The sequence below is a fragment of the Candidatus Agathobaculum pullicola genome, assembly GCF_052117205.1.
GTDB classification, from domain to species: domain Bacteria; phylum Bacillota; class Clostridia; order Oscillospirales; family Butyricicoccaceae; genus Agathobaculum; species Agathobaculum pullicola.
The window spans coordinates 1-57,671 of the sequence record NZ_JBQKJP010000004.1; the positions used below are offsets into that span (position 1 = coordinate 1).

A 57,671-nucleotide genomic window follows, 5' to 3' on the forward strand; every position below is an offset into this window, starting at 1 on the left:
TGCCCCCTTTGGAAACCCCCACAAGAAAAGGCGGTACGCTACCCCTCCACGGGGCGCATACCGCCTTTTCTTGTTATCCAGCCCTCCGGCTGTATCGGTTGAGCAAAAGTCCGCGTGGGATTGATGTGGTATCTTTAACTTTGGGAAACTCCCGATAGCCATCCGGTGCATCGCTATACGGCGCGCGCAGCCATGCGGTGCGGCCCTGCGGCGATCCGTCCAGAAACATTTTGCAGCCGCCCAGTTTGAAGTGCCGATCATACCGACGCACCGCTTCGGGAAACGCATCACAGATTTCATCCATCACATCCACACCCAGATAGGCCACTACATCCAGTTCAAGCATCTGATGCGCCAGCAGCGCCTGATACAGTCCGATCAGGCTTTCCGGCATCATCCCCTCCTGCACGGTAGCAATGCCATATGAGGCATAAAGCTGCTGCGCACGGCGGCAGGCATCCATTAAGTCCGCAATGTCCGGCGCGGGAACCTTCTGCTGATACTGTAAAAAGGCGTTTTCTTCCATGTATCCGGTCAACTGACCGTTTTCTTTGCCAATCGCACCGCCTTCCGGCGCGGGCGTATCCGGTGTAACACCAAGCAATTCCAGCGCCAACGTATTGAACACACCCATATGTCCGGACTGGTGCACTATCATGATGGGGTGGCGCACGGATACGCGGTCGAGCACCGCGCGTGTCGGATGCCGCTGCTCGATCAACGCGTTCTGGTCATAGCCCTTACCAACCACCCATTGTCCGTCAGGCACGTGATTGTCTGCAATAAATCGTGTCAGCGCCTGCCCGATCTCCGCAAAATTTACCGCTTCCCCGAGCGGCGCTTGCAGCATCGCATAGGCTGCACCAGAAAAATGGCTGTGTGCATCGATGAACGCAGGCAGCAGCACGCGGCCGTCCAGATTGATCTGCGCTGCATCCTTTGCCCGCGCATGCAGGCGCTCGTATTCTCCCACCGCTGCAATGACACCGTTTTCGACCAGCAGGGCTTGCGCCTGCTCGCTCTCCTCCATTGTATGAATTGTACCGCCATAATACAGCATCTTCATTGCCGCTTCCCTCTTTTCGGTTGCCTTTGGTTTCAGTATAACACGCAAGTTCCAAAAAAATTGAATAGACTGTGAATTTTGCAGCCGTCCACACAAAATAAGGCGGTATCTCCACGATACCAGCCCTCCCCCTGCTATCCCTTATACTATTTTTTCTTCCATAAATATCGAGGAGCCATATGCAGGATTGTATACGGTAACGGCGCCTTCTGCCCTGGGGACTTGCCGGATGTGAACCTGACCGTTCTTGTTCTGCCGAAGGCGGTTATTGAGCATCTGCGCCTAATCTATCAGGCGGGCATCAGCGGCAGCCCACTGCTTGTGTTTTTTTGGCCCCGCGGCCCGAATTCCGTGACAACCGTCATCAAATGCTGCGGTCGAACTGACGGATGGAGTAGCGGAATTTCCCCGATTTGCTCGGTTCAATATGAGGAACTACGATAGCCTGCACCTCTACTCCCGGCATAAAACCAGCAACATCTCTCCGGAATGTTTCCACCTCTTCCAACGGCCCTTGCTCGTTCATCACCACCCGCAGCTCTGCATGCGCCACGCTGGTCTGAATCAGTTGAAACTGCCGGATGGTCTGATATTTTCTGGAAAGCTGGTTGACAAAATTTCCGTGGACCAGCTTTCCATCCGGCAGCTCGAAAATCGCATCCTCCCGCCCATCCAGACTTTGGATGGTAGGAAGCGTCACGCCGCACGGGCATGCTGCCTCCGGCGACAGCGTAGCAGTATCCCCCAACAGGTAACGAAGGCGGGGCATGGCCAGATTGTTCAGATCGGTGGTGACCACCAGACCGCTCTCCCCCGGCGCCACCGGCTCCAGCGTGACAGGATCCACTACCTCCAAAATACAGTTTTCTGCCATGATATGCAGATGACCACACCGACATTCATAACCCAAAATACCCGCATCGCGTGCGCCGTACTCGTTCAAAACAGGACAGCCAAACGTGTCATGAATGCTCTGCCGTCGGGAATCGTCGAGCGTTTCCGAGGTGGAAACGACAACTTTGAGATGTTTCAGGTGCAATTTTTCCCGAAACGGTTCCAGCAGACGGGCAAACGTTTCAAGCGCACTGGCATAACCATAAAGATATTCCGGCTGATAGCGGTTAAGGAAACGGACATATTGCGTCACTTCCTCCTCGGCCAAGTCGTAAGCGGAGATAACGGTCCGGTTTTTTAACAAGCGGTCCTTCCAGCGTGCAGAACGCTGCTGCTCTTGACTCAGTTCAATGGGATTTCCCCAAATCATGACACTTCTGCTGCCCGGAGTAATACCCCACCACGACAGTCCCCGCCATCGGGCCGCCTCGTAATGCTCCACGGTGTACCGATCCATAAAAAATTTCACTGGTTCTCCTGTAGAGCCGCCGGTGACATTGGGAATCAACCGCGCACAGTCATATTGGGTGTTTAAAAACCGCTGCGGCTCGTTTTGGAACGCGGATTTTTTCAGAATCGGAATGGCGCGGAATACCGCCCAAGGGTCCTTTTCAATATCCTCATCGGTGATGCCAAGACACTGATAGGCAGGCACACCTGTGGCGCAGGCGCGCAGAAGCTGCTTCAAGCGCGTCTCCCGCAGTGTGTGCAGCGCCTCCGAATCGGCATATTGCGTCTGCTTCATCTCCCGCAGATAAGTCCGAATCCGATTTCCTTTGCCGTGTTCCATCGCCGGATACAGCAGTTTTTCGATAAAGAATTTATTGACCGACATATCAGCACCCCCATTGCCTGCAAAATGCCCTGCGGCCCGCCGCGGGACATTACCATGTTTTTCATGCAGGAGCGTACAATCCTTCGCCCCTTTTTCTCGATGCAATGGGAGTATAACATGCTGTTTTACATTGTTTTCCGCAAATTGACCCTACTCGGCAGACAGAATAATACAACATGCTTTCGCAGAAAAACCCTGCAAAAAGATGCAGATGCAATCCTTTTGCAGGGTTTTTACACTTTTAAATCTCTATCAATCAGAGCAGATGCAGCAGCTCGTCCGCCTCCTCCAAATCCAGCTGTTCGAGCACATAGCGCACATATCCGACCACGCTTTCCACATCCTCCGCTTCGCTGCGGTATCCGGCCTGCCAGTATTCCTGCGCCAGTTCGGTGCAGCGGCGACGGGTTGCAGCATCCCGTGTCACCGCCAGCAGCGCCGTCGCGTTTCCGAGGGCCAACTCCGGATGCGTCAGGGCAAGCTGCTGCAACGCATAGATGAGCACACATTCCAGTCGATCCCGCGCGCGCAGCGGATCCATACCCGCGTAATGCAGCAACACATCCAGTTCTTCCAGCGTCATGTTTAGATGCAGCCCTAGCGCCGTCAGGCTGCGCCGCCGCGGTACCATACCATGGCATCGAAGCTGCGACAGTTGTTTCTCCACCCACGCCGGAAATCCCAGACTGTGCAGACTGCCTCTTCCTCCGCCGTCCCGAACCACTTCCAAACGGTGCACGGTCAGATATTCCTCCAAATATCGCTCCAGCTTCTGCTTGCGCCCGGTCAGTTCCGCCCCAAATGTCTGCAAAAACGCCGCAAATTCCGCTTCGGTATCCACGGCCGACAGATGTGCCATGAGTCTTGTAGTGGTGATGCCGGAAGGGCCGTCCGGTGACCAATCGGACAACAGCCGATGATACAACGCCTCTGCCGCGGCATAATCATACCGCATCTCGCCCTGCTCCCGCCGCTGCAAACAGAAAACGCAGCAGGCGTCAAAGGGGTCTCTCGGATTGAGGCCACAATAGCCGCCATAGCGGGAAAGCATATCGCTGACCGCCTTTGGCGGCATTGCCACACCAAAACCAATTCGAATATAGGTATCGCGGCTTTTGGGCGCGCCGCCTTGCAGCCGCCAACGCTTGACCGTATTTTTGCTCAGACCGCACCGGGAGGCAAACCGGCTGTAACTCAGTCCGGAAGCATCCAAAAGACCGGCAAAAAAGAGCTGCCAAGGCTCAGCCCACCCGTCCCGCTCTTCCAGCAAGGCCAGCACATCGGCAACCGTTTCACAGCGGGACACCTCCACCGCTCTATCCATCGCTCTCATCCCACTGACAGACAAAGCCACAGGATTGCGCATCAAACATATATACACCGTTTATGACCGAGTCATTCCATACCCAGCCCTGACCGTCCTTACGGTACATCATCAGGTAATGCTCGTCACCGCCGTCGTTGTTGGGCTCGCCGATTGCCCACGCCGCAAACTCGAACGGCGCACCCGTGACCCACCGAAAGCCGCTGCTGCTGCTGTAATTATTCGCCCCCAGCCAGACCGTGTTGATCTGGTTTTCTTCCAGCAGTTCAGTGATCGTATCCATCTGTTTCTGGCTGGTGATCGTTGCCAGATGTCCGCCCCGCGCCTCGCAGTAGACCTGCGCTTCCTCCCAATTCATGGTTGCTTTAACCACTGCATAGCGGTAGCCCTCTTCCGGCTGCACTTCCGCCAGTTTGGTTGCCGACGGCGGCAAAAAGGTCGCACGAAGCACCTGCATTGGATAGGGAAACATCGATATCGTTATGGCAAGCATCGCACAGGCCCATCCCGCCACAGCCGCCGTCCGCCAACCGTTCTTTGTCCGCTCGAGTGCCTGCAGCAGTGCATCCGCTGAGGAAAAGCGTTTCTGCGGCTGTGCCTGACAGCACCGTAAGATGATCCTTTTCAGCCGCCGGTCTCCTTCCGGAGGAGATGGCAGCTTTGCTCCCTGCCAGCGGCGGCGAACGGCTGTTTCCCGCTCGGAAAAGGGCGTATTCTCATCCATCAGTGGCAGTTGTCCATGATTAAGCAGCTGATAAAGCACAATGCCCAATGAATAGAGGTCGGCGCGCCCATCATAGACCTCGCCCCGGGCAACCTCCGGCGCCATATAGGCGGCGGTACCGGTCATCGTCTCCAGCACTCCGGCGCGGCAGCGGCGCGCGATACTGAAATCGCCCAGTTGAAACCGTCCATCGGCGGTACGATACAGATTGGCCGGCTTGACATCCCGGTGAATTAGGCCTGCGCGATGCGCAGCAGCAAGCGCGGCGGCAATATCCCGCGCGAGAGTGCTGACCTCCGATACAGACAGGCTTTCCCCTTCCCGCAGCAGTTCCGCCACACACTCCAGTTGCTCCATGCGCATGAGTACATCCCAGCCAACCAGTATATCGCCATCATACAGCGGAAAACAGGCGTCGTCGTAAAGCGTCACTACATTTTCGCAGCCGCGCAACCGCTCCAATGCGGTGATCTCTTGTCGGACATCTGCGAGACTCTGCTCCAGCTCTGCCTCCCGCCCCAAAACCGTAACGACTTTGACCACGCACGAAAAGCCCTGTTCCGCACTTTTGCCGGACAGGGTATAAACACAGCAATTGCCGTTTCGGTAAATTCGTGTTTCCGGAATCCACTGCCCCCAAAGAGGCGCATAGCCCCGCAGACGCTCCAGAAGGCTGTCCATAAGCTGCAATCCTTTCATCTCGTCATGAAATGACTTGGTTGGAAATTATTATACAATAATCCATCCAACCTGACAACTGAACTGCACCCCATTTGTTAGGCATGATACCACAGTGTCTAACAAATGGGGTGCAGTTCACAATGGCTGGCTTTTATTATTTCTGCTATACAGCGGCATGCAGTTGTGCTAAGATAGATTTGGTCTGCGTCGCCTATGCGGTCGCAGCCCTTACTTTTCAGAAAGGAGTGTGCGCACGGCTTACCCTGCGCCCGCATTGAATAACCGCCATGGAACAATCCCTTTCGACCGCCCGGCTGCTTGAACAGCATACGGTGCGGCATCTGGTGCTGCGTCTGGGCATCCCAGCGATGTTCGGCCAGTTTTTTAATATTCTGTATAGCATCGTCGACCGTATTTTCGTCGGCCAGATCCCGGACACTGGCGGAATCGCATTGGCAGCCATCGGCGTGTGTGCCCCGGCGCTGACCGCGATCACCGCCTTTGCCTATATGGTTGGCATCGGCGGCGCGTCTGCCATGAGTATCAGTCTCGGTCAGAAAGACCCGGAACGCGCCCGCGCGATTCTCGGCAATGCGCTACTGCTATTGCTCGGCATTTCAGCAGCCGTGACTGTGTCGCTTTTGTTATTCCGTCGACCCGTGCTCTATCTGCTTGGATGCAGCGACGCGATGTTCCCGTATGCCCAAAGCTATTTTACCATCTATCTATGCGGTACCGTCGCCTCGCTGTGCAGCGTAGGTCTAAATCAGTTCCTGCTCGCGCAGGGATACGCCCGTCAGGGCATGATCTCAGTGGTAATCGGCGCCGGTATCAACCTCATTCTTGACCCGCTGCTGATTTTCGGGCTGAACATGGGTGTGTCGGGGGCCGCGGTCGCGACTGTAACAGCGCAAACCTGTATGGCGATCTATGTCATCTTTCAGCTGCGTCGCCCCGACATGCCGGTGCGGCTCGGCCTGCATCCATGGCAGAGCGCGCTATGCCGCCGTATTGTGACCATCGGCTCCATGTCCTTTTTGATCACGATACTGGATAACCTGATCATTATTCTTCTGAATATCGTACTGCGGAAATATGGCGGCGCGGTACAGGGCGACCGCCTGATCACCTGCGCCACCGTCGTACAAAGCTTTTTGACTATCGTTTTCTGCCCCGCGCAGGGCATTACCACTGGCTGTGGCACGATCTTCAGCTACCACTACGGCGCGCGCAACTTTTCAAAAATCCGGCAAGCATTCGCGTACATGTTTGCACTTTGCGCACTGTTTATTGGAGCGATGCAATTAAGTGTGCAGTTGTTTCCACAGGTGTTCGCCGGGCTCTTTTTGCAGGACAGCAGCCTGCACGCGCTCGCCGCAAGTGCGCTGCGGCTGTACGCGTTTGCGCTGATTGGTGTGGCCGTGCAATATGCACTGGTCGACGGTCTGACCGCAATGGGCCTGATACGCTATGCACTGCCGCTTTCCGTGTTCCGCAAGCTGGTCTATTTGGTGTGCATCTTCGCTCTGCCGCACATTATGGACATTCAGTACATCTTTCTGGCAGGCACGATTTCAGACGCAATCGGTGCGTCGTTCAGCTTGCTGCTGTTTTTCTCATACATTTTGCCGCGGCTACGGTATCCGGACAACCGCATATCCTGATACGGCAACCCTTTTGCTGTCATCTGCAGGCTATACGCTCGAACGGCTAATTCCATCATCAAGCCAACATAAAATAGGCGTTCCCGCTATTGGGAACGCCTATTTTTGTCGGATAGATGCTACTGAAAACAAGCTGCAAACGCTAAATACTCGCATGGCAGAGTAGGCTCAGGCATGTTCTCAACCCTATTATGATAAACGCTGGATCTATTGTGTAAAGAATTCTGTATCTGCACGAAATATGCCGACGCAAGCACCCTTATGCGTTTGAAATACATATCAGCCAGTCAGGAGAAAGCAACGACATAGCCGTATTCTTTTGCTTATTCCTCCATTTGTGCCGCCAACGTGCAGAACAGTCGGTAAAGTGCGTCGCCACTGGCTGCCAACGCACGGATGCACACCCCCTGCACGGCACGGCTCGCGCCGATCAGGCCACCCGGCAGCGCGTCTGCCCGGCGCGCGGCTTCCAGCACACGCTCCTCCCATGCTGGTCCATAGGCATACAGCAGCCCCTGATGGGTCATACCTTGCCATTGCCCCAGACCAGTATGGTCGATGCACGCAGGCTGGAGTCGCGTATGCTCAGCAAAGGCCAATCGGCCATCTACCGTCACCTGTAGGTGGCTGTCCAAGCGCCGCATCTGGAATTTTTCACCCCGTCCGGCGCGGCCGCACGCCACAATTTCTGCATAAGCAAACCGACAGTCCTGCGCTAAAGACACCTGCGTTTGGCTGCGAAGATCGCTGCCCGCAAATGGGATAATCGGCTGCGGCAGAAAGCGCACGCGCGCGTTTTCCCCCACATGCAAACGGATATGCCGCGAAACATGACCTTCGCCGGTGTTGAACACTTTTTCATATCCTTGCGTGTATACTGCGGCGTTTGAGCTGTCCGCAAAGCGATATTCCGCGTCCAGCGTATCGCCCGCGAGCAGCCCTGCCGACGCCGCCATGACCATGATATCAGCGCGGTCCCCATGTATGAACGGGCGCATGATCTTATAGGGCGCGGTACAGAACATGTCTTCCAGACGTGTCCCGTTATTGTGTTTGGCCGTTTTCAGATACAGGCGGCTATCCATTATCGGTCCTCGAACAGCACGTCGGTCTCAATCCAGCGGACGACCTCATCCAGTCCCTCTCCGCTGACCAGATTGGTAAACAGAAATTTGCGTCCCTCGCGCATCCGTTCACTATCGCGCGCCATCACTTCCAGACGCGCGCCAACGAGCAGAGCCAGATCGGTTTTGTTGATGACCAGCAAATCGCTGCGCGTCACGCCCGGGCCGCCTTTGCGCGGGATTTTTTCGCCCTGTGCCACGTCAATGACATAAATGGATGCGTCGGCCAGATCCGGACTGAAGGTAGCGGACAAGTTGTCGCCGCCCGACTCGATGAAGATAATCTGCACATCCGGAAAGCGCTCGGCCATCTCCTCTACCGCTTCCAGATTCATCGAGCAATCCTCGCGGATGGCCGTGTGCGGGCAGCCGCCGGTCTCCACGCCCATGATACGCTCGGGTGGCAGGCAGGAGTTGCGCGTCAAAAACTCGGCGTCTTCCTTGGTGTAAATATCGTTTGTGATGACGCAGATGCTGTATTGCCCACTCATGCGCCGCGTCAAGCGTTCAATCAGCGCAGTCTTGCCCGAACCGACCGGACCGCCGATCCCAATTTTGATATAACCCATCGTTTTTTCTCCTTAGCTCATGTAAAGTCTGCTATACAGTGTTTCGTGCTGCATAGCCAGAATATCAAATGCCGCGCCGCTGGCACCCAAATCCTCGCGCGTGATTGCCAGCGCAGATTGCACCGCTTGTAGCAGCGCTGGCAGGTGTTCGCGCAGCACATGCTGGGCTTCCAGCTGGCGCAGCGGCACGCATTTGGCCGCGTGCGTGGTCATTGCACTCAGCAGAGAATAGCCGTAGATGGTCAGCGCTTCCTGCGCGTTCACACCATGCCCGGCGGCAAACAGACCGACTGCAATCGGATGCTGTCCGGTACAGTCGCCCTGCCGGATGTAGGTACGGTAGGCTTCCAGAACCGGTAGCGGCGCAATCTGTGCGGCCGCCTTGAGCAGCCGCATACACAGTTTGGCGCTGCCCTGGCGCACTTCCATCGGCGCGCGCAGCGCAGTATACAACTGATCGAGTAATACCCAAGCTGCTTCATCATCCGCGCTTTGCATCGCAAGCGCCATCGCGCCCAGCTCCTGATAAGGCGCCACAGCCAGATAATCCGTCAGATACTGTCCCAACGGCTCCACCGCATCGATCAAGCCGCACTGCACAAAGGTTTCCAGCCCATTTGACAGCGTAAACGCGCCAATTGGGAACAGACTGTCGCAGATTTGCAGCATGTACAGCCGCCGCAGCTCATCCATGGGCGTGGCTATGGGTGTGTTCATGCGCATGGTGATGTTCACCTGTGCCGTGGGCGCGGCAAGCTACATAATCGGAGAAGTCCGCAAAAACCTGCTTGGCATCAAACCCCAACCGCTGCAAATACAGCAGCGTCGGCTCGTCATAGGGGACGCTGACTGTATGCTCCTCAATCTGAAGCGGCAGATGTCGGTTGCCCAACTCAAAGCACAGCCGTCCCATTTCCTGCATGGTAGAAACCTGCGTTTGAATAAGCGGTGCGGGCGCGACCTCCACCACATAGATTTTGCCGTTTTGTTTGGCCAGTACATCTCCCGCGTGCAGCGGCACACCAACGCAGACGCCCAGTTCGGTGCCGTCCGCCGCCGTTTTGGCGATACGCTTTTTTTCGGTTTCAAACCACGCAAACACTACGGGGATGACCTCGTCCGTCGGGTGCTGGGCGCTCAGGTTTCCCAAAATCTTATCTGCGATCATAGGCTTTGTCCTCCTTAAAACAGAAAATATCGCTGGGCGAGTGACAGTTCGGAAAACGGCTCACAGGTGATTGGCTCGCCATCCACTGTCACTGTATAGGTTTCCGGGTCAACCCGCACATCCGCAATCACGTCGTTATGCCGCATGTCGCGCTTGCCGATATCGCGGCAGTGCGCCACCGGCAGCACCGTGCGCTTGAGTCCGAGCCGCCCGGCAATATCATGCTCATACGCATAGCGCGACACAAACGTGACGCAGGACGCCGACAGCGCCTTGCCATGTGCGCCGAACATATCGGTATAGACCACGGGTTCGGGCGTCGGGATGGAGGCGTTGGCATCGCCCATGCGGGCGGCCGCAATCGCTCCCGATTTGAGCACCATTTCCGGCTTAGCACCAAACATGGCAGGCTGCCAGAGTACAAGGTCAGCCAGCTTACCTACCTCGATCGAGCCGACATATTCCGAAATGCCGTGTGTAATGGCAGGGTTAATGGTGTATTTGGAAATGTAGCGCTTCACACGCGCATTGTCGCTGCGTTCGCTGTCACCCTCGAGTGGGCCGCGCTGCTTTTTCATCTTATCCGCCGCCTGCCAAGTGCGTGTGATGACCTCGCCCACGCGCCCCATCGCCTGTGAGTCACTCGACATCATCGAAAAGATGCCCATGTCGTGCAGCACGTCCTCGGCCGCGATGGTTTCCGGTCGGATGCGGCTGTCCGCAAAGGCCACATCCTCCGGGTTATCCTTGTTAAGGTGGTGGCAGACCATCAGCATATCCAGATGCTCGTCGATGGTGTTGTGGGTGTAGGGCATGGTCGGGTTGGTCGAGGATGGCAGCACATAATCGAACGCCGACGCACGGATGATATCCGGCGCGTGGCCGCCGCCCGCCCCCTCGGTGTGGTAGGTGTGGATGGCGCGCCCACGGAATGCGGCAATCGTGTCCTCGACGCAGCCGGTTTCGTTCAGCGTGTCCGTGTGGATGGACACCTGAACATCGTACTTTTCCGCCACCGACAGGCAGCAGTCAATTGCGGCGGGCGTGCTGCCCCAGTCCTCGTGGAGTTTCAGGCCTGCGGCGCCCGATTGAACTTGTTCGGCAAGCGGCGCCTCGGACGAGCAGTTTCCCTTGCCGAGAAAGGCCACGTTGATTGGCAAATCCTCTGCGCTTTGCAGCATACGCGCGAGATGGAACGCGCCCGGTGTACAGGTTGTGGCGTTGGTACCGTCGGCCGGGCCGGTTCCGCCGCCGATCATGGTCGTTACGCCGGAATACAGCGCCGTTCGCACCTGCGTGGGCGAGATGAAATGAATGTGGCTGTCGATACCGCCCGCGGTGAGAATCAGCCCTTCACCCGCAATGGCCTCGGTCGATGCACCGATCACCATGCCCGGCGTCACACCGTCCATAACGTGCGGATTGCCCGCCTTGCCGATGCCCGCGATTTTGCCGTCCCGGATGCCGACATCCGCTTTATAAATGCCCGTGCAATCCACGATGAGCGCGTTGGTAATGACGGTATCCAGACAATCTGCATCCGTGTGGGTGCAGGATTGTCCCATACCGTCGCGCAGGCTCTTGCCGCCGCCGAATTTGGCTTCATCCCCGTAAACGGTCAGGTCTTTTTCCACCTCGATGATGAGCGAGGTATCCGCCAGCCGCACGCGGTCGCCCGTCGTGGGGCCGTACATGAGCGCATACTCTCTTCTGGAAAGTTCTATCATTTGCCGTCGTCCTCCATCCCCAAAAATCCGAGCGTCTTTGCCTTGGTAAACGCGGCTTCGCGCACCGCCGGGTCGTCCATCGGGCCGCTGCACAGCCCGTTCAGGCCGTAGCCCTCGCGCGTGCCGCCGCTGGCCGTCAGGCGGACGCTTTTGGTCTCGCCCGGCTCAAAGCGCACCGCTGTACCCGATGGGATATCCAGCCGCATGCCCCATGCCGCACGGCGGTCAAACCGCAGACGGGCATTGACCTCAAAAAAGTGAATGTGCGAGCCGACCTGAATCGGTCGGTCCGCCGTGCTGACCACGGTCACTTCGACGGTTTCTCGCCCTTCGTTGAGGCGGATAACTCCGTCCGCGCACAGCACCTCGCCAGGCACCAGCCGCCCGGTGGTCGGGATGGGGTCGTGCACGGTCACCAGCTTGGTGCCGTCGGGAAAGGTCGCTTCGACTTGTATTTCATGTATCATCTCTGCTACGCCGTCCATGACCTCGTCTTCGGTCAGGATTTTGCGGCCGATCTGCATCAGTTCGGCCACGGTACGTCCGTCCCGCGCCATCTCGGCAATCTCGCTGGAAATGAGCGCGACCGCTTCCGGATAGTTCAGCCGCAGACCGCGCGCGCGGCGTTCCTTGGCCACGCTGCCTGCCAGATGAAGCAACAGCTTATCGGTTTCTCTTGGCGTTAAACGCATACGCTTCCTCCTTTACGCCGTCGTGTGTGCGGTGGATGCCCAAAGTATAGTGCCCGCCGCAATCTCCAGTCCAGACACAAGTGCGCCGCCGACCGCAACGGAAATCAATGCACTTGCCATATCCATACAGTGTACCTCCCTATTGTTCACAACGCGGAAAATACAAAAACACTTCCGCGCCTTCGTTTACCTTGCCTTGCATGCGGATGCGCCCGCCATGTCGCCGCATGATGCGGTCGGCCATGGCTAACCCTACACCCGTGCCCTCAAACTCGCTTTGCGCATGCAGTCGCTGGAAAATGCGAAACAGTCGCCCGGCGTAAGCCATATCAAAGCCTACACCGTTGTCGCGTACAGAAATGACGGTAAAGCCGTTCTCTTCCGCCGCACAAACCTCGATCACTGCCTGCTCCCGCGCGCGCGTGAACTTAAACGCATTGCTGATGATGTTTTTCAGCATCAGGCCGATGAGCACCGCGTCTCCCCACACGGGCGGCAGCGCGCCGCAGCGCAGCACAACGCTCCGGTCCGGCTCGGCCAGCTGCTGCTCCTGAAAGCACGCCCGCAGCATCGCTTCCAGATCGAGCCTCTCAAACAACGGCTTGATGTTGCACATTCTCGAAAACTCGAGCAGCCGGTTGATCATGGCGGTCAGTTCTCCAGCCTTATCGTCCAGCATGGTCACAATATGCGCCGCCTCACCGTCAAGATGGTCTCCCAGTTCCTCCCGCAGCGCGGAAAGCAGCATGCGCATCACGCTGAGCGGGCTTTTCAGGTCGTGCGAGACTGCTGAGCAAAAGCGGTCGAGTTCATTATACGACTCGGCCAGCGCTCGCGTCTGCTGCGCGATACGCAGATGCGCCGAAATGCGCGCAAGATACTCTGCGCGCACAAACGGCTTGGAAACATAATCGCAGCACCCGGCCTCAAAGCCGGCAGTGATCGCCGCAGGATGGCTGTCAGCGGTCACAAAGATCACGGGGATATCCTTGGTGCGTTCCTGCTGCTTGATGCGGCGGCACAGCTCCAACCCATCCATACCCGCCATATGTACGTCGAGCACGATAAGGTCGGGCATGTGCCGCTCCAGAAAGGCAAGCGCCGCCTTTCCACTCGCTGCGGCGTGCACCCGATAGCCTTGCTGGCGCAGAATGGCGCCCGCAAACGCAAGATGATCAGGCAGATCGTCGACAATCAGGATGCTCGCACCCACCTCGATTGGCTCCAATACGCTGCCGCTCATGCCGTCATCAGGTGCTGCACATGCGCCGCGTCCGCTTCTGCGGTCATGCTATCATAAATCAGCTCACCCTTTTCCATCACATGTAGGCGGCTGGTGTTTTGCATCACAAAATCCAAATACTGCTCGACCAACAAAACGGTCAATCCAAGCTCCTTGTTGACCCGGCGGATTGCCGTTCCGATGTCCTCAATGACCGAGGGCTGAATCCCCTCGGTCGGCTCGTCGAGAATCAGAATCTTGGGCTCTGCTACCAGCGCGCGGGCAATCGCCAGCTGCTGCTGTTGGCCTCCGGATAAATCGCCGCCGCGTCGTGCGGCGAACTTCGGCAGAATGGGAAACAACTCATAAATATAATCCGGCACCTTGCCGCGCTTTTTGCGCGCATACATGGCAAGTACCAGATTTTCCTGCACGGTCATCTGCGGGAAGATATCGCGCCCCTGCGGTACATAGCCGACACCTGCCGCCGCACGCTCATAGGTCGGTCGGCCGATCAGTTCCTTGCCGTCCAGCTGGATGGAGCCGCAGGGCGTGCGCACCAGCCCCATAATGCTTTTGAGCGTGGTCGATTTGCCCACGCCGTTACGCCCGATCAAGCCCACGATTTCGCCACGCGGCACCTCTATCGACAGCCCGTGCAGCACGCAGCTTTCCCCGTAATAGCTATCCATGCCTGTGATTTTCAGCATCACCCGTTCCTCCCTTTGCGTTACGACGCAGCGCTGCCGCGTCCCAGATACACTGCCTGCACTGTGGGGTCGGCCAGAACCGCGTCCACCGTGCCCTCGGTCAGCACCTTGCCCTCGTGCAGCACGGTCACAACGTCTGCTGTCTGCCGCACGAAGTCCATATCGTGCTCAATGACAATGACCGTGCACTCATTTTTGATCTCCCGCAGGATTTCGCCCGTGCGCATGGTCTCGGGCTTGCCCATACCGGCCGCCGGTTCATCCAGCATGATGATCTCCGGCTTTTGCACCAGCTGCATGGCAATCTCCAGCCACTGCTTTTCACCGTGCGCCAGCGCTCCTGCGCGCTCTTGTGTGCGGTCACGCAGACCGACGCGCGCCAGCACCGCATCAATCTGTTCCAGTTCCTCCTCCGAGGGCCTGCCAAAGATGGCATCCCAAATGCCCTTGTGTCCTTTGAGCGACAGCAGCATGTTGTCCCACACAGTCAGTCCCGCAAACACGCTGGGCACCTGAAATTTGCGTCCAATGCCCTCGCGCACAATGCGATATTCTGGCATACCGGTCAGGCGGACGTCGCTGCGCGCCGCTGGATGAAAAATCACCGTACCGGAGGTCGGCCGCGTCTTGCCGCAGATAATGTCGAGCAGCGTCGTCTTGCCCGCGCCGTTCGGCCCAATGAAAAAATGAATCGAATGCCGCTTGACGGCTGCGTTGACCTCGGTCAGCGCATAAAAACCGTCAAAGCAGACCGAAATGCCCCTGATATCGAGTACGACCCCTTTTTCCTGTACCATCCTGCATCACACTCCCTTCTGCATCTGTCCGGCCGGTTCGCGCGCCGTCGCCGCACGGCTGCGCAGACGCCGTATCCACGCGGGGATCTGTTCGCAAACCAAGCCGACCAATCCACCCTTGAAGAACAGGATGGTCACGACGAAAATACCGCCGATGATGTACTGCCACAGATCGACCAAGCTGCCCGATGACAGGTTATACTCGCAAAGATTGATAACAAACGCACCGATCACCGCGCCAATAATCGTACCGCGCCCGCCGACCGCTACCCAGATCACCATGGTGATGGAGTAGGAAATCGTCATCTGCGACGGTGTGATCGAGCCGTTAAAGTTGACAAACAGCGCGCCTGCCAGCGCCGCGATGATGGCCGACAGCACGTAAGCGAAGGTCTTATAGCGGCTGACCTGATAGCCGGAAAAATAGGTGCGGTTTTCGCCGTCGCGGATGGCAACGAGCAGTTTGCCGAATTTGCGGCCGGTCAGGAATCGGCACAGCGCATAGACCAGCGCCATCAGTATAAGCGCGCCATAGAACAGCAGAAACATGTGTGCGCGGTTTTTCTCGCCGCGGATGCTGCCCAGCACGGTCTGAATCTCCGTGATGCCGACGTTACCGTTGGTATATGGCGACAGGGCGATGAAAATTGAATACGCTGCCCAAGTCAATGCCTGAGAAATGATGGAGAAATACACACCCTTGACGCGGTTTTTAAAAATGAAATAGCCGACCAGTCCGGAAACCAGCGTTGGCACAAGCACCAGCATCACCAGCGCGCCCGGCAGCGTCTGGAACGGTTGCCAGATGGTCGGCAGTTCCGTCAGACCGCCAACGTGCATGAAATCTGTGATGCCGCCGCCCATCGCCTGTAATTTGAGGTACATCGCCATGGCATAGCCACCCAGCGCGAAATACAGGCCGTGACCGAGCGACAGAATACCGGCATAACCCCAGATGAGATCCAGCCCCATAGCGACAATGGCAAACGCGATGCACTTGCCCAAAAACAGGATGGTCGAGCTGGCTGAGATGACCCCCACCTGCAGCAGCAGCGGCATGGCTGCCAGAATGACGACAATTAGGGCAAAGCTCAGGTTTACGCCCTGCTTTTTCAATCGTTTCATTGGATATACCTCCCCTCAGTCATCCAGACTGCGGCTGCGAATCGTGAACAAGCCCTGAGGACGCTTTTGCAGGAATACAATCACCAATAGCAGCACAATTGCTTTTGCAATCGTTGCGGAGGTGTAGTTTTCTGCAAAGATGCTCGACGCGCCGATCGCGGTCGAACCAACCACGGTGCCCAGCAGACGGCCGACACCGCCCAGAACCACGGCCATAAACGAGTTGACGATGTAGCTCTGGCCTACTGTGGCATCGATAGAACCGAGCAGCGCGATGGAGCAGCCTGCAAGTCCTGCAAGGCCCGAGCCGAGCGAGAATGTCAGGCAGTCCACGCGGCGGGAGTTGATGCCCATGCACTGCGCCATCGGACGGTTCTGCATGACTGCGCGCACCTGTCGGCCGAAAGCCGTGCGGTACATCAGCACGCCGACGCCCGCAAGGCACGCCAGCACCAAGCCCAGAATGAACAGACGGTTATACGAAAAGGTGCAGCCGGCAATGGTCAAACCACCGGATAAAAAAGCTGGGGCATTGACATTCACACCCTGCGCGCCGAAAATCGAACGCGCGGCCTGCTGCAAAATCAGGCTGATGCCCCATGTGGCCAGCAGCGAGTCAATCTCGCGTCCGTACAGACGAGAGACGACCACCCGCTCGAGCACCGCGCCCAGCAAAAACGTGACCGCGAACGCCAGCGGCAGCGCCACGATGTAATACAAGTCCTGTGCCCCCGCCGGCAAGAAAGCGGCGAATATCTCCTGCGTGACATAGGTCATATAGGCGCCAATCATCACAAATTCCCCATGCGCCATGTTGATGACGCGCATCAGGCCGAAGGTAATCGCAAGGCCGAGCGAGGTCAGCAAAATAATCGAGCCGAGGCTCAGCCCATTAAACAGCGTTGTAACAAATTCCTGCATGGTTTCCCTCCTTGTTCTGCGTGCTCGAATCCCCAAATGGCCGCACAACCGTCCGGGTTCTGCCGCCATTTCCGGATTCCAGCGCGGGCGGCCACCCCGCCGCCCACGCTTTTGGAATCCTGGCCGGTTATTCCTCCAGCGGCTGGATGCCTGCTGCAACCGCCCAGTCATAGCTGGTCAGATACGGGTCCGGATCAACCGGCCCATCGGTCGAGTAAATCTCGTAGATCAGGCCGTCCTCACCGACCTGACCAATGCGCACCGGCTTGGCCAGATGCTGGTTTTCACCGTTGATGGTCACGGTGCCTTCGGGCGCGTCAAAGGAAATTTCGCCCATACGGATGGCTTCCAGCACGCTGTCCACGTCAAAGCTGCCCGCCTTCTCGCAAGCGGCTTTCCACAGATAAACCGCGTCATATGCCGCCTCGGCCGGGTCGCTGGTCACACGATCCTCGCCAAACATGGCCTTGTAGGCTTCTACAAACCTCTTGTTTTCCTCGGTATCGGTCGTCTGATAATAGTTCCACGAAACCATGTGACCCTTCAGGATGTCCGCGCCGATGGTCGCGACCTCTTCCTCGGCGATGGAGAAGGACATGGTAGGATAGGTTTCCGCCGTATAGTTTTTCTCACTCATCTGCTTAAAGAAGGACACGTTGCCGGTGCCGTTGAGCGTGTTGATGATGATGTCCGGCTGGGCAGCTTCGATCTTTGCGATGATGGCGGCGAAATCGGTCTGATCCATATCGGCATATTCTTCACCGACCACCTTGGCACCCGCAGCTTCCACCTGTGCGGTGATAATCATGTTCGCTGTGCGCGGAAATACATAGTCTGAGCCGAGTAGGAAGAAGTTTTTATACCCCTGATCCAGCAGATACTCGATTGCAGGCACAATCTGCTGATTGGGCGCAGCGCCTGTGTACACAATATTCGGGGAGGATTCCATACCCTCATACTGCACCGGATACCACAAAAGCGCGTTGTAATCCTCCACAATCGGCTTTACCGCCTTGCGGGAAGAGGATGTCCAGCAGCCGAAGATGGCGCTTACGCCATCGCTGTCGATCAGCTTTTCCGCCTTGGTGGCAAACGTGGATGGCTCGGAAGCGCCGTCCTCCTCAATGTACTCAATCTGTGCACCGTTGACACCGCCCGCGTCATTGATCTCACTGATGGCGAGCAGCTCGGCGTCGCGCACCGAGGTCTCAGAAATTGCCATTGAGCCGGTCAGGGAGTGCAGCAAACCGACGGTCACGGTATCTCCGCCCTCCGCTGTGGATGAGGTGGGCGATCCGCCGCAGGCGGTCAGTCCGGCGAGCAGCGCGGCGGCGGCAGCCGCGGCGGTAAGTCTACGAATCAGGGAATATCTCATAGCTTGGTTCTCCTTTTCACAGTGACAATAAAAAAAGCCGATCCGCACAGTCCTCTGCTGTGTTGGATCGACCCCATTGCCGAATCGTTCTGGTTTTATGGTTAGTACAGGACATCGTCCCCCAATTTGATGCGAGCAGCCTGTATGATCAGGCGGGCAGCATCCGCATAAGACAGCCGTCCGGTGTTCACCGTCAGGTCGTACAGCGTGGGATTGGTCCAATCCTCCCCCCGCGTATAGTAACGGTAATAGTCTGCCCGATACTGGTCGGTTTTGGAGATCAGACGATGCGCCTGCGCCTCCGTGACGCCCAACTTGCTCATCACCGTATCCACGCATACGCCGCGCGGTGCTTCCACATAGGCGCTGAGCACATTGCGTCGGTCGCGAAGCAGGTAGTTGGCGCATTTGCCGATGATGATACAAGATCGCGCACGCGCCAGTTCCTGAATGATCCACGCCTGAATGTGAAACAGGTTGTCGTCCGAGACGAACTTGCGATCGTTCGGGCCGTAAGTCCGGTCGATATCAGGCGCTTTCTGCAGCGCGCGCAGCAGCTTGGGACGCCGCAGGCGTTCATCCACCTGTACGAACTTTTCCTGACTGATTCCACTACATTCAGAGGCCATCACCGGGATCTGGCTTTCATAGCAAGGGATGCCAAGCTGTGCGGAAACCAGCTCGCCGATCTGTTTTCCGCCCGAGCCATAGCCACGCGCGATCGTGATGACATAGTTTTCCACGTTTTCACCACCCTTTCTGTTGTTCCGTTTTCTGCTTTCATTATAATCCCAAAGCAAACCGCAGAACACCGAAAAAAGCAGCGGTTACCCATGAAAAATCAGCGGTTTTCCGCACGGTACTGGCTGGGTGTCTGTCCGGTCAACGATTTGAAGATACGCGCAAAATAGTCCGGTGAAGCAAAGCCAAGCAGCTCGCTGATCTCGCCGGCCAGACAGGTGCTGTCCCGCAGCAGGCACTTGGCGTTCTCAACGCGCACATAGTTGTATAGCGTACCGAATGTTATGCCGGTGTGCGCTTTGCAGGTCTTTCCGAAGTAGTCTTTGCTCAGGCCTAAATGCGCGGCTGCCTGTTCCATCGTGACCACCTCATTGAGATGCGCGGCAAGAAAGGCGACCAGTGTATGCGTGAAGCTGTCCTCCCCGATGGCGACACCCGCATGACTGAACGCCTCGCGCACCAGCGCGAAGTGACTGTCCTCTGTCCCGCGCGAGGAAAGATATGCCGCCACGCGCGCCAGCACCGCGTCTATCGCGCTCTCTTGAAAGGGTTTTACGATATAATCGAATGCACCGAGCACCAGTCCTTCGCGTGCGTACTCAAACTCCCCATAGGAGCTGATTAAGATAACCGGCGTGTGGTTCTCACGCTGCCGCAGCGCACGCAGCAACTCCAGCCCATCGACAAACGGCATACGAATATCGGTCACAATCAGATCAAAGCACTCTTCCGACAGCTTTTCCAGCGCCTCCTTACCGTTTGCAGCTTCAGCCGCTAAGCAGAAGCCCTGTGCCTGCCATGCGTGCATACGGGCATACATATACCGTAGCGTCGCGTCATCCTCAACCAACAGAATCCGATACATTTCCGTTGCCCCCTTTTGCATCGGCGGACAGTGCCGCTGCTTGTTCAAAATCATATCGCTCGATTGCCGCTACCAGCTGGACAAATTGCTCGTACGGCAGCGCAGCGCGCAGCGTTTCCCGATGGGCTTCAAACCAGTCTGCCGCCGCAAGGTCATAATCCATGCACAAATCATGCAGGCGGCAAAGCACCTGCTCCAGACTGGCTGCACCTTCCTTGCGCACGTCCGGGGCAGCATACCGGCGCAGCGCCTCGATCGTGCGGTCAAACAAATCGGTAAAGCGCTCCAGCGAGTCCATGCTGCCGTGATGCAGCTCATCCAGCAGCGCGCGGCTCACCTCCATGAGAGGATCGCAGCACAGGTTGCCCGCCAGACCAACCAGATCATGCAAAATGGCGCGCGCGTTAGCCGGATGCCCGTCGCGCAGATGGATGCGCACATACTCCGCTTCTTTACCGTGCACACGCACAAAGCGCGCGCACAGCGCTTCCAGCTGCGCTTGATCGCCGCCCAAGGTGCGCAACGCGTGCTCCCAATGGAACAGGCTGCCGCCCGGTACAGCTAACACTTCCGGTGCGTCTACCGCCAGCCGGAAATAGCGTTGCAACAATCCTTGCAGTGCTTCAGGACGCAGTGGTTTGGTCACATAGTCATTCATACCCGCGGCAAGCGCTTTTTCGCGCACACCGTCGACCGCATCTGCCGTCAGCGCCAGCAACGGCACCGTGCGATAGGCTGCGATGCCGCGGATGGTACGCGCCAGTTCATAGCCGTCCATATCCGGCATACGGATGTCGAGCAGTACGATGCCATACCTTTGCGCATTTGTTTTTTGGAGCGCTTCCCACCCGCTCGCGGCAGTATCGACATGTAGGCCAAAACTCTCCAGCAGTTCCCGTTCCATAGTCAGGTTGATTTCGTTATCATCGACCAGCAGCACGGTTTTGCCCGTTGGCATGGCGCGCGCGTGCATCCATTCCTGCGCACACGCCTGCGCCTTGGCCGCGCGGAAATCCATGCGGAAAGAAAATTCCGCGCCGTGCCCCGGTTCGCTTTCCAGTTCGAGCGCATATGCGCCGTCGCTGGCCGCTTGCACAATGCGGCGCGCGATACCCAGCCCCAATCCGGTGCCGCCATACCGGCGCGAAGTCCCTGCGTTGGCCTGCTCAAACGGTTCAAAAATACGCGACTGATCCGCCGGCTTGACACCAATGCCCGTATCTGTCACCGCAAACCGCAGTGTACAGCCGTTTTCGTCTTGCCGCTCGCATTGCGCAGACAGTATGACACCCCCGCGCTCAGTAAATTTCACTGCATTGCCCGCCAGATTGATCAACACTTGCCGCAGCCGCATCGGATCGCCGCGCACCTGCTCCGGCAAATGATCCGCCTGCAAGCGGAAATACAGCCCCTTTTGCGTCGCACCGTTTTCCAGCATATCCCGCACCTCGCGCAGCAACTCTGCCGGCGCAAACGCGGTCTGCTCAAATGTCACCGCGCCCGCCTCGATCTTGGAAAAATCCAGTATGTTGCTGATGAGTCCCAGCAAGGTGTCCGCCGCCGCGTGCATGCTACGGCAGTATCGGCGCTGCTGGTCGTCGATTGGCGTTTGCTCCAGCAGATAGAGATATCCTGTCACTGTGCCCAGTGGCGTGCGCAACTCATGGCTCATTTGCGCGAGAAACTCGCTTTTGGCTCGGCTGGCCTTATCCGCTTCGTCCCTCGCCTGACGCATCACAGCCTCGGCCTGACGGCGGTTTTCCAGCTCCCGCTCGAGCGCGGCACACAGGCGGTTGAACATTCTGCCAAAGCGATACGGTTCGGCCGCACCGCAGGGAGTAACGCGCACCAGCATGCCATCCTGTGACGTATCCGACAGCGCAGCGGTATAGTTCGTCAGCGGCAGAATGTACAGTCGCGCGAGCAGCCAGAGCAGCCCGGCAATCAGCAGCAGAGAAAAGGCCAGACAGCCGATTTGCAGCCGCGATGCCGCGATCCGTCCCCCAGTCGCCAGCGCGCCTTCGCGCGCCAGCCGCTCGGCTGTGCGCTGCTGGAACTGCTTGATCGGTGTCATAATCTCGCTTTTGGCCCGCTCATACGCCGCATCATATAGGAGGCTGCGTGCGGTTTTCTGAAAGTCTGCATCTGCTGTGTCTAACGGTTCGAGTGGGAATGCCTGCACCCGTTCCAAATAGGTGCGCACCGTTTTGTCCGCGTCTGCGGGCTGTCCCTGCGCAAGCAGCACCAGCTTCATTGCACGTGTCTCCGTATCGATTAGCAAATCCGAGTTGCGCTTGGCCTGCGCGAGCAACTTGGATTCCTCCTCCGGCAGCGCAAATCCCTCCAGCGTGTGGATGACCGTATCCCGCCGCCGTGCGACACAGACCTCATCCCAATAGTTTTTCAGATGTTCGATCTCACCCGTAATCGCATATTTGCGCACTTCGTCTGTCAGATAATCCGATGCGTCAGCAAGCTCTTGCCCCAGGGCCGCCAGCGCCGCGCGTTCATCCTTAGCCTGTGCCTCCCTCTGCACACAATCATTCATATATCGGTTGCTACCCAGAATGATGCACAGCACCACCAGAAATGACAAAAAAGAGAACGCCAGAATACCGTGACTGTTCCAGCGGCGCACCGCAAGCCAAGCAGGCTTTCGCATGGTTTTCCCTCCTGTTCCTGCAAAACAAAAAGGCGAGGATGCTTTTAAAAAAGCATCCTCGCCTCTTGCTACAACTTTTTCATAGCATACCACATAGATGACCAAAAGTCAACGTTTCTTCCAAAGTGAACATCGAAGCGAAAATTTTATAATTAAAGTTACCAAGAGGACAGCACTCTGGTAACTTTATTTTTTGCCGTAAAAATGAAGGAATACCAGCGTGGCCCCTCGAAAAACAGAACGGAAAGGAGCGGTTAAGGATGGCAAAAGTGACGCATGAAATGCGAAAAACCATCTACGAAATGTGGCGTACCGGCGCAAGCAAAAAAGACATTAGCGAACACCTGAAGCTGAATGTAAACACCATCAGGAACGAGCTGTGCAAAGGCTACAACGGGCAGATCTACCCGGGCGGCAGGCCGGTCTACGATCCGGAGCTTGCGGAGCGATGCAGCAATAGCCACGGAAGGCAGGCGCACCGGGAGCAGATGATGCGCATAGCGTCCGCCCCGCCCAGCATCTGCACGGGCGATGACATGGGCGGGGCATCTGCCCGGGATGACTAAAGCCACATGAAGCATCGCAGGCCCGCGGCATGGTGGAGGATATGCCGCAGTGTTGGCGTCAACCAAAGACATTTTCAAAGGGGATAATCAAAATGAAAACCATATCTATCATTAACCTGAAAGGCGGCGTCGCAAAGACGCTCACCACCATCAGCATGGCGCACATCCTGTCCGAGACATACGGTAAGCGGGTGCTGGTCATTGATAATGACAAGCAGGGAAACACCAGCAAGGCATTCAGCGTACACAGCTATGACCATAAAAGCATCGCAGATATCATGCTGGACCGGAGCGTAGACCTTGCGGGCGTGATCCGGCACACGCGCTATGCGCGCATCGATGTGATACCTGCAAACATGATGCTCTTAAACGCCAATATGCAGGTGATGATGGACAGCAGCCGCCCCCAGCAGACCCGTCTGCGCACCGCCCTGCGCCGTGTATGCGATTGTTATGATTACTGCCTGATCGACAACGCGCCGGATATCAACATCAGTATTATCAACGCCCTTGTCGCATCGGATGAGGTGATCATCCCTGTGAAAATTGACCCGTATGCGTTCGACGGCTTAAAAGAACTCAAGCAGCAAATTGATGTGACGCGCGAGGAACTGAATCCCGGCCTGCATCTGCTCGGATGCCTGATCACCTGCTTCCAGCACGTAGACGGCGAACGGCAGGGCGAGGAATGGCTGCGGCGCAACCTGAACTGCCCTGTATTCACCACCCATATCCGTTACAGCGGGAAAGTCGTGGAAAGCTCGTTTGAGGGTAGGCCCATCGTAGAATACAGCCGCCGCAGCGGCGCTGCACATGACTATATGGATTTTGTAGACGAATATCTCGACGCGGAAGAAAGGGGCTGAGCGCATGATGTCATTCTCCATTACAAACTGTCTGGACCCCACTTCCCTGTCTTCCGCCCCGAAGAAACAGGCGGAGATCCGGCGGATCAGCTACTATGACCTGCAGCCGAACGAGGAGAATTTCTACTCGATGAAGGAGTTGGAGGAGTTAAAGGCTGCAATCGAACTTGCAGGGCGTATCCTGAGCAACCTTGTGGTGACGCCGCTCACGAACGGCAAATATAAAATCCTGTCCGGCCACCGCCGCCATGCCGCGATTGGGCTGCTGCTTGCCGAGGGCAAGGAAGAATACGAGTTTTTACCCTGCGCGGTGGAGCACATTGACGGTGAGGGGCGCGATACGCAGGAACAGGTGCTGCTCATCGCGGCGAACAGCCAGCGCGAGAAAACCGCATGGGACAAGCTGGAGGAAGTCCGGCAAATGCGTGAAATTGCGAAGAAAGCCAAAGAACAGCAAGGGCTTTCCGGCCGTGTGCGGGAAATCGTTGCAAAGAGCCTGCATGTGAGCAGCAGCCGCATCGCTAAATACGATTCCATCCTCAACAACCTCATACCTGCGTTGCTGGAAGAAATCAAAGCTGACGAGCTGCCCGTTTCCATCGCTTACGAACTCAGCGCGCTGCCGGCAGACCGGCAGCAGGCAGGCTATGAATTTTATCTTAACCATGGCAAATTGCCAAATGGGCCGGCGCAATTCGATGTGTCCCATTGGAACACGCAGGCCGTCGCTGCGGATGTGTTCCAGCCGAACACACAGACCGCCGCTGAAGATGTGTTCCATCGGAACACGCAGCCTGCCGCCGAAGATGTGTTCCAGCCGAACACACAGCCCACCGCTGAAGATGTGTTCCAGTCGAACACGCAGACCGCTGCCGAAGATGTGTTCCATCGGAACACGCAACCAGCCGCTGAAGATGTGTTCCAGCCGAACACGCAGACCGCCGCTGCGGATGTGTTCCAGAGGAACACGCAGCCGCAAGCAGGTCAGCCGGATGTCCCGCAATTTTCAAAGACGTTCCCCGGTCTTAAGCCGGACGAATGGAGTAATAACGCTTGCTGTGGCTATGTCATTATGGCGATGGAGGACTGCGGCTTTTCCCTGCAAGATATAGGGCGCGTTATGAAGCAGCTTCATGACGTCATGGATTTTAATTCTTTGGAGGATGCCGAAAAGAAATTCTGTTCCAGCCCGTACTGAGCAAGCTGGAAGGATGGTGGATACGAATGAAACTAACTGACTGCACAAAAGCCGACCTGCTATGGCTTATTAAGCGGATGTGCCAGCTAAATCTTTCTGAGCGCGTACTACATATCGCCCTGTGCGACCTCGAATATCATAAAGAGCAGCAGAAGAACGAAAGGGCGCATCAGCTGCTGAAAACGCAGCAGGATGCAACCCGACGGTATGCAGATATTTTGCGGGAGTATGAGGGAAAGCCGATTAAAGACATCCCAATGATTGTCTTGAACGAAGAAGACGCCGCATTGGCGGAAGCCCGAGCGGCGGATAAACAATGGCGTAAGTTAATGGGGATAAAAGCATGAGTAAGCGAGTGATAACAAGAAAGAATGAGATGATGTTAAATGATGTTAACTAAAGAACAACAAAAAGCATACGAGTGGGCGAAACAACAAAATTATTCATCCGTGGCTGCTCAATACGCAAAAATTCTGGCGGATGCCATTGATGATCTCTTATCATCGCATGAATTGACCGCTTTTGACCTGAGAAGCATGGACGGCGAGCCGGTATACAGCGAGGCAGAACACAAGTGGTTTTTGGTTGTTAACATGGAATCTGTATATCCCCGCTTTTTTGTAACAGATGCGTATGGCCATACATACCAAGCAGACGCTGTAGTACCCTTGTACCGCTATCCGCCGCACTCTACCCCTGCGGGAATTGCACAGGCCAAAGCTAACAAATCAAAAAAAGATAAGGAAATCAATCCATGAAAAAGATTCGTATTTGCCTTGAAGTGCAGGGGCTTGGAGAGGATGAGCACGGAGCGCCGTGTCCTAATGTTGTCTGTGTGACGCTGGGCGATGAGGATGCCGAGGAATTAACCGGCACGGAGTACGAAAAGTTTTTACAGCAGATAAAGATTGAAGATGTGCTTAGGCTGACCTTTTTGGATCAGTATTACACCCCGGCAGACTGCCGCCTGATAACGCCGGAAGAATATGATCGCCAATGTGAGGAGTGAGAAGCGCATTTGATGGAACTATGGTGATAAAACAGGTGAACAAATGAAAAACAATGTTATGTTTTCAAGCCGAACTGATATGTGGGAAACCCCGCAGGACTTATTTGATGAATTAAACAGCGAATTCCACTTTACGCTTGATGTATGCGCAGTTCAGGGAAATGCAAAGTGTGAGAAGTTTTATACGCCAGATGATGATGGACTGTCTCAGCCGTGGGATGGCGTAGTATGGTGCAATCCTCCATATGGAAGGGACATCGGGAAATGGATACTTACGGCATCGATAGCATCTGGAGCAAGGGGAGCAACGGTTGTTATGCTGTTGCCTGCCCGGACTGACACAAGATGGTTTCACGATTTTATATACCAAAAAGGCCGTGTTGAAGTCCGGTTTTTACGTGGACGGCTGAAGTTTGGTAACAGCAAAAACAGCGCGCCGTTTCCGTCCATGGTCGTAGTATTTAGGCCAACGAGTTAAATTATTTTACAACCGTCAAGTTAAAAAGCGCCACAAACCATGCTGTTTGTGGTCATGTGCCGGGGACATAAGTCTTGTGAATCATCCCCCGCAATGCTTATATCCTCGAATCACTCCGGTGCATGACCATGAGCAGCATATCAAATAAGTACCGCATAATGGACAGCATATTTGATTTCATATTATGGGGACATCTGCCCAAGAAAGGATAAGCCGTATGGAAACTCGGACAAATTACCCGCACATTGATTATCGCACACAGCTGCAGTGGGCCAAAGACGGGAAAATCGTTAACAGCGATTCCGTTGGTATGCGTATGTGGAGCAACGGACATCGCCAACGATCATTTATCTACTTTGCCCCCAGCGACGTACACGATGGAACTGACGAGGAATTGACGGATTTTTTTGCTCCGATCCGCGCCAGACAACGCGATCAACGCGCAGCTGCCCATCAGAGGAAATTAGAAAAAGCGCAGCAGGAACAGGCGCAGGAAATTAAGGATGCACAGATTCAAGCCAACCATTTGCTCGTCCGTAACTTTCTTTCCGATATCGCAGCTCGTTGTGTACCGCCTGTATCTGCCCGCAGCAAAGTGATTGTGCTCGATACAGAAACTACCGGATTAAATCCTACGGATGAGATCCTACAGATCAGCATTATTGACGATAACAGCAACATTCTGCTGGATACGCTTGTCCATCCGTATTATCACAGCACATGGCCTGATGCAGAAAAAATTCACGGCATTACACCTGACATGGCAGCTAATGCCCCATACCCTCACGAATTATTACCTACCATCAAAACAATTTTCTCTGAAACAGCACTTTTGATAGGATACAATCCTGATTTTGACCTTGGATTCCTCCGGAATTGGGGTATTCATCCATCCAATATACAGATTTTTGACGTAATGCAGGATTTTGCAGATTATTATGCTGTGCATGATGACCCTTGCGACGGGAACAGATATCACAAACTCACATTTTGCGCTGATTATTTCGGCTATGCATGGCAGGGATCTGCGCATAACAGTTTGCACGATGCCATGGCAACACTGCACTGCTACAAAAAGCTAATCGTAAGTTAAAGGTTTATAGCACACGGAGACGGTATTACTTGATTATAAAACCCAGACGATAAAACATAGCTCAAAATGCAGAGGAAGTGTGAATAGCGGCTGGGGTAATCCGGTAAAAAATATAAAGGGGAATACAAATTGACAGAGAAATACAATATGGAATTATTGCCTGATACCATCCTGTGCGGTGACAGCCTGAAAATCCTGAAGGAGCTGCCGGACAGCAGCGTACATTGCTGTGTAACATCCCCGCCGTATTACGGCCTGCGTGATTACGGCATGGACGGTCAAATCGGGCAGGAGAATACGCCGGAGCAGTACATAAGCCGGCTGGCAGAGGTGTTCTGTCAGGTAAGGCGCATACTGCGGGCAGACGGCACCCTGTGGCTGAATATAGCAGACAGCTATGCCGGAAGCGGGAAGGGGCGGGACGCGGACGGCAGTCACCGGCAAGGCGGCAAGCAGGGTACCAATCGCGGGACAATAGCCGGTGTGCTGCACAAAGCGCAGCTTCCGTCCGGCTGCAAACCGAAAGACCTGATGGGTATTCCGTGGATGCTGGCCTTCGCACTGCGGCAAGGCGGGTGGTACTGGCGCTCGGACATTATCTGGATGAAAAATAATCCCATGCCGGAAAGTGTGAAAGACCGCCCCACCAGATGCTATGAACACGTTTTTTTGTTCTCAAAATCCCGCCGTTACTTTTATGATGCGGACAGTGTGGCGGAGCCTACGGCAGCATCCACGCCCCGGAACCGCAGGGACGTATGGCAGATCAATAAAGTCCCCTATAAGGGCGCGCACTTTGCTGCTTTCCCTACCAAACTGGCAGAAACCTGCATTGTGGCAGGATGCCCCCCTGCCGGCATCGTGCTTGACCCCTTTTTCGGCAGCGGGACTACCGGTTTAGCCGCCCAACAGCTGGGGAGACACTATATTGGCATAGAACTGAACCCTGCTTTTTGCGGGCTGGCACAGGAACGGCTATCCGGACCGGACAATGACTGAGCGCTGCCGGACGGAACCACAACCACATACGGCCACGGCATTTACTGCCCGTGGTCATGCGTCGGAAACCACAGGCGGACGCTTTCCCCCTTTTTGCCTTTGCCTGTATCCCCCACCAATCCGGCGCATGGCCATGCGCAGTAACGCAGACCCATAAAGGAGGGAGGTAATAAAATGCAGTTTAATTTTGAGATCAGTTCTGCGGAGCAGACGGTCAAGCTGGATGAAAAGACAGGCGGACAGCCGGAACACATCCGGCGTCATATAGAAATGGCGCGCCGCTCATATGTCCTGACAGAGATACGAGCCGCGCGCAAAGCGAAGCATGTTGAGAAGTGAAAAAGAAAGGTGGGGTAAAATGGCGAATATAACACTAAAAGCAGGGGACGCTGCGGCTATCGCCTATACTGAGCCGTCTGGCGACCGCGTGGAGCTTCATTTTAAACCGAAAGAGGCCGACACTGCCCTCTATGCGTTCCAGAACATCATGGAACAGAATCTCGTGCAGGAATTGGTCGTGTCAGATACTGCGCCTAGCTTGGACTATGCCCTGTACCAGAAGTATTGCGATGCTACTGGCTCTGCCGGCCGTCTGGACGAGGATCAGTTTATGGCGCGCTTCCATCACGATACAGCAGGCGGGCGTACAATACATCAGGGTTCAGACGATCCGATAATTGGTGAGAGTGTAGGGTTTGAACATATCCGGCGCATTACCGGCTATCAGGTTGGCGATCTGGACCGGTTCAATAACGCCAAGCGAGCCGAGGTGCAGGATCGCCTGCAGCATGTTGCCGGACATACCCCCGCTTCTCCCCATTCCGGATCTCAAAAGGTCATTGATAGCCCAGAACTATAGGACATCACCTGTCAGCTATGTGCTCGGATGTCAATAAAGTAGTCAAGTATTGCAACCAACAAGGTGACAATCGAGAAAAAATAGCTGAGCATGCTAAAAATCATACTCCAGTTGTGCGAAATCATATTAGCAAGGCCATAAACGCTTCGAAGCATGCCAAATTGCGTTATTCCCAAACTATGCAATATCTCCATAATCATGATGTAATAGTGACCAATCAGCATCATCCCATCTGAAAGCATATCAAGTTGTATGTATTTTTCTCTTCTCTCACGTTGCCAAGCAATAACGCACAACAAGACAACAAAAAAATATATCAAAAAGAATATACTAGCTATCTGAAACAGCAAAGTTTCGTATTTAATAAACCATTGAGAGGCTGTCACAAATTCTAATGGGTAGGCAGAAAGTATTGATTTTATCGGCGAGAACGGTAATACCACTAATATAGTGATTATCCATAGAAGGGTAAATACATAAAAATTTACTTTTCTTATCGCGGGCAGCAGCTTTAATATTCCTTCGAACATGGAAGTCGAACTCCTTATGCTAATACATTTTGCAGCAATCTTTATTGTCGCTTTGTCGTTATCCTGCTTGCTTGGGCGCTATTTCCATATAAAGCGCCAAATTTTTGTAACCTGTGACCCAACCGGCAAAGCCTATCTTCACCGTCTTATCATCCATCTTTCAGACCGGACGAATCTGTCATTCTGTTTTTACTCCAATTATTTTCACGATGATATTGACTTCTTTCTGATGAATGCGGACATAGTTGAATTCCGTCATGGGAAGATGGTGCTACACTGTAGCAACGGCCGGACAGAAATAAACCAGAAATCAATTCTTTATATAGAATTGGAAACAGCGCCACTAACTATATCACGAACATCACAAAAAAATCAATAGGAGGATGATCACACATGAGCAACGCAATTTCCATCAACAACACCGTCCTTATGGGACGCCTTACCCGCGATCCGGAGCTGCGGTATGTCAACGGGGATATCCCCATGTGCTTTTTTAAGCTGGCGGTCGCACGGCAGACCTCCGGTGAAGAGAAAACAGACTTTATCCCCTGCGTGGCATGGCGTGAAAAAGCGAAGTTTGTATCCCAGTGGTTTTCCAAAGGCACATTGGCTGTCGTGATCGGGCAGGTTACCTCCCGTATATGGGCGGACGATCAGGGCGGCAACCACATTGCATTTGAGGTCCTGTGCGACCAGATCCAGTTCGGGGAAACCAGACGCCAACGGGTGGAACGCGAATCTGCGGACAAGCAGGAGGACGCCGCGCGCGGCAGTGTACAGATTATGGCGCTGGATGCAGATACCGGTATGCTTTTGTCCGGCGCAGCCTATGACCTGTACCACGCGGACGGCACGCCTGTCCGTCGCAACATTTCGGGGACGGACAGCGGCGCGCATATCGTTGGCCTGCCCGCCGGGGAGTACATCATCACAGAGATTGCAGCCCCCGCGCACTACTCTCCTGCGGCGCGCTCGGTCACAGCGTCTGTCAGGCCGGGCGAGGACTGTGTGATCAGCATACTGCATACCGCACAGGCAGCGCCCCCTGCGGCGGAGCCTGCGCCAGCCGCTGTGTACAGCATCCCCGAGGGGGTTCCGGACGATGACACGGGTTCCCCCATCTGACCGCCGCGCCCATATCCGTGTGTTCCAATGGAACACACGGATACCCTTGTATGACAGAGGTAACCATGAGCAAAGAGGAATTGGAACATCTGAGGAGCCTGAACCGTGAACTGGAGCATGACCTGCGGCGGCTGCACGAACTGGAATCCGCCGTTTCCGGCCGCACTTCTTCCATATCCGGTCTGCCGCATATCGGCGTTTTGCAGGATAATGTCAGCCTGTACATATCCATTATAGACGAACTGAAACGGGTCATCATGGACCGCGTGCTCGAAAGTATTCTGGAGTATGCCAAGCTCAACGCATTTATCAATGGGATAGAAGACCCCCTGCTGCGGCAGATATTGCTTTACCGCTATGTAGATAATCTGCAGTGGCGTCAGATCGCCGCACGGGTCGGCGGGGACAATACCGCCAGCAGCGTCCGCAAGATCGCGGAACGATACTTAAAAACATTGCCGCAAGACACATCAAAAGCGATATGAAAAGAGGTGCTTCAAATGTCCGGATTTACAATGGGGTGCAGCTATGCCCTGCGCAGCAAAGGCCTGTCCCTTGCAGCCAAGGGGTTGTACCTTGTCATATCGTCGTTCTGCGGTATGCCGGGATGGCGGCTCTCCAAGTCCCAGCTGGTGCAGTTCTGCGAAAGCCGCTATGCACTGGAAAAAGCGTGGCATGACCTACTGGAAGCCGGATATTTGAAGCACCGCTTTTCCCAGACTGGCAACAGCGGCGCATTTGTCCATACATATGACCTGCTGCAGATGCCGGAGGATTCCCCTGCATATCAGTATGCCGCGCCGTCCGGGCGCACGGGCGGGGACTGCCGTTTCCACCCCGCCGGCGATACCATGCGCGATTTTACCCGTATCCCCAATGCCGTGCTGCGCAGCAAAACCATCCCTTTGGCAGTCAAAGGGCTTTTCGGCGTGGTTTTACATCTGACACAGATCCCGCATTTCCACCTGAACCCGGAGGGCGTGCGCGCGTTTTGCGCGGAACGCCTGAAACGCTTTTCCTCGGTATGGCGCGCGCTGAAGCTCAGCGGCCTGCTCAAGCAGCACCGCTACCCCACGGGGCCGGAGGACGGTTTTTCCTATCAGTATGAGCTGCTGGCGGAACCGGACAAGGAAACCCCGTATCTTACGAACCATCATGCGGACGGCACGGTATCCACTGCAAAAACGATTGCGGAGTATTTAAGTCATGCGGGGAAGAAGCTGCGCGCACTGCGCCGCGCCTGCACCCAGCCGGCGCACACGCGCGGTTCCAATGCCGCTGCATCCATTCCTGCTAAGACGTCAAAAACGCCGTATGCGCCGTCCCAAGCGGAAATAGAAGCCGTGCGGCGGCGCATTGACGCGGACCGTCTGGAATGGCAGTATGACGCTGGGCTTGTAGGTATGGCAGCGGGCGCGCTGGCGGAGATCGAAAACGCGCCGGAACTTACGGTCAGCAAACGCAGCGTTCCCCTTGCCGAGCGCGCGCCGCTGGCGTCCGGCTGCACCTATGCGGATATGGCGTCCTTCCTCAGCACGAAAATAGACCTGTCCCGCGCCGGCAACCCTGCCGCCTATCTGCGCGCGGTGCTATTGAAATGGATGCAGGAGCGCGCGTCCGCGGGGAATCAGCGCGCCAAGCCGCTCAGCGACTGGGAGCAGGAGTGGCTGGAGCGGATCAAAGATGTACGCCGCCAGCGTCTTGCTGCGGAAGCCGAACAAAAAAATACAAGCACGACCTGACAGCCGTACCAGCGTTTATGCAGTACGGCTTATGGCCGTGCTTTTTTTCTGCCCAAAACCGGGGAATGCCGCCGTCCCGGCGCGGGATCTGCGGTTTGCACAGCCCCGCACGCGCCCCTGACACACCATACGCCTGTTTTCGGGGGGTGGTAGAAAAGAGGGGCAATGGTATTAGGGCTGTATGCGGTTCAGGCAGGATGCAATTTGTCTTAAAATAATAAAATATCCTTCATTTATACCTGTTTAATTATATTTCTGATAACAATACCGGTATGAACGGCAAGCCGAAAAAAACTTTCTTTTTCCCTGCAACTTGTCCGCTTTGTCCACCCTGCCTGTGATAATCTGTATACTGGGCGGAAGCCCACGGGCAGCGCCCGACGGGACGCGCCCGCAAAGAGCATCCAAATGGCTGGATGCTCTTTTTTTGTGCTAAAAAAGGAGGTTGCAGCGTCATGGGCAGAGTAAACGAATGGGCGGTCAACAGGGAAAGCGACGGGATTGTATACTGCTTCGCAGACGGCACAACACAGGTGGTCCGTCTGGAGGACTACCTGCGTGAAAACCCGGAATACACCGCAGAGGACTTCCGGCAGATCAAGGAAATCTCGGACGGCATGTTCTTTGAACAACATCAAACAGATTATCGCTACGGCTACATGAAAACCGATGCAGATTTTGACGATGTAGCCGCCGCGCTGCCGGCGTCAGATCCTGAGCCGTGTACAGCGCTGCTGCAGCGGGAACAGCGCCGGCTCGCAGTCCGTGCGGCGCTCCTGCTGCTGCACAGCGGCGGGCTGACCCCAGCGCAGAAAGAACGGTTCATAGATTATTTCCTGCGCGGGAAATCCATTGCGGAAATCGCCCGCAAAAATAATATCCAGCGCCCAAGCGCTTGGGAAAGCGTTCACAGGCTGGGCGAACTGTTATCCTCCGGCACCGCCATCTGAAAATAAAGCATATTGTCCGCAGTATGTTTTTATTTTAATATGCCGCCAGTGCGAAACTGGCAGAAAGGAAAATTGATATGGCAAAATTCACACCAGACCAGCTCAAAGAGCAAATGGAGCAGACAGTCCGCCGTTTCCGCGAATCACCGGAAAGCTGGATGCAGTTCCTCGACACAGCGGCAAGGCTGTACAAGTACGATTTCCCCTCGCAGGTCATGATCTTCAACCAGCGGCCGGACGCCACCGCCTGCGCCGGCCTGCCGTTTTGGAACAACCGCACGCTGCGCAGGATAGCGCGCGATTCATCCGGCATCGGTATCGTGCAGCGCCGTGCGGATGGGCAGGAACAGGTGCAGTACCTGTTTGATATTTCAGATACCCTCCCACGGCGGGATAACATTCCGCCGCCGTACATTTGGGAGATGCGCGCAGACGCGCAGGACGCCGTACTGGATAACCTGTCCGCGCAGTCCGGTGAAGATACCCGTTTACTGGACAGCTTTTCTGATAACCTGTTTATCGCGGCGCAGAACCAGGCGTTCCATGACGCGGGCAGCATCACGCAGGACCTTGATTTTATCCGTGCGGCAGTGGCGTCCGCCGCCTACTGCGTGCTGCGCCGGTGCGGCATAGACCCCGCGCCTTATGTCCGCTTTATCCCAACCGGCGGACTTTCCACAGCAGACCTGCACCGCTTGGGTTCTGTAACCCAACAGTCCGTTAAAACTGTATTATCGTCTGTCGAGCAGACAATGAAACACTTGGACGGGTGTAAACTTTTTCGATTTACAACGCGAAACCGTATTGCGAGACAGGGCGCGGGGGTGTATAATAAGGATACGGAAAAAGACCGGCAGCTTACGGAAGGAGATGGGCAAAATGACCGAAGGAATGCAGGGCCAGACCGCGCAGGCCGAAACGGAGGAGATCACCTACTACACAGGGACGGACGGGAAAAAATACCCGGACAAGACGCCGAAGGAGTACGGGCCGTTCGGGCAGGAGCACCTGAGGTATCTCATGAAGAACGACCCGGAATCCTATCAGGATATGGTGGTGAAAGGGACGCTGACCCAGTACCTCAACGAGGTCGCGGAGAGCGCGGAAGAGGATATGGAGCGGCTCATCCGGGCGCAGGCGGCGCAGGACGGGACGGACGAAAACCTGAAACGGACAGACCCCATGAAATGGGTGGGGCTGATGAACAACTACCGCCACTGCGCGCTGGAGATCGTGCGGCGGGACTGGATTTACTGTTAAGTGATAATGAAAAAGGGAAAGTGGCAGAGTTGAAAAAACCTGCTGCTTTCCCTTTTTCTGACGAACCGCCCGCGGTTCAGCTTTCGCTGATGCCGGAGGAAATCCCTGCGCGGGATGTGTTCCAGTCGAACACGCAACCAGCCGCTGAAGATGTGTTCCAGTCGAACACACAGACCGCCGCTGAAGATGTGTTCCATCGGAACACGCAGCCAGCCGCTGAAGATGTGTTCCATCGGAACACGCAGTCCGCCGCTAACGATGTGTTCCAATCGAACACGCAGTTTGCCGCCGAAGATGTGTTCCATCGGAACACGCAGCCAGCTGCCGAAGATGTGTTCCATCGGAACACGCAGCCAGCTGCCGAAGATGTGTTCCATCGGAACACGCAGCTTGGACGGCATGAGTTTACGCAGGCGGAAATAGACCATGTGCTGCGGCTCGGCAGCAACACAGACCGCCACCGCGAATGTATCGTCGCAGCCTTTGAAAAGCAGAAACCCATCGGCGGGATTGCAGCCGATCTGCAAACCATCTACCACGGCGGTAACGGTTTTTCCATCGGCGCGGAAAGGTTTGCCGCATGGTATGACAGGGACGGTGTCCATCTTTCCCGCGGGCGCTCCGCACGGTATGACGCCGGGGCGTATCTCATCCCATGGGAACAGGCGGCGAAACGGATCGGACATCTTATAGAAACTGGACAGTTTGCCACCAATGCCGAGGTCGCGGAAGCCGAGGGATACGAACGCCGACAGCTTTCGGAAAAAATCTGGTTCCTTTATCATGACTTCGGCAAAAATGCACAAGGCTATCTGCCCAGCCTGTCTGGAATACGGCGAAACAATTATCCGGAAGAAACCGCATGGCTCGCGGAACAACTGAAAAGTCCAGAATTTCTCCGGACGTTCACAGAGGAATATGCCGCGTTCCTGTCCGCCTATGACCTGAACCATGACCTGCTGCGGTTTCGGCATCATACCCCTAGGGACATCATGGATGGTCTGCATGATCTATCCCTGCCCCGCAGGACTTTTGCTTCGGGAATGACGAAAATCCCGGAGATCGGCCGGTTTATCACAGACGATGAAATTGATGTTTCCCTTTCGGGCGGTGGAAACGTCGCAGGCGGGAAAAACCGTATCTACGCCTTCTTCCAGCAGGGACACTCTGCGAAAGAGCAGAAAGACTTCCTGCAGGAGGAATATGGCATCGGCGGGCGATCCCACGCGCTGTCCGGCTCTTCCCACAGTTGGGAAGATTATGACGGAAAAGGGATTCATTATAAAAAAAACGGCTGCCCGGATATCCACCTCACATGGGAACATACCGCGAAACGCATTGCCGCGCTGGTGCAGAACAACCGGTATCTGTCCGCAGAAGCACAGGCTGCTGCTGATAAGGTGCGCGAGGAGAACGCGCTGGCGGAACAGGAGGAAATGGCTGCGCCTTCTGTGCCAGAGGACAAGACAGACCATGCAGTTTCGCCCATCATGCCCCAAACGCCGGAGGAAAATCCATATGAGCCGGACAGCATCCCCTATATCATCTGCGAATGGAGTGAAAGCCCCGTATTTGAAGATGGGAAACGGTATTCCATCCATGAGTTTGACCGCCTGATGAAGCAGGCGGATGACGAACAGGTTACAGGGAAAAACGCCGCTTTGAAAAAACATGGCACATGGGAGGACTGGTACGAAGCGGACGATCCTGAAAACGAGCGGTTTCTTGGCTATGATAAAACCAAATTTACTATCGTTATGCCTGATGGGCAGACCTATACGGAGCGGCAGGATATTGGCGATGGCGATGGCGGGGTGCTGGATTTCCTGAGCCGGTATCCCCAATACCAAAGCATCCTGCCGCAGCTGCGCGAGGCGTCCATTGTATCCCCTACACCGGATAAAGCAACCATTGAGCAGGGTGCGGGACAAGAGCAGCCCGCACCCCGCGCATCCGCGAAACCGCAGAAAGACTTCAGCTTTGAGTACCAGCTTTTAGACCGGCTGCGCGCAGACTGCGAATATTTCCTCGGCGGCGGGCAGCGGAACGAAAGGCACTTATGGGCAGGGACTGTCCGTGAACAGATTGCAAAAATGCGGGAACTGTATCACGCTTTGCCGGAGAAACCGGACTGGCTGACAGAGGACGCGATCAGCAGCTATGAGCGCCGCATGGCTCCGCGCTATCAGGTAATAGTTTATCACCGCACAGAAAACGGTTTTGATGAAAAGCCGGAGTATCAGACGCAGGAGGAGGCAGAACGCATTGCACAGGCGTATATTCGCGGAAGTATGGAAACCGGCGGGCTTGCCTATGACGGCGCTGCCGTCTATGACTTAAAGGAAAAGCAATATCTTCGCATTTACGGCGTTTTTCCCGACCGGCTTGCACAGGCTCAGGTCAGCGTTGAGCGTGACGATGTGTTCCAAGCGAACACGCAGACCACCCCTGCGGATGTGTTCCAATCGAACACACAGCCTGCCGCTGAAGATGTGTTCCAGTCGAACACACAGCCTGCCGCTAAAGATGAAATGGCCGCGCCCTCTATGCCGGAGAGACGGACAGGCCATGTGATTCCGCCCGCCACGCCCCAAACGCCGGTGGAAAATCCATATGAGCCGGACAGCGTCCCCTATATCATCTGCGAATGGAGCGAAAGCCCCGTATTTGAAGATGGGAAACGGTATTCCATCTATGAGTTTGACCGCCTGATGAAGCAGGCGGATGACGAACAGGTTGCAGGGAAAAACGCCGCTTTGAAAAAATATGGCACATGGGAGGACTGGTACGAAGCGGATGATCCTGAAAACGCGAGGTTTCTTGGCTATGATAAAACCAAATTTACTATCGTTATGCCTGATGGGCAAACATATACGGAGCGGCAGGATATTGGTGATGGTGATGGTGGGGTACTGGATTTCCTGAGCCGGTATCCCCAATACCAAAGCATCCTGCAGATATTGCAGCAGGCTGCTGCCGCAGACCCCTCGCGCGATGTGTTCCAGTCGAACACGCAGCCCACCGCTGAAGATGTGTTCCAATCGAACACACAGCCTGCTGCCGACGATGTGTTCCGACGGAACACATCGGAAAGCGCCGCGCCCAAACGGACGGCGCGGACGGTAAAAGAGATTTATGACCAATACCTGCCAGTGATTAAAGAAAAGGTCATGGCTGACGCTGCCTATCAAAATGCCTGCATGAATTCAGACGAGGAAAATGCCCGTATTGAAGCGGATGCTGCAACACGGCGCGCGGCGGTGAGTGTCGGGGATACCGAGTTCCTCCGGCTTTATTATGACCTAAGTTCTTTCCATAACCGTCTGCATAAAGCGGTGTTTGATGAAACCTATCCTGCCCTGCACGCAAGCGCAGAACAGCCCGTTTCATCTGATGATGTGTTCCAAGGGAACACATTGGAGGAAGCCGTGCAGGCTGCTGCCACAGACCCTTCACGTGATGTGTTCCAAGGGAACACACTGGAAGAAGCCGTGCAGGCTGCTGCCGCAGACCCTTCACGTGATGTGTTCCAAGGGAACACACTGGAAGAAGCCGTGCAGGCTGCTGCCGCAGACCCTTCGCGTGATGTGTTCCAAGGGAACACACTGGAGGAAGCCGTGCAGGCTGCCGCCACAGACCCCTCGCGTGATGTGTTCCAAGGGAACACACTGGAGGAAACCACGCAGGCAATACCAGCGCCGCATGACCCACTTGCCCCCGCCTATCAGGTCGGGACAGTGGTTTACTGGAATAAAGCGGCGCACATCATTTCCGGCGTCAGCCCCGCAGGGATCACGCTGAAAGAAGCCGGCGCGGAGGGTACGGAACTGCCGCCCATCGCCAAGGCCGTATTCGAGAGCCGCCTGTCCCAAGACGCCCGGAATACACCTATCATAGATACCCTGTCTATGGATATGGGGAACGCAAATGACGATCTGCGGGAAACGCTCACCGGCGAGCACGGCCTGCTGTCACAGGCGGACAAGGACGACGTCGTCCGCCGCCTGCGCAGTGGTCAGGGAAATGCGGAAATTGCGCAGCAGCTCTCGGACGCCCACGCGGGTACAACCGGCAATTTCACCCTTTTAACAGGGGATGAAGCTGAGTATATCGCCGCGCCCTCCGGCTTTTCCGTAGAAATCCAGGACAGGTTCGGTACAGAGTTATCTTATTCATGGATTGAAGTCGCGCGGCTCTGCCGCAGCCTGTACCAACAGGAGTTGGACGGCTTCCGTCACGCTGTCCCCGAACCTGCTGCCGACGATGTGTTCCATCGGAACACGCAGCCTGCCGGCGCGGATGTGTTCCAGCCGAACACACCGGAAGGGGCGGCGCGGAACGTGGGCAATTATCATATTACGGATGAACTGCTCGGCGTATCCCGTCCGCGCGAACGGTATCGTGACAACATTGCCGCGCTCCGCCTGCTGCACACACTGGAGGAGAAAAACCGCCCGGCTGCGCCGGACGAACAGGCGGTGCTCGCCCATTATACTGGCTGGGGCGCGATCCCGCAGGCGTTTGATGCGGGGAATCCGGCGTGGGCGGATGAATATACCGAGCTTAAAGCGCTGCTGACAGACGATGAATATAGGGCTGCGCGATCTTCTACCTTAAACGCACACTACACCAGCCCCACGGTGATCCGTGCCATCTATGACGCCGTAGAGCACATGGGGCTTGCACCGGAAAGCATTCTGGAGCCGTCCTGCGGTACCGGTAACTTCTTCGGGATGCTGCCGGAGGGAATGAGAAACAGCCGTCTGTACGGCGTGGAGCTGGACAGCATCTCGGGCCGTATCGCCCAAAAGCTCTATCCCAGTGCGGATATCACGGTGTCCGGTTTTGAAAATACCACGTTTCCGGACAACACCTTTGACCTCGCCATCGGCAACGTGCCATTCGGTGATTATCACGTCAACGACAAGGCATATAACAAAGACCATCTGCTCATACACGACTATTTCTTTATAAAGTCGCTGGATAAGGTAAAGCCAAACGGCGTTGTCGCTTTTATCACATCCAAAGGCACAATGGATAAGAAAGACGTGCATGTGCGCCGCCTGCTTGCGCAGAAAGCGGATTTGCTGGGTGCCATCCGTCTGCCCAACAATGCGTTCAAAGCCAATGCCGGCGCAGAGGTGACAACGGATATCCTGTTCCTGCAAAAGCGGGAAACACCGCCGGAAACCGAGCCGGAGTGGGTGCAGCTGGGGCAAAATCCAGATGGGCCTTCCATGAACCGTTATTTTATCTCCCACCCGGAAATGGTCCTGGGCGAAATGAAGATGGAAAGCACCAGATACGGTTATGATACCACCTGCGCGCCGCTTCCGGGCGCAGATATGAAGGTGCAGCTTGCGGAAGCCATCCGCCATATTTCCGTCCCTGACAAGCTGCCGGTACGCGGTAATGCGGATGTGTTCCAATGGAACACATCGCAAAACACAGGAAGCGCCCCGGACGAAGAGGTGGAGGATTACAGCTATTTCATCAAGGACGGGGCGGTGTTTTTCCGCGCCGCTGGCAGGGATGAGCCTACAGGATATAAGGAAACCGCATCGCAGCGCGCCCGCGGCATGATCGGCCTGCGGAAAACCGTGCGCGACCTAATCAAGGCACAGACCGAAAGCTGTGACGATGACACGCTGCATGAGCTGCAATATGCACTGAACGAGCAGTACGACGCCTTTGTCAAAAAGCACGGCTATATCCACGATATCGCCAACCGCCGTGCGTTTTCGCAGGACGCGGGATATCCGCTGCTGCTGGCATTGGAGGAGCTGGACGATGAGCAGAATGTCAAGGGCAAAAGCGATATCTTTACCCAGCGCACGATCCGTCCGCATATTGCCGTGACCAGCGCGGATACGCCGCAGGACGCATTGGGTTTATCCCTTGCGGAACGCGGGGAAATCGACTTTGCTTATATGTCCCGCCTGCTGGGGGGAATGCCAGAGGGGCAGATCATTTCCGCGCTGCACGGACAGATTTTCCGCGAACCGGTAAGCGGCAGGTGGCAGCCGGCGGATGAGTACCTTTCCGGCAATATCCGCGCAAAGCTGAAAACCGCACAGGCATACGCGGAAAAAGACCCCGCTTTCTCATTTAACGTGAAAATGCTGGAAAGCGTCCTGCCCGAACCCCTTACCGCTTCGGATATCAGCGTGCGGCTCGGCACTGCATGGATCCCGCCCGAAGACGTCACGCAGTTTGTGCGGGAAGTCCTGCACCCGCCGTTCTATGCGGCAAACAAGATCACCGTGTCCTACTCGGAGGCGATCAAAAGCTGGTATGTCTCCAACAAAGGCGCGGACAATGACCGCAACTCCTTTGCCTATACCAAATTCGGGACAAGCCGTGCGAACGGCTATGAACTGCTGGAGCGGGCGCTCAACCTGCGGGATGTGCAGATATTCGATGTGAAAATCGTAGACGGCAAAGAAAAGCGTATCCCCAACCAACAGGAAACCATCAAGGCGCGCGGGAAGCAGGACGCGCTGCGGCAGGCGTTCAAAGACTGGATTTTTGCAGACCCGGAGCGGCGCGAGCGTCTGGTCCGCTACTACAACGAACATTTCAACCACACCCGCCCGCGTACCTATAACGGGGATTACCTCTCTTTCCCCGGCATGAACCCGAACATTACCTTGAAAGAACACCAGCGCAACGCGGTTGCCCGCATCCTCTACGGCGGCAATACGCTACTGGCGCATTGCGTGGGCGCGGGGAAAACATGGACGATGGCAGCGGGCGCGATGGAGCTGCGGCGGCTGGGGCTTGCCCACAAGCCGATGTTCGTTGTGCCGAACAGCCTGACCGAGCAGTGGGGCGCGGAATTCCAGCAATTATATCCCGGCGCGCATATCCTTGTGGCGCGGGAAGATGACCTGTCCAAACAGAACCGCCAGGCATTTTGTGCGCGGATCGCCACAGGGGATTATGACGCGGTGATCATCGGGCATAGCCAGTTTGAAAAAATCCCGCTTTCCCCGGAGCATGCCCGGGCGCATATCGAAAAGCAGCTTGACACGCTGGAACTCAGCCTGTCCGAAGCGAAAAAAGATAAAGGGCAGAATTTTACGATCAAGCAGCTGGAAAGCTCGAAAAAGAAGCTGGAAGCGCGGCTGGAGCAGCTGATGAACGCCAAGGAAAAGGATACTGCCGTAAGCTTTGAGCAGCTTGGCGTGGACCGTATTTTTGTAGACGAAGCGGACGAATTTAAGAACCTCGGCCTGTTTACAAAAATGCGGAATGTTGCAGGCATCCAGACTACGGCTGCGCAGAAAAGCGAGGATATGGCTGCAAAATGTGAATACCTGAATGAGCGCAGCGGCTATAACAGCGTGGTATTTGCCACCGGCACCCCGATCTCAAACAGCATGACGGAACTGTATACCATGATGCGCTATTTGCAGTATGATGTATTGGAGCAGGCCGGCCTTTCCGATTTTGACAGCTGGGCGTCCGCCTTCGGCGAAACCGTGACGGCCATGGAACTGTCCCCCGAGGGCAGCGGCTACCGCAGCAAAACCCGTTTTGCGAAGTTTGTGAACCTGCCTGAGCTTGTTACAATGTGGAAACTTGCCGCGGATATCCAAACGGCGGATATGCTGCACCTGCCGCGCCCGGAAGGGACATACCACAACGAACTCACCGCGCCCACACCGGAGCAGGAGGCAATGGTAAAGGAGCTTGGAAAGCGCGCGGACGCAGTACGTGCCGGCGCTGTCGCGCCGTATGAGGACAACATGCTTGCGATCACAAACGACGGGCGCAAGCTGGCGCTGGATCAGCGGCTTGCCGACCCCTCGCTGCCCGACGCGCCGGAAAGCAAGCTGAACAGGGTCGTGCAGAATGTTTTTGAAATTTGGGAGCGTACCGCACCGGAAAAAGGCACACAGCTCATTTTCTGCGACCTTGCGACGCCCGGCGGCAAAGGCGTGCGCAAAAACAGCTTTTGCGCCTATGACGATATACGCGGCAAGCTGATCGCGCGCGGCGTGCCTACGGAGGAAATTGCGTACATCCATCATGCGGATACAACGCCGAAAAAGCGCGCGCTGCGGCGGCAGATGAACGCGGGCAAAATCCGTATCCTGATCGGCTCCACCAGCAAAATGGGCGCCGGATTCAATGTGCAGAAACGCTTAGCCGCGGAACACGAGATAGACTGCCCGTGGCGTCCGCGCGATATCGAGCAGCGCGAGGGGCGCATCCTGCGTCAGGGCAATATGTATGACCGTGTTGACATTTACCGTTATGCCACCCAAAATTCATTTGACAGTTACAACTGGCAGACCGTGGAGAATAAGCAGAAGTTTATCGCGCAAATTGTGACTGGGAAATCCCCGGCGCGTACTTGCGAGGATGTAGACGCCGCCGCACTGTCCTATGCGGAGATCAAGGCGCTGTCTGCCGGCGATCCGCGCATCAAAGAGCGTATGGAACTGGAGGTTGAGGTCAACAAGCTGAATGTGCTTCGCACCGCATACAAGAACGAGCAGTACCATCTGCAGGATGAAATCCGCATGATACCGGACAAAATAACGGATAAGGAGCGCCTGCTTGCCGCATTGCAGCAGGACGGCAGGACCTTTGCAGCGCACCATGCGGAAAGCGTGGGCGATACATTCCGCGCGGAGATCTCCGGTACGGTATACACGCAGAAAGAGGACGCCGGAAACGCTTTGCTGCAGCGCATCGAAAGCGAAACGGCAAAGATCAAGGCTGGGGCGGACGATGCCATGGCGTGGGAAAAGTCCCTTTCTATCGGGCATTACTGCGGTTTTGAACTATACCTGACGCGCGATCCGCTGCAAAACTGTATCCTGTGGGTACGGGGTGAAACCAAGCGTCAGGTGGAAACCGGCATGACGCCGCAGGGCATGATGCAGCGGCTGGGGAACGCCCTGTCTGGCATTGAAGAACATATCCCCGACTGTGAAAAGCGCATCGCGCTCTTGAACGAGCAGCTTAAAACAGCGAAAGCGGAACTGGATAAACCGTGGCCGCAGGAGGATGAGTACCAGATCAAGGTAGCGCGGCTGGGTGAACTGAACTTCCTTTTGACCAGGGAAAAGGAACAGCCCCGGCAAACCGAAATCACGGTTGCGGAGCCGCAGCCGGTCCGGTAAGGCAGGGTTCGACATTTCCCGCGCTTTTCCCGCTGTATAATATACCGGACACTCCTTGGGGCTGTGCAGGGCGGTTGGCCCCGTACAGCCCCCTCCATTTCCTGATAAAGAAACAACGGGGATGTGTTCCACTGGAACACATCCCCGTTCTCTTAATCTTTTTGGGAATTTCAGAATCAAAAGAAATGGTTATATTGCCTCAGCTATACTTTGACAATACCGATGCTGTATTTCTGAAAGGAAAAATTTTTCTGATATCCCACGATTATGCTCATTTGCGGTAAAGCATATAAGAATCATAAAGTCGTTTTCAGCTATAAAAAATTACTTTTCCAAGGTGGCCTTAATTTGCCTACAAGTGTGTCTACCCTACAGTAACATGTTCAGCAATTTGCTTTTCAATATCCAACGGAAGATTGCCATATAGCTGGAACAGAATATTTTCATGTGTCCATAGGATCGTATTATTATTACTCTTAGAGATTATTGTTGCCTCCTCGCCGTTCATCGAATACTCCTGCACCACCGCATTTTCCGTGTCTACAATCTTATGTGTGTCCTGATTTTCCGTAATCAGCGTGCATGTCAAATCGAAGTACATTCCATCTTCGGTTTCATAGCTGACAGAGTAAAAGGTTTCGTCGCCATATTCATCAGTCTGATCCATTCCGTCAGGTATGAAACCAAGTGAAATCACACCGAGAGCGGTTTTTACTGGTGACGAAGATGCGGACCCTGTACTGAAACGGTAATCAGTAAGTTCATGGAATACATGTGTCACAATTTCAATAATTTTCTCTCGGTATGCATCCACAGTCATTACGCAGGAAAAGGATACGGTTGCAACGACCAGTAGTATAGCGGCACTTCGGCGCATCATGTGTATGACGTGATTCAACCTCGGTGATCTGCGCTGCTCTTTAATCAGTCTTTTCATTTTTCGATTAAACCGGTGAGAAAACTGATGCTCCGGTATATCATCCGGTAAAGCCGAAGATAACCATAAATTGCGCGCTTTCGATGCGCTGGCATATAGCATTTCATCCGTTATCTTCATGTTGATCCTCCATAGACTCTAACGATGCAGCAAGCTTTATTTTGGCTCGCTGAATGGTTTTTCGGACGTTATCCTGCGACATATTCATCAATTTCGCAATTTCAGGCACTGAAAAGCCATTATCATACCGTAGCAAGAGAATTTCGCGGTACTTGACCGGCAACGCGGCCATAGCACCTGCCAGCATATCGCGCTGGTCGAAACTTTCAATATCTGTTTTGGCAGGCGTATTGATAAATTCTTCATCAAAGGGTACTACGGCCCTGCGCTTTCTGGAGCGATACAGATCTATCGCAATCCTCTCAGTAATTGTAACGATCAGCCCCTTTGTTTTGGGACACTTCACTTCATCTATACGTTCAATTATGTCGATTATCTTTAAGAAAGCCTGATGTACAATATCTTCCGAATCGCGCGTATCTCCTAAAATACGGTTCGCAGTGTAGTACATCAGGTTTTTGTATTCGTGATAAATGGCTTCAAATTTAGATCGGTCCTCTTCGGAATCAATCATAGAAAGATAAATCAGCATAAGATCCCCCTTTGCTGTTTTCTTTTGCATTATAACATAGAAGTCAATAATGTCCAACTAAGAATATTTTTGAAAAATCTGTAGCAGGGTGTCCCAAATCTTTGTTCTCGTTCGTTACAGTAGGCAAGAACTAATGGAAGGAGGGAATCCCATGGGAACAAGAAGAAAAATGCTGGTATCGGGCTTATGTCTTACTGCTTGCTTATTGGCGACCAATGTGCCGCAGGCATACGCGCTGAACGATACCACTTCTTCGGCAGTACAGGGCGATGTAGAACTGTATATGACATACATAAACGATGCTGATTGTACATTCTCTATTAGCAATGGTACTGCCAAGATCAATGCATGGGTGCGCGGGCAATCCGGGAACTCAACAAAATGCCAGATTGTAGTCAATCTTCAAGAGAAGTCCGGATTGAGCTGGAAAACCGTGCAAACATGGTCCGATACCCGGAATGGACGTAAAGCGACAGTTAACGCATCCCAAAAAGTTACATCAGGGAAAAGCTACCGGGTAACTGCTACCGTGACTGTTTGGAATGGCTCAAAGTCTGAAAGCAAACCAATGACCTCTAACCCCCTGACAGCTTGACAGAAGTTCTGACAAGTGTTGCAATTTACTCCAAGTTTTTATTAAGTTGAAAGGAAACAAGAAGCATGAAAAAAAGATTTGCATGCATTATATCAGCAATTATGGTTTTTTCGTTATTTGTAGGACAGGCGTCCGCAGTATCAATCGACAGCATTGGGACTGATTCAAATTCAATTATGGTGGACAATCTTAATTAAAGTCTCCGCCCATACTCGCTTAATCGTCCCACCAAGTTTTATGATATAGCAAAATCAGGTAGGTATAAAGGAAGCTTTACAGGATTAACAGGTGGACTATATACTAACTATTATTTTAGTCCTAACGCATCTGGGAAATTGATTGTATCAGGTTCTGTCTCTAACACAGAAGCCAGAATTAAATATTTGGAAATTCAGTGTATAGAAATGTCCACTAAAAGAGTGATAAGGTCTGTCCCAAATTTTGTGTAAACACTGCCGGGCAGTGCAAAATAGAGCCAAAATAATTTAAGGCGGGAGCGGCGCCAGCTGCTGATGCCTTGTCTACAAAATAACAGCAGTCTGCGGGCATGTCAAGTGCGGAGGCGTCAGCGTTGGTTCATCTCGACCCTTGACATGCCGGTATGCAGCCGGTCAGTCCGGCATACGATCCGCAAAGAATACTGCCAGCTGAGCATGAATCATGCTCCAGTCCTGTCTCCGGCCAGTCCATTTCTTTGTGATATCGATCATGGCAAGATACAGCATTTTCAGCAGGCTGTCATCTGTGGGGAACACGGATTTTGCCTTGGTCACTTTCCGAAGCTGACGGTTAAAGCCCTCGATGGTATTGGTCGTATAGATCAGGCGGCGAATCTCCTGGGGGTACTTGAAATAGGTGCTGAGATGTGGCCAGTTATCCCGCCAGGACTGAGAGATTTTGGGGTATTTCTTATCCCAATGTTCGGAAAAGGTATCCAGAGCGTCCAGGGCCGCGGACTCATCCACCGCGGCGTAGACTGCCTTCAAGTCTGCCATGAGCGCCTTTAAGTCCTTGTAGGATACATATTTGCTGGAATTTCGGAGCTGATGGATGATACAGTTCTGAACCTCTGTCTTGGGGAACACCGCTTCAATCGCTGCGGAAAACCCGGTCAAATTGTCCGTGCAGGCGATGAAAATATCCGCAACACCCCGGTTTCTCAAGTTATTGAGTACCGTTGCCCAGAATTTGGCGCTCTCATTTTCACCGACCCACATACCCAGAACGTCCTTCCTGCCGTCCAGATCGATACCAATGGCAATATAAACAGCCTTCTTGACGATCTGTCCTTCGCTGCGCACATGGTAGTGGATGGCATCCAGAAAAGCTACCGCGTAGACGCTTTCCAAAGGCCGCTGCTGCCATTCTTTTGCGATGGGTAGGATCTTATCTGTGATGCGGCTTACGGTCGTGTCAGATACCTCTACGCCGTAGATCTCCTGAATATGGGTCTCTATATCCGACGTGGTCATGCCCTTGGCGTACATGGACAGGATCTTCTCCTCAATGTCCTGACTGATGCTGGTTTGGTTTTTCTTCAGCACCTGAGGCTCAAATTCGCCTTTCCGATCACGAGGTACGGACACTTCCACATCGCCAAAGCTGGTCCGCAGTGTTTTGCTGCTGTGACCGTTGCGGCTGTTGTCCGTGTCCTTATTTTTGTAGTCATACTTGCTGTAGCCAAGTTCATCATCCAGCTCTGCCTCCAGGCCGTTTTCCATGAACTCGGCAATGGTTTCCTTGAACAGGCTCTGGATGTCCTCCATGCTGCCTATGTTCGCCATCTGCAGCAGTTCTCTGATTTTTTCCCGACGTGCGTTTTCTTCTGGGGTACGATTCTTTCTAGCCATTATAAAAATCCTCCAATGTGGTGCTCCTATTCTACACCACATCGGAGGTTTACACAAAGTTTGGGATGGTCTCGAGTGATATCTACATACCGTACTTCTGAGATAAAACAAAGCAATACGCCATATTATAATGTTTTTCCGGATTGAGTTCCCAAAAGCATTACTATTTCTGTTTGAACTCTGGCGGCCCCGTTTCAGGTACTGGAGGCCTTCTGAACGGTAGTATAGATGTTTCCCATTCGTAATTTTATATGAGATTACGGATAAAGGGGCTGACACAATTTCAACTTAAAGTAGTTGCATGTATTGCAATGACGATCGATCATATCCCCAAAATATTACTTAGTCTTTCTTTCAGTCAGTCATTTGCTATATTAGCATCTGCAATAGGTAGAATATCTGCCCCCCTTTTTTTGTTTTGCTTTATCGAGAGCCTGCATAAAACACATGATCGAAAGCATTTTATTCTCAGGATATATTTATCCAATATATTTATAAGTTTATTCATCGCTATGATGAATTTCTTGTTTAATGAATGGATCGGAGTATATGATTTCGGTCAAAGCATATTATCCACATTTTTCTATGTGGGGTTATATTCATACGCTATCAATAATGTCATTAACTTGTTCCGTAAAAAAGAAAGGGCAAGGGCTATATTTGAAATTTCCTCTATAGTGTTTCTTCCCTTTTTCTTGTCATGGATGGCTCAAGCTGTGTTTTCTAACGGTTGGGAGTATTTAGAGGGAATATTTAAACTAATTGGTGTGCAAGATGCGTATATAAATATTATCAATATCAATATGCAAATAGTGCTTACCTCAGTGTTTCCTTCACCTTTAAATGTAGAATACACAATGATTTTTGTTATATTGGGAGTAATGAGCTATTTCCTTCCTACTTATCATCGTATTATTGTGTTTTCTCTTTTTTGTATGTTTTCGTATGTTGGCTCTCACCTAATGCTCCTATCTATCTATCCATTCACCGATTTTTTTGCGGTAGATCAATGGAAAATGGTTTATGCGATTCCTTTCATGTTGATATATAACAAGCAGAAAGGGAAATCTTTCAAATTGTTTTTCTATATGTACTATCCATTGCACCGTTATAGTTTGATAATAATTGATACTTTGTTTGCGTTGACAGCATAATACAATGAAAATCAGCGAGTCTTAATACAGGAGGAGAAATAGTATGTATGTTAAACGTTTTTTTTGCTTAGCGGTCATTAGTGGAATTCTCTTAAGTCAGCTATCCATGTTTGCTGGGGCGGTTCAAATCGAGGAGGTATTTCCAAAAGAGAATGTTCAAATCACGTATGAGGATGCAAAACGCCCTAATGAAGCTCCAATCCAGCCATATGCAACAAAAACAAAGCTCTTTTCGTTTGCGTTAACGGATGTATATGATATCGTAGCTACATATACCGACAAGATGGTTGCGAGGAAAAATATCACAAATGGTTATCTTCGTATGGAGGGAACAATTACAAATTCATCGAATTCCAAGCCTGTAAGAATTGGACTATGTGTTGCAAACGCGTCGGGCAATTATGTTAACAAACTTTCCGTGGATACTTTTGCAACCAACGAATGGGATTATGCCACTTGGCCCAAAAGCAAAGTTCCTACCTCTGCATGTCGAGCTTTTGTAAAAAACATCAGCACGAAAGGCTGGCTGAATGGTGATGTCTATGTCTATAACTCTAATATCTAAGAAATTTGCAATTATCCGGATTTTTTTCTTGCTGCTTTGCTTAGCAGCGCTCATGGGCTGCGAAAAAAGTAATGACACAGCAACAAATGAACTACCCGCAGAAGCTTCTGTCTGCGTAGAACAGTATGTGGAGTTAATGGAGGACAAGGGATCGCCTGTTGCGCAAGAATATGTGTATTTTGAAAATCAAACCTCCAAAGAAATGTTTGGAGAGGCCAACATGGCATTTGAAAAATATGCTATTGATGAAACTGAAAAAGTAAATGACAGGCTCTATGTACTTTCTTTTTCGGCAACCGTTGTTTATCGTTTGTCCGAGGACGACCCTGAAGAACCGGAGATTGTTCAGGAAGAAGGGTTCAACTATGTTGCAAACGTTGATGGCGAATGGAAGTTTATTTTAAATGCTGCGGATATCCCCGAATCGGTTCAAGACGGTTTTGACCCTGAAAAATATAAAAGCAATGATCCGGATATAATGTCGCCAGAAGATGTAATAATTGTATGAAAGGTTTGGGATTTATGATGGAAGGAGCGAAAGCATCTTTGCTGATGTAAGCTGAAACAAAAAGAGCGCCCGCCGCTCACAGCCTATGCTGTGGACGGCGGGCGCTTTCTCTGTAATCTAAAACAGCATAGCAAAGGCTGATTTAGGTTTTGTGAATAGTATCCAATTTACAAGTATTATAATTTAACAAATCTGTTCAGACGGTAGATTTACAACCATGATAAAAGAAAGTAATATAGGTCTATAATTTCCCTCGGAAAAGAGATGACTGTATAATGGCAAGACAGCAGTTAGCCGCCAGTCAGGCATCCGGGTCGTGTCAAGAATTTTTCGCACTTTAGTTCGCAGACTCTGTTATGAATGAAGTCAGCCAGCAATGGAGGCATCCTCAACGGTCGCCTCCAGATGCTTCATGTTCATGTACTTCTTGTTGCCCCACTGGGTGCCGGCTACATGGCGCAGCCGGGCACAGACCAGCATAAGGGCTGAGTTGCCGTCCGGGAAACTGCCCACCACACGGGTACGGCGGCGGATCTCCCGGTTTAGCCTCTCAATCACGTTGTTGGTACGAATACGGGTCCAGTGTTCACTGGGGAAATCACAGTAGGTCAACGTTTCCTCAATACCATTCTCCACCTTCTTGGCGGCTTCCTTCAGTTTCATAGAGCGCAGTTCCTCTACCACAGCCTTAGCTTTTTCTCGGGCGGCTTTCTTGCTCTCCTGAGCGTGGATCGCCTTGAGCATCTTGGCCACCAGCTTCACCTTTGAGCGAGGTGTGACAGAGAACACATTTCGGTAAAAATGGACGGTACACCGCTGGTATTTGGCCTCAGGAAATACCTCTCCCACGGCTTCCAGCATACCAAGACACTTGTCGCCAACAATGAGTTTCACACCGTTCAGACCACGGCCACGCAGCCACTGGAAGAAGCTGATCCAGCTGGCCTTATCCTCCTTCATGCCCTCTGCGGCGCCCAAAACCTCACGATATCCATCCTCATTAACCGCAATTGCCACAAGAATGGCTACATTTTCAAATTCTCCACCCCAATTGCGGCGCAGGTAGATCCCATCCACATAGACATATGGATACCGCCCACCTCGCAGAGGACGGTTCCGCCAATCTTCAATGTGGACATACGCTTTCTTATTCAGCTCACTGATGGTGGAGGGAGAGACTTTGCTGCCCCACAGGGCCTCAGTGATGTCCTCTACACGCCGGACGGATACACCTGCCAGGTACATTTCAATAAGAGCCTCTTCCACACTGCTCTCTCGGCGGCGATACCGCTCAATAATGGCAGTCTCAAAGGAGATTCCCTTGAGCTTAGGCACCTTGAGAGTGACATCCCCAGAAGTGGTGGTGAGGTTGCGGCTGTAGTGACCGCTACGGTAGCCCTGGCGCTGCTTGTTACGCTCGTACCGGACCGCCTGGGTTAGCTTCTCCGCCTCGGCCTCCAGAAGCTCATTGAGTGTTTCTTCTACGCTTCCACGTACAAGTTCCTTGAGCTGCCCCTTGATAACTTCCTCGTTTAGCTGTACAATCTTCTCGGACATGGTTTGCTGTCTCCTTTCGAATGGTGTGTCGCGACTTCATTCTACCAAAGATCTGCAAACCATGTCTTTTTTGTTTTTGCGAAACTTATTCTACCTGACCGGCATCCGGCTGTTTATTAGATGATATTGCAGGGATCCATGGCTGCTATGTTTCTGATTTGAAGTATAATGCCGCCCTTCAGCGGCTCGCAATGCTGGATTTATGCGCAATAGATGAAAATGATTATCCGCTATCCCAATGGCTGGACGCCGCACAGTATTTTATCGGGAACGGCGTGCAGTATTCCGGCATTGCGGAAATCAAAAATGCCATGCTGAAAAAATATAAGCATGCTGCAGACGGCGTCCCCAGCCCGGATGGCGCAGGGGCGGATGCAGGTGCAACACGGTTTGTCGATTGAAAAGGCATTAAGCAGGTTGCATCGCTTTGGGAAAGATGCTATACTTTTTTTGAACCTATTTACCTTTCATCGTCCCCTTATGAGGAATGGAGCCGGCGCATTGACGCCGGCTCCATTCCTGTTTTTCTGCGGCAATCAGATCAAAAACGCCGGCGCAACCTGCGCCGGCGCTTTTCCCAGATGCTGAATGGATGAGTTTAATGAACCGCAGCGCCGCCCCAGCCCCAGCCGCCGAAGCCGTAGTAGTTGGTCCAGGATTCCAGCGTATCTATTGCGCTGCCGCCTATGTTGGACATGATCTGCCCGTTGCCAAGGTAGACGCCGACATGGCCGGCATTCAGCCCGCAGCCGCATGTAGTACGCGAATTATATACCGCAGGGTCATTGTACACCATCGCGCCAACCGGGATGTTTGAGCTGTCATGGCTTACAACATTCGTTACCCTGTTTCGTCCGGCACAGCACCAGTTGTTGACCTGCACCCCAGCCGCACGGTATACCTGCTCCGCCCACATTTCGCAATACCCGGCAGGGGCCGTGATGCCGTAATTCTGGTAGTTCTGCGCGATCAGCACAATGCGGTTCTGTACATCGCTGCCCAGCGCGGCATGGTACTGCCGCACCAACAGGACATAAAACATATTGCCGTAGTTATAGCGCCAGCCGCCGTTTTTCGGGATGGATATCTCGTTCTTGTACGGCACCTTCACGCCGCCGGAATGCTGCCGCGAAAATTCCTCCGCCAGCTCGAAGCTGTATTTCTTCCCGTGTGATGCAACAAAGTCAAGGAACCCGCTGCCGTAGTTATACGCTTGGATCACGGAATCTTCATCGCAGCCGAGATTTTTCGCCTTGCGCACCAGCTGGGAGAAATATTTGCAGCCCTGATTGATAGACGCTTCCTTGCTGAGCGAGTTCGGCGGCAGCCCCATGGATTCAGAGGACTGCATCACATCTTCCAGCCGTCCGCCGCTCTCTACCTCAATGATCGCAAGCAGCGTGTCCACATAGTTGGATATGCCGTACATTGCGGCGTATTTTTCCACCAGTTCCCGGAGCGCCAGTACCGCGGCGGAAAAGCCCTTGCCGCCGGTCCCACTGCCCAGCAGCTGGACCAGTTCATCACGGTAATCCTCCAGCAGCTCGTGCAGCATCACGCGCTGGGATTTCATGAAATGGTACTTGTCCGCCGCCTGATCGGCGGATAAGCCGCCCACCCGTATATGCAGGATCCTGTCCCCATCCTCTGTTTTCGTGTACCATTTTGTATACGGGTTCATATCCATATACACCCCAGCTAAAATCTCACGCTGGTCGGGTCCCATCGTCATTGCATCGAAGCCGTCCTGCTCTGTCACCTTTACCGCAAACACAGCCAACACTTCCACGCTGTCCGCATAAGTACCCTCATATTCCACCCTGTCATAGCTTTCACCCGCCAGCGCAGCGGACGTCCACGCCGTCTGCGCCGCCATGTACGCCTGCTGCACGCTCTGCCCGTCCACGCCGATATTCTCGTCCGCAAACAATAGCCCAAGCGGCGAGGCAATGATGGTAAGCGGCGCGGCAACAAGGCTCACCACCAGAACCACCGCCACACCGGCCAGCAAGATTTTGCTCTTTGCCGCAGCGGCGACCTTACGCATCAGTTCCGTGACGATCTTGCGCACGCCTTTTTTCGCCGCCCCGCCCGCACCGCCTTTTTCCCCAAGACGCAGCTTCAGTTTGCGGACGCCGGCTTTCCGTGCGCGCAGCTGGTATTTTTTCAAGCCGTGCGCAGCCGTCCGGCTTCGCTGTGCGGCAGCGCTGCTTTGGTACGCCGTATCCGCCGCCTTCTGCGCGTGCGCACGGCGCATCAGCGCGCCCTGCCTTACCGCACCGCCATAAACGCTTTCCGCGCCTTTTGCCGCTTTGCCATATACGGTAGACGCCGCGTTTTTCGCCGCACGGTCGCGCGCCGTACCGTATACCGCCGCTGCGCTGCGCTGGTTTTTCTGGGTTTTCTGCCTGTTCAGCATCAACAGACGGCCGCGGGCAGGGCGGTACCGCTGACCCTTTTTTAACCGGACGCTGCGTACTGCGCGCTTTTTCTCCACTGCGGCATAGCGGAATGCGTACCGCGTTTTCCCGTCCGCGCCGCGGTAACGGCGCGCCACACGCCGGACGGACTTTTTTACCGCGTATTGCCGCGCCTTATCCCGTGCCGCGCCGTAAACCTTTTTCGCCGCAATGCCGCCGTATTTTGCAGTGGTGCGCATGGTAACGCCTGCCGCGCGTTTTGCACTGCCCGCCATCCTGTCAGACGCCCTGTTTACCGCCGCAGCATCCGCGCGCTGCCCCTCCTGCTCCAAACGGCGTTTCCCATCCCTGCGCTCCTGCATTTTCCGCACGGCTATGCGGACCATGTACGCTTTCATGGTCCGTTTTTTGTGCTTTGCCTGCGCTGGCGCGCTTTTCGCCGCGTATGCCTGCTGCTCCGCGCCCTGCCGCGTCCTGCTGCCGTACTGCGTGCTGGCCGCGCCGCTTACCGCTTTTCCGCGCTGCGCCCGCGCAGCGCCATACGACACCTTTTTCCTGTCCTCCGGCGTTTTGTATTTGTATGTAGCCATAGGGATATCACTCCCATTCGCCGGCCTTGGTGGTCATCAGACGGTATAACTCGGTGTGCTTCGGGATGTCGTTCTGGAAAGGGATGAATGCACTGCCGAACTTCATCAGCCCGCAGCCGGGGTCTGCGTTTTCCACATAAGAAAGCTGGGTATCGGAAATGTGCAGCAGCTCTGCCAGATCGGCGCGATCGGACGCGGACTGGGACAGCATGATAATGAATTCGCTGTTGGCGAACAGCCACCGCGCGTCCTTGCTCCGCAGCATTTCGCCCACGTTCTGCGTGATGCCTGTCATATAGGCGTTGCGCTTGCGCAGCCGTTTCCACATGCGCAGGAAGTAGCTGGTTGCAAACGGATAGCGGAAAAAGATTGAAAACTCGTCCACAAATACCCATGTCCGCTTTCCAGCCCGCCAGTTCTGCAGCACGCGGTTGTAGACAGATTCCAGGATGACCAGCATGCCAAGCGGCATGAGCTGCTCGCCCAGATCAAGGATGTTGTACGAGGTCAGGCGGTTATGCTGGTCTACGTTCGTCTCCTGCGAAAAAATGCCGAGCGAACCAGTGATAAACAGCTCTGCGGAAAGCGCCAGCTCCCTTGCTTCGTCCTCATCCTGCCCCCGCAGCATATTGTACAGGTCGGTTAAGGTCGGGGATTTCCCGTGATAGCCTCCGGCAATATAGCCTGCATACAAATCCTTGATGCATCGGTCTATGATAGACCGATGTCTGGCATTGACGTCATCCCCCATGATCTGTTCAAACAGGGACATGATAAATTCGGACTTATCCGCCAGCGGGTTTTTATCATTATCTGCATAGCCTTTTTCCATGTCCATTGCATTGATCCGCACGGAGGATGAGCCGGATACGTCGATCATCGTGCCGCCGAACGCGCCCACCATGGGCGTAAACTCATTTTCTGGGTCAAGGATGAGCACATCATCGTTCGTGGACAGGAGGACTTGGCCAATCTCCCACTTTGCGCTCATGGACTTGCCTGCGCCCGGCACGCCCAGACGGATGCAGTTGCCGTTTTTGAGCAACGCGCGGTTTGCCAAAATCATATTGCCGGATACCGCGTTATTGCCATAGCAGATACCGCCCGTCTGCTGGATCTCCTGCGCGGAAAACGGCGTCAAAATGCTCGCGGATTTGGTAAGCAGCGTGCGCTGCTGCACCACGCGGCGCAGCCCATAGGGCAGCACCGTGTTCAGGCCGATATCCTGCTGCCATTTCAGCGCCGCCAGCCCACAGCCATATCCGCTTGCCGTTGTCTTCAGCGTCTCGGTATCCGCGTCCAGCTGCTCCAGCGTATCCGCCATATGCACTACCGTCGTGGTAGTCATCATGATACGCTGGTCATTCTGCGTGGTTTCATCCTTGTAATTCTCTACCACCTCGCGCATCTGCTTGTACTCATAGGGGATTTCGGCGGAAAAGTTATTGTTGTTGTTCTGGCGCTGCTGCCAGCGCGTGATATCGGATTCCACCCGCATATCCAGCCGGTTCAGCATCTTTACCGCTTCCTGCGGATGCACCGGCGTGATATCAATGGACAGCATCATCTGGCGCGGCAGCTCCATCAGGTCATGCACCAGTTCATCGGACAGCATGGACGCATACTCTTCGATGAACAGCACACGGGCGAAACCGTGATCCAGTTCGATATAGTCTGCGTGGTAGCGCATTGCCAGCGGGCAGAACACATCTGCAAAATGCCTGCCGCTGCGCATCATATCCGCGACGTCGGCGTTTTTCATGCGGTGGTCCGGACGGAAAAAGTCATGCAGCACGCGGAACCGTTCCGTGTTGTCCAGCGGCTTTACCGCAGAGGAAAGGCGCTGCATCCCAAACGACAGGCTTTTCCCGGCGCGGCTGAAAAACATCCGCGCCTCGTTCTCGTTTTTGCGGTTTGCGGTCAGCGTCAGGAATTTCTCCTGCACAATGCCGTTGCTGCCCTTTGCCTTATCCATCAATACACGGTTCATCTCGCCGCGGTACCTGTCCAGCCCATCGTCCTTCTTTTTGTAGAAGATCGAACCGCTCAGGCTATCCTTGTTAAACAGCCTGTTTGCCAGTGTGATCTTCAGCCGGCTGTCCGCAGCAAGGCCGTTGAGGACGCGCCCCCAGGAGTCCAAAATAG

General features: G+C 54.2%; 50 protein-coding genes (1 of these 50 running past the window's edge). 23 read left to right on the top strand and 27 right to left on the bottom strand.

Annotated elements, in window-relative coordinates; all coding sequences use genetic code 11:
• Window positions 1-73 precede the first annotated feature (73 nt).
• The 4 genes from ACTQ3V_RS02685 to ACTQ3V_RS02700 form a co-directional block, all read right to left on the bottom strand.
• Window positions 74-1,066, bottom strand: coding sequence for an amidohydrolase (locus ACTQ3V_RS02685; RefSeq protein ID WP_441466142.1), 993 nt, complete (start codon window positions 1,064-1,066; stop codon window positions 74-76).
• A gap of 364 nt (window positions 1,067-1,430) precedes the next feature.
• Window positions 1,431-2,795: a phenylacetate--CoA ligase family protein gene (locus ACTQ3V_RS02690; protein WP_441466143.1), complete on the bottom strand. Its 1,365-nt coding sequence runs from the start codon at window positions 2,793-2,795 to the stop codon at window positions 1,431-1,433.
• 256 nt (window positions 2,796-3,051) lie between these two features.
• Window positions 3,052-4,119 (bottom strand): hypothetical protein, encoded by a 1,068-nt coding sequence (locus tag ACTQ3V_RS02695; protein ID WP_441466144.1) that lies wholly within the window; start codon window positions 4,117-4,119, stop codon window positions 3,052-3,054.
• The gene (locus ACTQ3V_RS02700) at window positions 4,112-5,524 is read right to left on the bottom strand and encodes a protein kinase domain-containing protein (protein ID WP_441466145.1); all 1,413 of its coding nucleotides are present in this window, start codon (window positions 5,522-5,524) and stop codon (window positions 4,112-4,114) included. The genes ACTQ3V_RS02695 and ACTQ3V_RS02700 overlap by 8 nt, the downstream gene beginning before the upstream one ends.
• A 287-nt stretch (window positions 5,525-5,811) precedes the next feature.
• Here ACTQ3V_RS02700 and ACTQ3V_RS02705 point away from each other — a divergent pair, with 287 nt between their 5' ends.
• Window positions 5,812-7,188, top strand: a complete 1,377-nt coding sequence (locus ACTQ3V_RS02705; RefSeq protein WP_441466146.1) for an MATE family efflux transporter — start codon at window positions 5,812-5,814, stop codon at window positions 7,186-7,188.
• A 323-nt stretch (window positions 7,189-7,511) separates the two neighbouring features.
• Here ACTQ3V_RS02705 and ACTQ3V_RS02710 read toward each other — a convergent pair whose 3' ends face one another.
• From ACTQ3V_RS02710 to ACTQ3V_RS02780, 15 genes are all read right to left on the bottom strand, one after another.
• The gene (locus ACTQ3V_RS02710; protein ID WP_441466147.1) at window positions 7,512-8,273 is read right to left on the bottom strand and encodes an urease accessory protein UreD; all 762 of its coding nucleotides are present in this window, start codon (window positions 8,271-8,273) and stop codon (window positions 7,512-7,514) included.
• Window positions 8,273-8,881 carry an urease accessory protein UreG gene (gene ureG, locus ACTQ3V_RS02715; RefSeq protein ID WP_441466148.1) on the bottom strand — a complete coding sequence of 203 codons (609 nt, stop codon included), beginning with the start codon at window positions 8,879-8,881 and terminating at the stop codon, window positions 8,273-8,275. The genes ACTQ3V_RS02710 and ureG overlap by 1 nt, the downstream gene beginning before the upstream one ends.
• A gap of 12 nt (window positions 8,882-8,893) precedes the next feature.
• Window positions 8,894-9,604: an urease accessory protein UreF gene (locus ACTQ3V_RS02720; protein WP_441466149.1), complete on the bottom strand. Its 711-nt coding sequence runs from the start codon at window positions 9,602-9,604 to the stop codon at window positions 8,894-8,896.
• Complete coding sequence (locus ACTQ3V_RS02725; RefSeq protein WP_441466150.1) at window positions 9,567-10,049, bottom strand: urease accessory protein UreE; 483 nt, start codon at window positions 10,047-10,049, stop codon at window positions 9,567-9,569. The genes ACTQ3V_RS02720 and ACTQ3V_RS02725 overlap by 38 nt, the downstream gene beginning before the upstream one ends.
• A 14-nt stretch (window positions 10,050-10,063) precedes the next feature.
• Window positions 10,064-11,776 (bottom strand): urease subunit alpha, encoded by a 1,713-nt coding sequence (ureC, locus tag ACTQ3V_RS02730; RefSeq protein ID WP_441466151.1) that lies wholly within the window; start codon window positions 11,774-11,776, stop codon window positions 10,064-10,066.
• Window positions 11,773-12,468 carry an urease subunit gamma gene (gene ureA / locus ACTQ3V_RS02735; RefSeq protein ID WP_441466152.1) on the bottom strand — a complete coding sequence of 232 codons (696 nt, stop codon included), beginning with the start codon at window positions 12,466-12,468 and terminating at the stop codon, window positions 11,773-11,775. Before ureA ends, ureC begins: the two co-directional genes overlap by 4 nt.
• A 139-nt stretch (window positions 12,469-12,607) precedes the next feature.
• Window positions 12,608-13,711, bottom strand: a complete 1,104-nt coding sequence (locus tag ACTQ3V_RS02740; RefSeq protein ID WP_441466153.1) for a response regulator — start codon at window positions 13,709-13,711, stop codon at window positions 12,608-12,610.
• Window positions 13,708-14,400 (bottom strand): urea ABC transporter ATP-binding subunit UrtE, encoded by a 693-nt coding sequence (gene urtE, locus ACTQ3V_RS02745; RefSeq protein WP_441466154.1) that lies wholly within the window; start codon window positions 14,398-14,400, stop codon window positions 13,708-13,710. The genes ACTQ3V_RS02740 and urtE overlap by 4 nt, the downstream gene beginning before the upstream one ends.
• 20 nt (window positions 14,401-14,420) lie before the next feature.
• Complete coding sequence (urtD, locus tag ACTQ3V_RS02750) at window positions 14,421-15,197, bottom strand: urea ABC transporter ATP-binding protein UrtD (RefSeq protein ID WP_441466155.1); 777 nt, start codon at window positions 15,195-15,197, stop codon at window positions 14,421-14,423.
• 6 nt (window positions 15,198-15,203) lie between these two features.
• A complete protein-coding gene (gene urtC, locus ACTQ3V_RS02755; RefSeq protein WP_441466156.1) occupies window positions 15,204-16,322 on the bottom strand; it encodes an urea ABC transporter permease subunit UrtC in 1,119 nt (372 codons plus the stop codon).
• A 15-nt stretch (window positions 16,323-16,337) separates the two neighbouring features.
• Window positions 16,338-17,243, bottom strand: coding sequence for an urea ABC transporter permease subunit UrtB (gene urtB / locus ACTQ3V_RS02760; protein ID WP_441466157.1), 906 nt, complete (start codon window positions 17,241-17,243; stop codon window positions 16,338-16,340).
• Between the two features lie 127 nt (window positions 17,244-17,370).
• Window positions 17,371-18,618: an urea ABC transporter substrate-binding protein gene (urtA, locus tag ACTQ3V_RS02765; RefSeq protein WP_441466158.1), complete on the bottom strand. Its 1,248-nt coding sequence runs from the start codon at window positions 18,616-18,618 to the stop codon at window positions 17,371-17,373.
• A gap of 101 nt (window positions 18,619-18,719) precedes the next feature.
• Window positions 18,720-19,361 (bottom strand): cytidylate kinase-like family protein, encoded by a 642-nt coding sequence (locus ACTQ3V_RS02770; protein WP_441466159.1) that lies wholly within the window; start codon window positions 19,359-19,361, stop codon window positions 18,720-18,722.
• 98 nt (window positions 19,362-19,459) lie between these two features.
• Complete coding sequence (locus ACTQ3V_RS02775) at window positions 19,460-20,224, bottom strand: response regulator transcription factor (protein WP_441466160.1); 765 nt, start codon at window positions 20,222-20,224, stop codon at window positions 19,460-19,462.
• The gene (locus ACTQ3V_RS02780; protein ID WP_441466161.1) at window positions 20,202-22,886 is read right to left on the bottom strand and encodes a hybrid sensor histidine kinase/response regulator; all 2,685 of its coding nucleotides are present in this window, start codon (window positions 22,884-22,886) and stop codon (window positions 20,202-20,204) included. The genes ACTQ3V_RS02775 and ACTQ3V_RS02780 overlap by 23 nt, the downstream gene beginning before the upstream one ends.
• A gap of 260 nt (window positions 22,887-23,146) precedes the next feature.
• Between ACTQ3V_RS02780 and ACTQ3V_RS02785 the strand changes: the two genes are divergently transcribed.
• The 11 genes from ACTQ3V_RS02785 to ACTQ3V_RS02835 all read left to right on the top strand — a co-directional run bounded on the left by ACTQ3V_RS02785 (window position 23,147) and on the right by ACTQ3V_RS02835 (window position 29,954).
• Window positions 23,147-23,452 (top strand): hypothetical protein, encoded by a 306-nt coding sequence (locus tag ACTQ3V_RS02785; RefSeq protein ID WP_295951915.1) that lies wholly within the window; start codon window positions 23,147-23,149, stop codon window positions 23,450-23,452.
• Between the two features lie 92 nt (window positions 23,453-23,544).
• Window positions 23,545-24,318 carry a ParA family protein gene (locus ACTQ3V_RS02790; protein WP_441466162.1) on the top strand — a complete coding sequence of 258 codons (774 nt, stop codon included), beginning with the start codon at window positions 23,545-23,547 and terminating at the stop codon, window positions 24,316-24,318.
• 4 nt (window positions 24,319-24,322) lie between these two features.
• Complete coding sequence (locus ACTQ3V_RS02795; RefSeq protein WP_441466163.1) at window positions 24,323-25,516, top strand: ParB/RepB/Spo0J family partition protein; 1,194 nt, start codon at window positions 24,323-24,325, stop codon at window positions 25,514-25,516.
• A 26-nt stretch (window positions 25,517-25,542) separates the two neighbouring features.
• Window positions 25,543-25,863, top strand: a complete 321-nt coding sequence (locus ACTQ3V_RS02800; protein ID WP_441466164.1) for a hypothetical protein — start codon at window positions 25,543-25,545, stop codon at window positions 25,861-25,863.
• A gap of 39 nt (window positions 25,864-25,902) precedes the next feature.
• The gene (locus ACTQ3V_RS02805) at window positions 25,903-26,274 is read left to right on the top strand and encodes a hypothetical protein (RefSeq protein WP_441466165.1); all 372 of its coding nucleotides are present in this window, start codon (window positions 25,903-25,905) and stop codon (window positions 26,272-26,274) included.
• Window positions 26,271-26,525 (top strand): hypothetical protein, encoded by a 255-nt coding sequence (locus tag ACTQ3V_RS02810; RefSeq protein ID WP_441466166.1) that lies wholly within the window; start codon window positions 26,271-26,273, stop codon window positions 26,523-26,525. Before ACTQ3V_RS02805 ends, ACTQ3V_RS02810 begins: the two co-directional genes overlap by 4 nt.
• A 43-nt stretch (window positions 26,526-26,568) precedes the next feature.
• The gene (locus ACTQ3V_RS02815; RefSeq protein ID WP_441466167.1) at window positions 26,569-27,003 is read left to right on the top strand and encodes a DNA N-6-adenine-methyltransferase; all 435 of its coding nucleotides are present in this window, start codon (window positions 26,569-26,571) and stop codon (window positions 27,001-27,003) included.
• A 217-nt stretch (window positions 27,004-27,220) separates the two neighbouring features.
• Entirely contained in the window at window positions 27,221-28,096 is an 876-nt protein-coding gene (locus ACTQ3V_RS02820; protein WP_441466168.1) for a 3'-5' exonuclease, read from the top strand.
• A gap of 147 nt (window positions 28,097-28,243) precedes the next feature.
• A complete protein-coding gene (locus ACTQ3V_RS02825) occupies window positions 28,244-29,095 on the top strand; it encodes a DNA-methyltransferase (protein ID WP_441363832.1) in 852 nt (283 codons plus the stop codon).
• 174 nt (window positions 29,096-29,269) lie between these two features.
• A complete protein-coding gene (locus tag ACTQ3V_RS02830; protein ID WP_441363796.1) occupies window positions 29,270-29,434 on the top strand; it encodes a hypothetical protein in 165 nt (54 codons plus the stop codon).
• Window positions 29,435-29,453: 19 nt separating this feature from the next.
• Window positions 29,454-29,954 (top strand): hypothetical protein, encoded by a 501-nt coding sequence (locus ACTQ3V_RS02835; protein WP_441466169.1) that lies wholly within the window; start codon window positions 29,454-29,456, stop codon window positions 29,952-29,954.
• An 11-nt stretch (window positions 29,955-29,965) separates the two neighbouring features.
• Here ACTQ3V_RS02835 and ACTQ3V_RS02840 read toward each other — a convergent pair whose 3' ends face one another.
• A complete protein-coding gene (locus tag ACTQ3V_RS02840; RefSeq protein ID WP_441363794.1) occupies window positions 29,966-30,484 on the bottom strand; it encodes a hypothetical protein in 519 nt (172 codons plus the stop codon).
• A 393-nt stretch (window positions 30,485-30,877) separates the two neighbouring features.
• Between ACTQ3V_RS02840 and ssb the strand changes: the two genes are divergently transcribed.
• The 4 genes from ssb (at window position 30,878) to ACTQ3V_RS02860 (ending at window position 34,301) form a co-directional block, all read left to right on the top strand.
• The gene (gene ssb / locus ACTQ3V_RS02845) at window positions 30,878-31,609 is read left to right on the top strand and encodes a single-stranded DNA-binding protein (RefSeq protein ID WP_441363793.1); all 732 of its coding nucleotides are present in this window, start codon (window positions 30,878-30,880) and stop codon (window positions 31,607-31,609) included.
• 50 nt (window positions 31,610-31,659) lie between these two features.
• Window positions 31,660-32,094: a hypothetical protein gene (locus ACTQ3V_RS02850; RefSeq protein ID WP_441363792.1), complete on the top strand. Its 435-nt coding sequence runs from the start codon at window positions 31,660-31,662 to the stop codon at window positions 32,092-32,094.
• 15 nt (window positions 32,095-32,109) lie between these two features.
• Entirely contained in the window at window positions 32,110-33,351 is a 1,242-nt protein-coding gene (locus tag ACTQ3V_RS02855; RefSeq protein ID WP_441363791.1) for a hypothetical protein, read from the top strand.
• 455 nt (window positions 33,352-33,806) lie between these two features.
• Window positions 33,807-34,301 (top strand): hypothetical protein, encoded by a 495-nt coding sequence (locus ACTQ3V_RS02860; protein ID WP_441363790.1) that lies wholly within the window; start codon window positions 33,807-33,809, stop codon window positions 34,299-34,301.
• A 488-nt stretch (window positions 34,302-34,789) separates the two neighbouring features.
• On the opposite strand, the gene ACTQ3V_RS02865 is transcribed toward ACTQ3V_RS02860, so the two are convergent.
• Window positions 34,790-35,014, bottom strand: coding sequence for a hypothetical protein (locus tag ACTQ3V_RS02865; protein WP_441466170.1), 225 nt, complete (start codon window positions 35,012-35,014; stop codon window positions 34,790-34,792).
• Between the two features lie 166 nt (window positions 35,015-35,180).
• Between ACTQ3V_RS02865 and ACTQ3V_RS02870 the strand changes: the two genes are divergently transcribed.
• Together ACTQ3V_RS02870 and ACTQ3V_RS02875 are read left to right on the top strand one after the other, a co-directional pair.
• Window positions 35,181-35,561, top strand: a complete 381-nt coding sequence (locus ACTQ3V_RS02870; protein WP_441466171.1) for a TnpV protein — start codon at window positions 35,181-35,183, stop codon at window positions 35,559-35,561.
• A gap of 20 nt (window positions 35,562-35,581) precedes the next feature.
• Window positions 35,582-44,698, top strand: a complete 9,117-nt coding sequence (locus ACTQ3V_RS02875; RefSeq protein WP_441466172.1) for a helicase-like domain-containing protein — start codon at window positions 35,582-35,584, stop codon at window positions 44,696-44,698.
• Between the two features lie 364 nt (window positions 44,699-45,062).
• Here ACTQ3V_RS02875 and ACTQ3V_RS02880 read toward each other — a convergent pair whose 3' ends face one another.
• Together ACTQ3V_RS02880 and ACTQ3V_RS02885 are read right to left on the bottom strand one after the other, a co-directional pair.
• Complete coding sequence (locus tag ACTQ3V_RS02880) at window positions 45,063-45,755, bottom strand: DUF4367 domain-containing protein (protein ID WP_441363892.1); 693 nt, start codon at window positions 45,753-45,755, stop codon at window positions 45,063-45,065.
• Window positions 45,739-46,287: an RNA polymerase sigma factor gene (locus tag ACTQ3V_RS02885; RefSeq protein ID WP_441363891.1), complete on the bottom strand. Its 549-nt coding sequence runs from the start codon at window positions 46,285-46,287 to the stop codon at window positions 45,739-45,741. The genes ACTQ3V_RS02880 and ACTQ3V_RS02885 overlap by 17 nt, the downstream gene beginning before the upstream one ends.
• A 151-nt stretch (window positions 46,288-46,438) precedes the next feature.
• Between ACTQ3V_RS02885 and ACTQ3V_RS02890 the strand changes: the two genes are divergently transcribed.
• A complete protein-coding gene (locus tag ACTQ3V_RS02890) occupies window positions 46,439-46,882 on the top strand; it encodes a hypothetical protein (protein ID WP_441363890.1) in 444 nt (147 codons plus the stop codon).
• Between the two features lie 611 nt (window positions 46,883-47,493).
• On the opposite strand, the gene ACTQ3V_RS02895 is transcribed toward ACTQ3V_RS02890, so the two are convergent.
• Entirely contained in the window at window positions 47,494-48,732 is a 1,239-nt protein-coding gene (locus tag ACTQ3V_RS02895; RefSeq protein WP_441466173.1) for an IS256 family transposase, read from the bottom strand.
• Between the two features lie 251 nt (window positions 48,733-48,983).
• On the opposite strand from ACTQ3V_RS02895, the gene ACTQ3V_RS02900 reads away from it, so the two are divergent.
• From ACTQ3V_RS02900 to ACTQ3V_RS02910, 3 genes are read left to right on the top strand one after another with little or no spacing between them, the layout of a single operon-like run.
• Window positions 48,984-49,886, top strand: coding sequence for a TraX family protein (locus ACTQ3V_RS02900; RefSeq protein WP_441363889.1), 903 nt, complete (start codon window positions 48,984-48,986; stop codon window positions 49,884-49,886).
• A 43-nt stretch (window positions 49,887-49,929) separates the two neighbouring features.
• Window positions 49,930-50,451 carry a hypothetical protein gene (locus tag ACTQ3V_RS02905; protein ID WP_441363888.1) on the top strand — a complete coding sequence of 174 codons (522 nt, stop codon included), beginning with the start codon at window positions 49,930-49,932 and terminating at the stop codon, window positions 50,449-50,451.
• Complete coding sequence (locus tag ACTQ3V_RS02910) at window positions 50,417-50,959, top strand: hypothetical protein (RefSeq protein ID WP_441363887.1); 543 nt, start codon at window positions 50,417-50,419, stop codon at window positions 50,957-50,959. Before ACTQ3V_RS02905 ends, ACTQ3V_RS02910 begins: the two co-directional genes overlap by 35 nt.
• Before the next feature lie 366 nt (window positions 50,960-51,325).
• Here ACTQ3V_RS02910 and ACTQ3V_RS02915 read toward each other — a convergent pair whose 3' ends face one another.
• Window positions 51,326-52,516 (bottom strand): IS256 family transposase, encoded by a 1,191-nt coding sequence (locus tag ACTQ3V_RS02915; RefSeq protein ID WP_441466174.1) that lies wholly within the window; start codon window positions 52,514-52,516, stop codon window positions 51,326-51,328.
• A 191-nt stretch (window positions 52,517-52,707) separates the two neighbouring features.
• Here ACTQ3V_RS02915 and ACTQ3V_RS02920 point away from each other — a divergent pair, with 191 nt between their 5' ends.
• Window positions 52,708-52,917: a hypothetical protein gene (locus ACTQ3V_RS02920; protein WP_441466175.1), complete on the top strand. Its 210-nt coding sequence runs from the start codon at window positions 52,708-52,710 to the stop codon at window positions 52,915-52,917.
• Between the two features lie 197 nt (window positions 52,918-53,114).
• On the opposite strand, the gene ACTQ3V_RS02925 is transcribed toward ACTQ3V_RS02920, so the two are convergent.
• Both ACTQ3V_RS02925 and ACTQ3V_RS02930 read right to left on the bottom strand, forming a co-directional pair.
• On the bottom strand, window positions 53,115-55,526 hold the full coding sequence (locus ACTQ3V_RS02925) for a lysozyme family protein (RefSeq protein ID WP_441466176.1): 2,412 nt from the start codon (window positions 55,524-55,526) through the stop codon (window positions 53,115-53,117).
• A gap of 7 nt (window positions 55,527-55,533) precedes the next feature.
• On the bottom strand, window positions 55,534-57,671 hold the 3' portion of the coding sequence (locus ACTQ3V_RS02930; protein ID WP_441466177.1) for a VirB4-like conjugal transfer ATPase, CD1110 family. Its footprint extends 199 nt past the window's final position; 2,138 of the gene's 2,337 nt are visible here — the last part of the coding sequence; its start codon lies beyond the right edge, outside the window; it ends in the stop codon at window positions 55,534-55,536.

Excerpts from the sequence above, each read along its gene's own strand:
- ACTQ3V_RS02685 (WP_441466142.1), bottom strand. The coding sequence starts at position 1,066 with ATGAAGATGCTGTATTATGGCGGTACAATTCATACAATGGAGGAGAGC.
- ACTQ3V_RS02690 (WP_441466143.1), bottom strand. The coding sequence starts at position 2,795 with ATGTCGGTCAATAAATTCTTTATCGAAAAACTGCTGTATCCGGCGATG.
- ACTQ3V_RS02695 (WP_441466144.1), bottom strand. The coding sequence starts at position 4,119 with ATGGATAGAGCGGTGGAGGTGTCCCGCTGTGAAACGGTTGCCGATGTG.
- ACTQ3V_RS02700 (WP_441466145.1), bottom strand. The coding sequence starts at position 5,524 with ATGGACAGCCTTCTGGAGCGTCTGCGGGGCTATGCGCCTCTTTGGGGG.
- ACTQ3V_RS02705 (WP_441466146.1), top strand. The coding sequence starts at position 5,812 with ATGGAACAATCCCTTTCGACCGCCCGGCTGCTTGAACAGCATACGGTG.
- ACTQ3V_RS02710 (WP_441466147.1), bottom strand. The coding sequence starts at position 8,273 with ATGGATAGCCGCCTGTATCTGAAAACGGCCAAACACAATAACGGGACA.
- ureG (WP_441466148.1), bottom strand. The coding sequence starts at position 8,881 with ATGGGTTATATCAAAATTGGGATCGGCGGTCCGGTCGGTTCGGGCAAG.
- ACTQ3V_RS02720 (WP_441466149.1), bottom strand. The coding sequence starts at position 9,604 with ATGCGCATGAACACACCCATAGCCACGCCCATGGATGAGCTGCGGCGG.
- ACTQ3V_RS02725 (WP_441466150.1), bottom strand. The coding sequence starts at position 10,049 with ATGATCGCAGATAAGATTTTGGGAAACCTGAGCGCCCAGCACCCGACG.
- ureC (WP_441466151.1), bottom strand. The coding sequence starts at position 11,776 with ATGATAGAACTTTCCAGAAGAGAGTATGCGCTCATGTACGGCCCCACG.
- ureA (WP_441466152.1), bottom strand. The coding sequence starts at position 12,468 with ATGCGTTTAACGCCAAGAGAAACCGATAAGCTGTTGCTTCATCTGGCA.
- ACTQ3V_RS02740 (WP_441466153.1), bottom strand. The coding sequence starts at position 13,711 with ATGAGCGGCAGCGTATTGGAGCCAATCGAGGTGGGTGCGAGCATCCTG.
- urtE (WP_441466154.1), bottom strand. The coding sequence starts at position 14,400 with ATGCTGAAAATCACAGGCATGGATAGCTATTACGGGGAAAGCTGCGTG.
- urtD (WP_441466155.1), bottom strand. The coding sequence starts at position 15,197 with ATGGTACAGGAAAAAGGGGTCGTACTCGATATCAGGGGCATTTCGGTC.
- urtC (WP_441466156.1), bottom strand. The coding sequence starts at position 16,322 with ATGAAACGATTGAAAAAGCAGGGCGTAAACCTGAGCTTTGCCCTAATT.
- urtB (WP_441466157.1), bottom strand. The coding sequence starts at position 17,243 with ATGCAGGAATTTGTTACAACGCTGTTTAATGGGCTGAGCCTCGGCTCG.
- urtA (WP_441466158.1), bottom strand. The coding sequence starts at position 18,618 with ATGAGATATTCCCTGATTCGTAGACTTACCGCCGCGGCTGCCGCCGCC.
- ACTQ3V_RS02775 (WP_441466160.1), bottom strand. The coding sequence starts at position 20,224 with ATGTATCGGATTCTGTTGGTTGAGGATGACGCGACGCTACGGTATATG.
- ACTQ3V_RS02780 (WP_441466161.1), bottom strand. The coding sequence starts at position 22,886 with ATGCGAAAGCCTGCTTGGCTTGCGGTGCGCCGCTGGAACAGTCACGGT.
- ACTQ3V_RS02785 (WP_295951915.1), top strand. The coding sequence starts at position 23,147 with ATGGCAAAAGTGACGCATGAAATGCGAAAAACCATCTACGAAATGTGG.
- ACTQ3V_RS02790 (WP_441466162.1), top strand. The coding sequence starts at position 23,545 with ATGAAAACCATATCTATCATTAACCTGAAAGGCGGCGTCGCAAAGACG.
- ACTQ3V_RS02795 (WP_441466163.1), top strand. The coding sequence starts at position 24,323 with ATGATGTCATTCTCCATTACAAACTGTCTGGACCCCACTTCCCTGTCT.
- ACTQ3V_RS02800 (WP_441466164.1), top strand. The coding sequence starts at position 25,543 with ATGAAACTAACTGACTGCACAAAAGCCGACCTGCTATGGCTTATTAAG.
- ACTQ3V_RS02805 (WP_441466165.1), top strand. The coding sequence starts at position 25,903 with ATGATGTTAACTAAAGAACAACAAAAAGCATACGAGTGGGCGAAACAA.
- ACTQ3V_RS02810 (WP_441466166.1), top strand. The coding sequence starts at position 26,271 with ATGAAAAAGATTCGTATTTGCCTTGAAGTGCAGGGGCTTGGAGAGGAT.
- ACTQ3V_RS02815 (WP_441466167.1), top strand. The coding sequence starts at position 26,569 with ATGAAAAACAATGTTATGTTTTCAAGCCGAACTGATATGTGGGAAACC.
- ACTQ3V_RS02820 (WP_441466168.1), top strand. The coding sequence starts at position 27,221 with ATGGAAACTCGGACAAATTACCCGCACATTGATTATCGCACACAGCTG.
- ACTQ3V_RS02825 (WP_441363832.1), top strand. The coding sequence starts at position 28,244 with ATGGAATTATTGCCTGATACCATCCTGTGCGGTGACAGCCTGAAAATC.
- ACTQ3V_RS02830 (WP_441363796.1), top strand. The coding sequence starts at position 29,270 with ATGCAGTTTAATTTTGAGATCAGTTCTGCGGAGCAGACGGTCAAGCTG.
- ACTQ3V_RS02835 (WP_441466169.1), top strand. The coding sequence starts at position 29,454 with ATGGCGAATATAACACTAAAAGCAGGGGACGCTGCGGCTATCGCCTAT.
- ACTQ3V_RS02840 (WP_441363794.1), bottom strand. The coding sequence starts at position 30,484 with ATGTTCGAAGGAATATTAAAGCTGCTGCCCGCGATAAGAAAAGTAAAT.
- ssb (WP_441363793.1), top strand. The coding sequence starts at position 30,878 with ATGAGCAACGCAATTTCCATCAACAACACCGTCCTTATGGGACGCCTT.
- ACTQ3V_RS02850 (WP_441363792.1), top strand. The coding sequence starts at position 31,660 with ATGACAGAGGTAACCATGAGCAAAGAGGAATTGGAACATCTGAGGAGC.
- ACTQ3V_RS02855 (WP_441363791.1), top strand. The coding sequence starts at position 32,110 with ATGTCCGGATTTACAATGGGGTGCAGCTATGCCCTGCGCAGCAAAGGC.
- ACTQ3V_RS02860 (WP_441363790.1), top strand. The coding sequence starts at position 33,807 with ATGGGCAGAGTAAACGAATGGGCGGTCAACAGGGAAAGCGACGGGATT.
- ACTQ3V_RS02870 (WP_441466171.1), top strand. The coding sequence starts at position 35,181 with ATGACCGAAGGAATGCAGGGCCAGACCGCGCAGGCCGAAACGGAGGAG.
- ACTQ3V_RS02880 (WP_441363892.1), bottom strand. The coding sequence starts at position 45,755 with ATGAAGATAACGGATGAAATGCTATATGCCAGCGCATCGAAAGCGCGC.
- ACTQ3V_RS02885 (WP_441363891.1), bottom strand. The coding sequence starts at position 46,287 with ATGCTGATTTATCTTTCTATGATTGATTCCGAAGAGGACCGATCTAAA.
- ACTQ3V_RS02890 (WP_441363890.1), top strand. The coding sequence starts at position 46,439 with ATGGGAACAAGAAGAAAAATGCTGGTATCGGGCTTATGTCTTACTGCT.
- ACTQ3V_RS02895 (WP_441466173.1), bottom strand. The coding sequence starts at position 48,732 with ATGGCTAGAAAGAATCGTACCCCAGAAGAAAACGCACGTCGGGAAAAA.
- ACTQ3V_RS02900 (WP_441363889.1), top strand. The coding sequence starts at position 48,984 with ATGAGATTACGGATAAAGGGGCTGACACAATTTCAACTTAAAGTAGTT.
- ACTQ3V_RS02905 (WP_441363888.1), top strand. The coding sequence starts at position 49,930 with ATGTATGTTAAACGTTTTTTTTGCTTAGCGGTCATTAGTGGAATTCTC.
- ACTQ3V_RS02910 (WP_441363887.1), top strand. The coding sequence starts at position 50,417 with ATGGTGATGTCTATGTCTATAACTCTAATATCTAAGAAATTTGCAATT.
- ACTQ3V_RS02915 (WP_441466174.1), bottom strand. The coding sequence starts at position 52,516 with ATGTCCGAGAAGATTGTACAGCTAAACGAGGAAGTTATCAAGGGGCAG.
- ACTQ3V_RS02920 (WP_441466175.1), top strand. The coding sequence starts at position 52,708 with ATGCTGGATTTATGCGCAATAGATGAAAATGATTATCCGCTATCCCAA.
- ACTQ3V_RS02925 (WP_441466176.1), bottom strand. The coding sequence starts at position 55,526 with ATGGCTACATACAAATACAAAACGCCGGAGGACAGGAAAAAGGTGTCG.